Origin of the sequence: Streptomyces sp. NPDC101237 (assembly GCF_044767465.1) — a bacterium.
Taxonomy (GTDB): domain Bacteria; phylum Actinomycetota; class Actinomycetes; order Streptomycetales; family Streptomycetaceae; genus Streptomyces; species Streptomyces gramineus.
The window spans coordinates 55,800-113,470 of the sequence record NZ_JBIWNY010000024.1 but is presented as its reverse complement, the minus strand read 5'-3'; the positions used below and the strand labels follow the sequence as shown (position 1 = coordinate 113,470).

The 57,671-nt window shown below is 71.0% G+C and carries 36 protein-coding genes and 1 pseudogene (2 of these 37 cut by a window edge); 10 read left to right on the top strand and 27 right to left on the bottom strand.

From position 1 onward, the window contains the following. The 4 genes from ACIRQ9_RS30725 to ACIRQ9_RS30710 all read right to left on the bottom strand — a co-directional run. Positions 1–189, bottom strand: the 5' portion of a protein-coding gene (locus ACIRQ9_RS30725) for a trans-aconitate methyltransferase (protein WP_404180621.1). It extends 852 nt beyond the left edge of the window; the window shows 189 of its 1,041 coding nt (coding positions 1–189); it begins with the start codon at positions 187–189; its stop codon lies off the left edge, out of view. Continuing rightward, positions 186–1,397, bottom strand: coding sequence for a glycosyltransferase family 4 protein (locus ACIRQ9_RS30720; protein WP_404180618.1), 1,212 nt, complete (start codon positions 1,395–1,397; stop codon positions 186–188). Before ACIRQ9_RS30720 ends, ACIRQ9_RS30725 begins: the two co-directional genes overlap by 4 nt. Beyond that, entirely contained in the window at positions 1,394–1,792 is a 399-nt protein-coding gene (locus ACIRQ9_RS30715) for a 6-pyruvoyl trahydropterin synthase family protein (RefSeq protein ID WP_404180615.1), read from the bottom strand. Before ACIRQ9_RS30715 ends, ACIRQ9_RS30720 begins: the two co-directional genes overlap by 4 nt. A 150-nt stretch (positions 1,793–1,942) precedes the next feature. Continuing rightward, positions 1,943–2,926 (bottom strand): zinc-binding alcohol dehydrogenase, encoded by a 984-nt coding sequence (locus tag ACIRQ9_RS30710; protein ID WP_404180613.1) that lies wholly within the window; start codon positions 2,924–2,926, stop codon positions 1,943–1,945. 121 nt (positions 2,927–3,047) lie between these two features. Here ACIRQ9_RS30710 and ACIRQ9_RS30705 point away from each other — a divergent pair, with 121 nt between their 5' ends. After that, the gene (locus ACIRQ9_RS30705; protein WP_404180610.1) at positions 3,048–3,932 is read left to right on the top strand and encodes a CDP-alcohol phosphatidyltransferase family protein; all 885 of its coding nucleotides are present in this window, start codon (positions 3,048–3,050) and stop codon (positions 3,930–3,932) included. An 84-nt stretch (positions 3,933–4,016) separates the two neighbouring features. Here ACIRQ9_RS30705 and ACIRQ9_RS30700 read toward each other — a convergent pair whose 3' ends face one another. The 8 genes from ACIRQ9_RS30700 to fusA all read right to left on the bottom strand — a co-directional run bounded on the left by ACIRQ9_RS30700 (position 4,017) and on the right by fusA (position 14,836). Beyond that, entirely contained in the window at positions 4,017–4,736 is a 720-nt protein-coding gene (locus ACIRQ9_RS30700) for a YcnI family protein (protein ID WP_404180607.1), read from the bottom strand. Between the two features lie 50 nt (positions 4,737–4,786). Next, positions 4,787–5,488: a hypothetical protein gene (locus ACIRQ9_RS30695; protein ID WP_404180604.1), complete on the bottom strand. Its 702-nt coding sequence runs from the start codon at positions 5,486–5,488 to the stop codon at positions 4,787–4,789. A gap of 76 nt (positions 5,489–5,564) precedes the next feature. Then, entirely contained in the window at positions 5,565–7,439 is a 1,875-nt protein-coding gene (locus ACIRQ9_RS30690; RefSeq protein ID WP_404180601.1) for a discoidin domain-containing protein, read from the bottom strand. 142 nt (positions 7,440–7,581) lie between these two features. Next, positions 7,582–8,940, bottom strand: a complete 1,359-nt coding sequence (locus ACIRQ9_RS30685) for a GH1 family beta-glucosidase (protein WP_404180598.1) — start codon at positions 8,938–8,940, stop codon at positions 7,582–7,584. Positions 8,941–8,978: 38 nt separating this feature from the next. Continuing rightward, a complete protein-coding gene (locus ACIRQ9_RS30680) occupies positions 8,979–9,839 on the bottom strand; it encodes a carbohydrate ABC transporter permease (RefSeq protein ID WP_404180595.1) in 861 nt (286 codons plus the stop codon). After that, entirely contained in the window at positions 9,832–10,824 is a 993-nt protein-coding gene (locus ACIRQ9_RS30675; RefSeq protein ID WP_404180592.1) for a carbohydrate ABC transporter permease, read from the bottom strand. The genes ACIRQ9_RS30680 and ACIRQ9_RS30675 overlap by 8 nt, the downstream gene beginning before the upstream one ends. Before the next feature lie 5 nt (positions 10,825–10,829). Next, positions 10,830–12,146 (bottom strand): ABC transporter substrate-binding protein, encoded by a 1,317-nt coding sequence (locus ACIRQ9_RS30670; protein WP_404180590.1) that lies wholly within the window; start codon positions 12,144–12,146, stop codon positions 10,830–10,832. Between the two features lie 623 nt (positions 12,147–12,769). Continuing rightward, the gene (gene fusA / locus ACIRQ9_RS30665) at positions 12,770–14,836 is read right to left on the bottom strand and encodes an elongation factor G (RefSeq protein WP_404180587.1); all 2,067 of its coding nucleotides are present in this window, start codon (positions 14,834–14,836) and stop codon (positions 12,770–12,772) included. Between the two features lie 933 nt (positions 14,837–15,769). Between fusA and ACIRQ9_RS30660 the strand changes: the two genes are divergently transcribed. The 3 genes from ACIRQ9_RS30660 (at position 15,770) to ACIRQ9_RS30650 (ending at position 21,096) form a co-directional block, all read left to right on the top strand. Beyond that, positions 15,770–17,005: an MFS transporter gene (locus ACIRQ9_RS30660; RefSeq protein WP_404180584.1), complete on the top strand. Its 1,236-nt coding sequence runs from the start codon at positions 15,770–15,772 to the stop codon at positions 17,003–17,005. A gap of 258 nt (positions 17,006–17,263) precedes the next feature. Further along, positions 17,264–19,207 carry a LamG-like jellyroll fold domain-containing protein gene (locus tag ACIRQ9_RS30655; protein WP_404180581.1) on the top strand — a complete coding sequence of 648 codons (1,944 nt, stop codon included), beginning with the start codon at positions 17,264–17,266 and terminating at the stop codon, positions 19,205–19,207. 185 nt (positions 19,208–19,392) lie between these two features. Then, the gene (locus ACIRQ9_RS30650) at positions 19,393–21,096 is read left to right on the top strand and encodes a carbohydrate binding domain-containing protein (protein ID WP_404180578.1); all 1,704 of its coding nucleotides are present in this window, start codon (positions 19,393–19,395) and stop codon (positions 21,094–21,096) included. 233 nt (positions 21,097–21,329) lie between these two features. Here ACIRQ9_RS30650 and ACIRQ9_RS30645 read toward each other — a convergent pair whose 3' ends face one another. From ACIRQ9_RS30645 to ACIRQ9_RS30600, 10 genes are all read right to left on the bottom strand, one after another. After that, positions 21,330–24,614 (bottom strand): GH92 family glycosyl hydrolase, encoded by a 3,285-nt coding sequence (locus ACIRQ9_RS30645; RefSeq protein WP_404180575.1) that lies wholly within the window; start codon positions 24,612–24,614, stop codon positions 21,330–21,332. A gap of 435 nt (positions 24,615–25,049) precedes the next feature. Beyond that, complete coding sequence (locus ACIRQ9_RS30640; RefSeq protein WP_404180572.1) at positions 25,050–27,983, bottom strand: hypothetical protein; 2,934 nt, start codon at positions 27,981–27,983, stop codon at positions 25,050–25,052. A 2-nt stretch (positions 27,984–27,985) separates the two neighbouring features. Then, entirely contained in the window at positions 27,986–29,836 is a 1,851-nt protein-coding gene (locus ACIRQ9_RS30635) for an HSP90 family protein (protein WP_404180569.1), read from the bottom strand. Between the two features lie 42 nt (positions 29,837–29,878). Further along, positions 29,879–30,865, bottom strand: a complete 987-nt coding sequence (locus ACIRQ9_RS30630; protein WP_404180566.1) for a hypothetical protein — start codon at positions 30,863–30,865, stop codon at positions 29,879–29,881. A 123-nt stretch (positions 30,866–30,988) separates the two neighbouring features. Then, the gene (locus tag ACIRQ9_RS30625) at positions 30,989–31,594 is read right to left on the bottom strand and encodes a class I SAM-dependent methyltransferase (protein WP_404180563.1); all 606 of its coding nucleotides are present in this window, start codon (positions 31,592–31,594) and stop codon (positions 30,989–30,991) included. Positions 31,595–31,625: 31 nt separating this feature from the next. Next, the gene (locus ACIRQ9_RS30620; RefSeq protein ID WP_404180560.1) at positions 31,626–33,599 is read right to left on the bottom strand and encodes a discoidin domain-containing protein; all 1,974 of its coding nucleotides are present in this window, start codon (positions 33,597–33,599) and stop codon (positions 31,626–31,628) included. A gap of 84 nt (positions 33,600–33,683) precedes the next feature. Then, positions 33,684–37,244, bottom strand: a complete 3,561-nt coding sequence (locus ACIRQ9_RS30615; RefSeq protein WP_404180558.1) for a choice-of-anchor D domain-containing protein — start codon at positions 37,242–37,244, stop codon at positions 33,684–33,686. A 238-nt stretch (positions 37,245–37,482) separates the two neighbouring features. After that, positions 37,483–40,260: a discoidin domain-containing protein gene (locus tag ACIRQ9_RS30610; protein WP_404180555.1), complete on the bottom strand. Its 2,778-nt coding sequence runs from the start codon at positions 40,258–40,260 to the stop codon at positions 37,483–37,485. 183 nt (positions 40,261–40,443) lie between these two features. Next, complete coding sequence (locus ACIRQ9_RS30605; RefSeq protein ID WP_404180552.1) at positions 40,444–41,826, bottom strand: MFS transporter; 1,383 nt, start codon at positions 41,824–41,826, stop codon at positions 40,444–40,446. 77 nt (positions 41,827–41,903) lie between these two features. After that, positions 41,904–42,302, bottom strand: coding sequence for a VOC family protein (locus ACIRQ9_RS30600; protein WP_404180549.1), 399 nt, complete (start codon positions 42,300–42,302; stop codon positions 41,904–41,906). Between the two features lie 92 nt (positions 42,303–42,394). Here ACIRQ9_RS30600 and ACIRQ9_RS30595 point away from each other — a divergent pair, with 92 nt between their 5' ends. Continuing rightward, positions 42,395–43,384 (top strand): helix-turn-helix transcriptional regulator, encoded by a 990-nt coding sequence (locus ACIRQ9_RS30595; protein WP_404180546.1) that lies wholly within the window; start codon positions 42,395–42,397, stop codon positions 43,382–43,384. A gap of 33 nt (positions 43,385–43,417) precedes the next feature. Here the strand turns inward: ACIRQ9_RS30595 and ACIRQ9_RS30590 are convergent, their stop codons facing one another. Then, positions 43,418–43,600: an IS3 family transposase gene (locus tag ACIRQ9_RS30590; protein WP_404180689.1), complete on the bottom strand. Its 183-nt coding sequence runs from the start codon at positions 43,598–43,600 to the stop codon at positions 43,418–43,420. Positions 43,601–43,769: 169 nt separating this feature from the next. On the opposite strand from ACIRQ9_RS30590, the gene ACIRQ9_RS30585 reads away from it, so the two are divergent. Together ACIRQ9_RS30585 and ACIRQ9_RS30580 are read left to right on the top strand one after the other, a co-directional pair. Further along, complete coding sequence (locus ACIRQ9_RS30585) at positions 43,770–44,234, top strand: amidase domain-containing protein (RefSeq protein ID WP_404180543.1); 465 nt, start codon at positions 43,770–43,772, stop codon at positions 44,232–44,234. A gap of 7 nt (positions 44,235–44,241) precedes the next feature. After that, positions 44,242–44,748: a hypothetical protein gene (locus ACIRQ9_RS30580; protein WP_404180541.1), complete on the top strand. Its 507-nt coding sequence runs from the start codon at positions 44,242–44,244 to the stop codon at positions 44,746–44,748. Positions 44,749–45,484: 736 nt separating this feature from the next. Here ACIRQ9_RS30580 and ACIRQ9_RS30575 read toward each other — a convergent pair. Beyond that, positions 45,485–45,757: pseudogene (locus ACIRQ9_RS30575) on the bottom strand (response regulator transcription factor); the annotation flags it as partial. Positions 45,758–46,093: 336 nt separating this feature from the next. Here ACIRQ9_RS30575 and ACIRQ9_RS30570 point away from each other — a divergent pair. Together ACIRQ9_RS30570 and ACIRQ9_RS30565 are read left to right on the top strand one after the other, a co-directional pair. Continuing rightward, positions 46,094–47,752 (top strand): hypothetical protein, encoded by a 1,659-nt coding sequence (locus tag ACIRQ9_RS30570; RefSeq protein ID WP_404180538.1) that lies wholly within the window; start codon positions 46,094–46,096, stop codon positions 47,750–47,752. After that, a complete protein-coding gene (locus ACIRQ9_RS30565; RefSeq protein WP_404180535.1) occupies positions 47,749–52,329 on the top strand; it encodes an SEFIR domain-containing protein in 4,581 nt (1,526 codons plus the stop codon). The genes ACIRQ9_RS30570 and ACIRQ9_RS30565 overlap by 4 nt, the downstream gene beginning before the upstream one ends. Here ACIRQ9_RS30565 and ACIRQ9_RS30560 read toward each other — a convergent pair. Continuing rightward, positions 52,314–54,470, bottom strand: a complete 2,157-nt coding sequence (locus ACIRQ9_RS30560) for a tetratricopeptide repeat protein (RefSeq protein ID WP_404180532.1) — start codon at positions 54,468–54,470, stop codon at positions 52,314–52,316. The two genes, ACIRQ9_RS30565 and ACIRQ9_RS30560, sit on opposite strands and share 16 nt — an antisense overlap. A 186-nt stretch (positions 54,471–54,656) precedes the next feature. Between ACIRQ9_RS30560 and ACIRQ9_RS30555 the strand changes: the two genes are divergently transcribed. Continuing rightward, on the top strand, positions 54,657–55,595 hold the full coding sequence (locus tag ACIRQ9_RS30555; RefSeq protein ID WP_404180530.1) for a TIR domain-containing protein: 939 nt from the start codon (positions 54,657–54,659) through the stop codon (positions 55,593–55,595). A 5-nt stretch (positions 55,596–55,600) separates the two neighbouring features. Here the strand turns inward: ACIRQ9_RS30555 and ACIRQ9_RS30550 are convergent, their stop codons facing one another. Beyond that, the gene (locus tag ACIRQ9_RS30550) at positions 55,601–56,059 is read right to left on the bottom strand and encodes a hypothetical protein (RefSeq protein WP_404180686.1); all 459 of its coding nucleotides are present in this window, start codon (positions 56,057–56,059) and stop codon (positions 55,601–55,603) included. Positions 56,060–56,189: 130 nt separating this feature from the next. Beyond that, positions 56,190–57,671, bottom strand: partial view of a TIR domain-containing protein gene (locus ACIRQ9_RS30545; RefSeq protein WP_404180527.1) — the 3' portion only. It continues 1,401 nt past the right edge of the window; only the last 1,482 of its 2,883 coding nucleotides appear in the window; the start codon falls outside the window, past its right edge; its stop codon occupies positions 56,190–56,192.

Here is a 57,671-nt window from a genome sequence, read left to right as displayed (position 1 = left end):
CAGCCGCAGGGTGGCCCGCTCGCCCAGCCGGACCACCGGACCGGCCCCGGCTATCGCCTCGAACCGCCCCGGCTCACCGGACGTTGCGGCATCCATGTGCTCTCCTCCCGCGGCTGTGTCCGTGTCCCGCGCGGGTCCCGGCTGCGCGGGGACCGCGCCGGCCGGGACGGTGGCCGTCGTCTCGCTCATGCCGCCCTCCGGGGTTCGTCGGGGAGCCTCAGCAGGACTCCGGCCAGGCTGCGGGCGGTGGTCGCCCAGCCGTCGAGCGCCGCGCGCCGGCCGCGCGCGGCGGACTTCAGGCGCCGGCGTACGTCCGCCTCGCCGAACCAGCCGCGCAGTTCGGCGGCGAGCGCGGCGGGGTCCTCCGGCGGCACCAGGATGCCTGGCACCCCGCCGTCGGGCGCCCTCCCCACCGCTTCCGGCAGGCCGCCGACGTCGGTGGCGAGCACCGGGATGCCCCGGGCGAGCGCCTCGGTGACCGCCATGCCGTAGGTCTCGGCGTAGGAGGTGAGGACCATCAGGTCGGCGGCGGCGTAACTCGCGTCCAGGTCGGCGCCGGAACGCGGTCCGGCCAGGTGCAGGCGGTCCGTCAGTCCGTGCCGGGCGATCAGCGAGCGCAGGTGGGCGACGTATTCGGGGTCCTGGGCGAGTCCGCCCACGCAGGTGCAGGTCCACGGCAGGTCCCGGACCGCTGCGAGTGCCTCGATCAGGCGGTGCTGGCCCTTGCGCGGGGTGACGGCGGCGACGCACAGCAGGTGCGAGACGCCGTCGGTGCCGCCGGCCAGCGGGGCGATGTCGGCACCCGGAGCGGCGACGTGCACCCGTTCGGGTGCCAGGCCGTGGTGCGACACCAGCCGCCGTACCGCCCAGTCGCTGGTGGCGACCACGGCCGGTACGGCGCGCAGCACCGCGCGCTCGCGGGCGTCCAGGTCGGCGGCGACGGCGGGGTCGAGGCCGGTCTCGTCGCCGAGCGGCAGGTGCACCAGGACGGCGAGCCGCAGCCGTTCGGCCTCGGGTACGACGATCTCGGGCACCCCGCACGCCACCAGGCCGTCGAGCAGCACGACCGTGCCGTCGGGCAGTTCGCGCAGGGTGCGGGCGAGGGTGTCGCGGGCGGCCGTGTCGGGGCGCGGCCAGGAGCCGGGCACCGCGTGCCGGGTGACCTGCCAGCCGAAGCCGGGCAGATCCAGGCAGACCCGCCGATCGTAGGCGTTGCCGCCGCTCGGGACGGCCAGGTCGTCCACACCGCCGGGCATGACGAAGTGCACGCTGCGCAGGGTCATGGGCAGGATCCCGATGTTCGCGGGGGCGTGGTCGCCGGCCGGGTCGGTGGTCGCCGCGCGCTGCGCGGGTACGTAGGTGAGCGCCGTGGGCCGGCCGAGGGTCACGTCGGTCACAGGGCACGCTCGTAACTCGCCCACGCGACGTGCGACTCGTGCAGGGTGACGGTCAGTCCCGCGAGGCCTCGCGCGCCCTCGCCGAGGGCGCCCTTGGCGATCCGCTCGGCCAGCCGGTCGGCGATGACCTTGGCCAGGAACTCCGTGGAGGTGTTGATCCCGGCGAAGTCCGGCTCGTTGTCGAGGTTTCTGTAGTTCAGCTCGCTGACCACGGCACCGAGTTCCTGGGTGGCAAGACCGATGTCGACGACGATGTTGTCGTCGTCCAGCTGTTCGCGCCGGAAGGTGGCGTCCACCAGGAACGTGGCGCCGTGCAGTCGCTGCGCGGGGCCGAACACCTCGCCGTGGAAGCTGTGGGCGATCATGATGTGATCGCGGACGGTGATGCTGAACAACGGACGACCCTCCAGGTGCGGCGCGTCTGGTCCCCCGGCGGATCCCTGCCGGAGGATGCCCTTAATACGGTTCTCGGCTTCCCCGTGTTCAGTCCACTCTGACTCTTTTCTCAGGTCAGGACCTCCTGGCGGGGCGCGCGGGACGTCGCGTCAGCCGTCGTCGCCGTAGCGGACCCGGTGGCAGAGCGCCGGAATCTCCCCGGAGGCGAGCCTTGGGAGCACCTGCGGCAGCTCCTCGAACGCGCTTTCTCCGGTGATGAGGGCGTCCAGCGCCGGGTCGGCGAGCAGGTCCAGGGCGAGGGTCAGCCGTTCGGCGTAACCGCGGCCGGGACGGGCGGCCGGGGAGACGGTGCCGACCTGGGTGCTGCGCACGGTCAGGCGGCGGGAGTGGAAGGCCTCGCCGAGCGGGAGCGCGATCCTCCGGTCGCCGTACCAGCTGAGTTCCACGACCGTGCCCTCGGGTGCGAGGAGTTCCAGGGCGCGGGTCAGGCCCTGCTCGGTGGCGCTGGCGTGGACGACCAGGTCGCAGCCGTCGAGGGCGTCCTCGGGCGTCGCGAAGTCCACGCCCAGCGCCTCGGCGGTCCTGGCGCGGGCCGGGTCGGCGTCGACCAGTTGGAGCCGTACGCCGGGGAAGCGGGCGAGCAGGGCGGCGACCGAGCAGCCGACCATGCCGCCGCCGATCACCGCGATCCGGTCGCCGAGCAAGGGCGCGGCGTCCCAGAGCGCGTTCACCGCGGTCTCCACGGTGCCCGCGAGGACCGCGCGCGCCGCCGGCACCCGCTCCGGTACCACCGTCACCGCGCTCGCCGGGACGACGTAGCGCGTCTGGTGCGGGTACAGGCAGAAGACCGTCCGTCCGGTCAGTTCGGCGGGGCCGGCCTCCACGACGCCGACGCTCAGGTAGCCGTACTTCACCGGGCCGGGGAACTCGCCCTCCTGGAACGGCGCCCGCATCGCCGCGTGCTGGCTCCGCGGCACCCCGCCGCGGAACACCAGCGTCTCGGTGCCGCGGCTCACCCCGGAGTACAGCGCGCGCACCAGCACCTCGCCGTCGGCGGGCGCCGCGAGGGTGACGTCACGCAGTTCTCCGTGGCCCGGGGACCGGAGCCAGAACGCACGGGCCGAACGGTTCATCGGCGTCCTCCTGAACGATCGGGATGTTGTTCACGTACCGAGGTGTGCACAGCGAGAAGTGCACAGGCCGCGCACAGTACGCGGCGTTGATCGACTCTGTCACTCGGCCGGAGGACGTGCGGTGGCCCTGAACAACACTTACGAAGCCAGGCTGGTCCAGCAGGAGACCGCGGTCGGAGCGGGCGTGCAGATCCTGTTGCTGGCCCTGCTCGGGTCGGCGATCGGCCTGGGGCCGGCCGGATGGCTGACGGGTCTCGTCTTCGCGGCGGCCACCTGGGCGGTGCTCTCCCGAGCCCTGCACCGCGCCCGCCCGCGCTCCTTCGGGCCCGCCAACCGCGTCACCCTCGGCCGCGCCACCCTGGTCGGCGGGGTGACGGCGCTGGTCGCCGACTCCTTCGAGAGCTCACCGCCGGTCTCGCTGCTGGTCGGCCTGACCGCCGTGGCCCTGATCCTGGACGGTGTGGACGGCAAGGTGGCCCGCCGCACGGGCACGTCCACCGCGCTGGGCGCGCGTTTCGACATGGAGGTCGACGCGTTCCTGATCCTGGTGCTCAGCGTGTACGTCGCCACGCGGTTGGGCCCGTGGGTGCTGCTGATCGGCGCGATGCGCTACGCGTTCGTCGCGGCCGCGAAGGCGGCGCCCTGGCTGAACGCTCCGCTGCCGCCGTCGATGGCCCGCAAGACGGTCGCCGCGATGCAGGGCATCTGCCTGCTCCTCGCGGGCGCGGACCTGCTGCCGTACCTGGCCAACCTGGCCGTGGTCCTGCTGGCGCTCGGCTCCCTGCTGTGGTCCTTCGGCCGGGACGTGGTGTGGCTGTGGCGCACCTCGCGGCGGACGACGGCTCAGGCGCTCCGTTCGGAGGCGGCCGTGGCGGAGTCGGCGCCGCAGCGGGGGGCGGCGCGGGCGGCCGAGGTGCGGCTGACGGTGCGTGCCGAGGCCCGCATCGAGGCGCGCGTCGAGGCGCGGGCGAAGGAGTCGGAGATGCTGGAGCTCGCGGTCCGGTGAACCGGCCGGTGAGCTGACCGCGCACGACGAGGGCCCGGACCGGGGGATGGTCCGGGCCCTTCTGTGTCTACCGCGAGTGCCGGGCTACGACCGTGCGCCCCGCGTCCGCGCGAAGGCGAACGCGGCCGCGGCCAGGCCGAGTACGCCGACGATCAGCCCCGCGATGCCGAGGCCCCGCGCGGTGGAGTCGTCGGTGCCGGCGGACGCGTTCGCCGTCGCCTTGGCGCCGTTGTCGGTCGGCGCGGTCGGGGCGGTGTCGGCGCCGGCCGCCGTCAGCTTGAGGGTCGGGGCCGGGTTCTCGGGCTCCTCGGCGCCGTTCGCGGCCTGCTCGATCCAGCGGACGACCTTGCCGTCGGAGTACGTCTGCAGGGTCTTGAAGGCGAGTTGGCCGGTGTCCTCGGGCAGTTGGCCGAACGCCACGTCGAAGTCCTCGAACTGCCCGGCGCCGATCTTCCCGCCGGTCCAGGTGATCTCGGAGGCGGCCTCGGTGATGGTGCCGTCGTCGGTCTTGACGGGCGTCTTGAGCTTGGTGGTGGTCACCTTGGCGGTCCAGCCGTCCCGCGGGGAGACGAGGACACCGAGGACCGGGTGGTCGGTGGGCAGGAACACCTGCACCTCGGTGGTGGAGGCGGTGTCCTCCTCGTTGGGCACGCGGAAGGTCAGGACGCCGTCGGTGGCGCCCTTGGCGTAGCTCTCGGGGTGGACGGTGACGTGCGCGGAGGCGACGCCGGCGGCGACGAGGACCGACGCGGCGGTGAGCGCGGTGACGGTGGCGGCGCGGCGCAGGGCGGAAGGGGCAGACATGGGTGAGTGATCTCCGTACGGATGACGTCTGGGGATTGGTCGTGCGGGGGTCAGACCGGGTACGGGATCGCGGCGGGCGGGCCGCGCCGGCTGACCGCGTGCCGCAGGGCGAGCAGTCGGCGGGGGCGTATCGGGCCGGCCGGCGCCGGGCGCCGGTCGGTGACCGGGCGGGACAGCGGGGCGTCACGCCACCAGGCCGCGAGACCGGGTACGAGGGCCGCCGCGCGGCGCAGCAGCGACCACAGCGCCGCCTCGCCGCACCGCAGCCACCAGGAGGCGACCAGGGCGGCGAGGACGTGCGCGAGGGTGGCGTGCGCGGTGAGGGCGTGCGGGTGGTGCGCCAGGACCGCCATGGCCGGGCCGTGCAGGTGCGGGTGGGCCGTGGACAGGTCGGTCACGGGCAGGTGACTCATCGGCATGTGCGCCATGGAGGCGTGCCCCGCGCCCATGGGGGCGGCGCCCATGTCCATGGACATGGTGCCCGGCGGGGCGGGTGCGCCTGTGCGGGCCGCGGCGAAGCCGACGTGCAGTCCGGCCTGGGTGGCCAGCATGCCGGCGCCGATCGCCGGGAGACCGCGCTCCCGTCCCGCCAGCGCACGTCCCAGGCCGAACACGACGGCGAACCCGGCCGCGTCGGCCCACAGCGGCGGCATGTCGCCCATGGCGAGGCCGTGACCGGCGGCGGCCAGGAGCACGCACACCGCGGCGAACACCGCGGCACGCAGGCTCCGCACCGCCGGTGACGCACTCATGGTGAGTGATCCTCCCACGGTGGGGAGATACGCACGCCGTGGACGGCCGGTTCAGTGCCCGAGCGGTCGGGTCCTCCTACTTCTTCTGCTCGACCCGCACCCAGTCCACCTCCGCCTGCACTCCCCCGCCCGCGATCTTGTCGACGCTGGACTGCGGCAGGCCCCAGTAGGGGCTGGTGACCTGGTTCCAGCCGGCCGGGTAGGCGCCGCCGAGGGCGAGGTTGAGGATGACGTACTGGTTGTGGTCGTAGACCCACTGGCCGCGCGTGGACTCCACCTTGTTGCGGGTGGTCTCCTGCACCAGCGTGTCGTCGACGTAGAAGCGCATCGCCGTGGGCGTCCACTCCACCGCGTAGGTGTGCCACTGGTCGGCGGTGCCGCCGTTCGGGTAGGTCTGGCGGGCGCCGATGTTGCCGTCGGCCGAGTAGCCGGGGCCGTGCAGGGCGGTGCTGGTCCAGGTCGGGTAGCCGATGTTCTCCATGATGTCGGTCTCGCCGGAGGCCGGCCAGGAGACCGAGGGGTTGTCGACGTTGCTGCCGAGCAGCCAGAACGCGGGCCAGAAGCCGTCGCCGACGGGCAGCTTCATGCGGGCGCTGACCTTGCCGTAGGTGAAGTCGAAGTGGGTGTTGGTGTCGATGCGCCCGGACGTGAAGTCGTAGGTGCCGCCGCCCGCCTGGGTGCAGCCCTTGCAGTACTTCGCCTTGAGGAGCAGCTCGCCGTTCTGCGTGACGACGTTGTTCGGCGAGTCGACGTACGCCTGGGACTCGCCGTTGACCGGGCCCATCTCGGTGCCGGTGCGCACCACCCGCCACTTGGAGCGGTCCAGGGAGCTGCCGGTGAAGTCGTCGAAGAACGTGGTCTGGTAGGAGCCCGACTGGTCGGCCGGGAGGGCGGGGTAGGCGGCCGCCGCGGTGCCGCCGGTGCCCCAGACCTGGAACTCGTAGAGGGAGTAGCCGAACTGCGCGGTGTAGGGCGCCGGGTTGTAGAAGCTGCGGCGTTCCTTGCCGAGCATCCGGACGTAGCGGCCGGTGGCCGGGGAGGGGAGGGTGACGGTGTCGTGCAGGCCCGCCGCGTCCCCGGGAGCGGCGACGTTCGCGCGGCGGGAGGCGATGGCGGCGGCCGACGGCTCGTACACCGTGCGCCAGTTGGTGTTGTCGTCGGAGACCTGGAGGAGGTAGTCGACGGCGTACGCCGACTCCCAGTAGAGGTCCACGGAGGAGATCGTGGACCGGGCGCCCAGGTCGACGGAGATCCAGCGGTCGGCGTTCCAGTCGCTCGACCAGCGGGTGGAGTCGCCCTTGAGGTCGGCGGGCCAGCCGCCGTCGGTGGCGAAGGCCGGCGAGACGCCCGCGTGCTGGTAGTAGGTGGAGTACGCCGGGTGGTTGAGGGCGAGGTTGGTGACGGCCGAGGAGGCGGGGGCGGGTTCGCCGCCGTAGACCTTGAAGTTCCACAGGGAGTAGCCGTAGGGGGTGGCGCGCTCGATGCCGCGCATCCGGACGTAGCGGCCGGTGACCTCCTGCGGGTAGGTGCTCGCGGTGACCGAGCCGCCGGTGCCCGCCGTCTCGGTGTAGAACGGCGTCCAGTCCGTGCCGTTCTTCGAGGCCTCCAGGACGTACCTCTTGCCGTAGGCGGCCTCCCAGTCGAGGACCACCCGGTCGATGCGGATCGTGGTGCCGAGGTCGATCCGGATCCAGGCGTCGTCCGCGAAGTTGCTGGACCAGCGGGTGGAGCCGTTGCCGTCGAACGCGAGGCCCGCGGCGGTGCCGCCGTTCTCGCTGCCGGAGGCGGTGACGGCGTTCGGGTTCGCCGTGAAGGCGGTGTTCGCACGGTCGGTGTCCCAGGTCACGGCGGCAGCGGCGGCGGACGCCGGTACGGCGAGGACCGGGCCCGAGGCCAGCAGGGCGGCCGTCGCGAGGGCGGCCAGGAGGGTACGGGGGATGCGGGTTGGCATGCGGTTCTCCTGAGTGCCGATGGTGCACATGTTGTGTTCATGACAGATCAGAGGATGGTGCTCGCGGCCCGTCGTGCATGCGCGTGCAGATGCCGTGCGGTGGACGCGGAACTCCCCTGGACCGCGTCCACCGCCGATTCGGTCAGGCCGCCTTGCGGACCTGTCCCCGGTGGTCGCGGATGATGTCCGCGTACCGGTGGCCGGTGCCCTTGATGGTGCGGACCTGGGTCTTGTAGTCGACGTGGACCAGACCGAACCGCTTGTCGTAGCCGTAGGCCCACTCGAAGTTGTCCAGCAGCGACCAGGCGAAGTACCCGGCCAGCGGCGCGCCCTTGCGGGCCGCCGAGGCGCAGGCCGCGAGGTGGCCGACCAGGTACTCCTGGCGCTCCGGGTCGTCGATCGTGCCGTCGGGGCGGATCACGTCCGGGTAGGCCGAGCCGTTCTCGGTGACGTACAGCTTGCGGGCGCCGTACTCGTTCGTGAGGCGCAGCAGCAGCGTCTCGATGCCGCTCGCGTCGATCTCCCAGTCCATGCCGGTGCGCGGGACGTCCGGGCGGCGCACGGAACGGGCGTACGGGGCCGGTCCTTCCGGGTCGTTCTCGATGTAGGCCGGGAAGTAGTAGTTCAGGCCCAGCCAGTCCAGCGGGGTGGCGATGGTCTCCAGGTCGCCGGCGCGCTCGGGGAGTTCGACGCCGTACGTCTCGACCATGTCGGCGGGGAAGCCGCGGCCGTGCACCGGGTCGAGCCACCAGCGGTTGACGTGCCCGTCGTGGCGGCGGACGGCGGCCTCGTCCTCGGGACGGTCCGAGGCGGCGAACACCGTGGAGAGGTTGTTCACGATGCCGACCTCGGCGCCGGGGGCGGCGGCGCGGATCGCCTGCGCGGCCAGGCCGTGGCCGAGGAGCAGGTGGTAGGAGGCGCGGACGGCGGCCGTCAGGTCGGTCAGACCCGGCGCCATCGTGCCTTCCAGGTGGCCGATCCAGGCCGAGCAGGACGGCTCGTTGAGGGTGGTCCAGTGCTTGACCCGGTCGCCGAGGCGTTCGGCGACCACGGAGGCGTAGGCGGCGAAGTGCTCGGCGGTCGCCCGCTCCGGCCAGCCGCCGCGGTCCTGGAGGGCCTGCGGCAGGTCCCAGTGGTAGAGCGTGACCGACGGGGTGATGCCGGCCGCCAGCAGGGCGTCGATCAACTCGTCGTAGAAGTCGAGGCCCTTGGCGTTGACGGGGCCGTCGCCGCCGGGCCGGACCCGCGGCCAGGCGACCGAGAGCCGGTAGGCGTTGGTGCCGAGCCGGCCCATCAGGCCGATGTCCTCACGCCAGCGGTGGTAGTGGTCGCAGGCGATGTCGCCGTTGTCGTCGCCCGCGATCTTCCCCGGGGTGTGGGAGAAGGTGTCCCAGATGGAAGGTGCGCGGCCGTCCTCGGCTACGGCTCCCTCGATCTGGTACGCCGCGGTTGCCGTTCCCCACAGGAAGTCGTGCGGGAGTGCGGCGAGGTCGATGGTCACGGAATTCCTTTCGCGACAAGCTTCGGGACTGGGGTGGTTCACTTGACGGCCCCCGCCGTCAGCCCGGCGACGAGGTAGCGCTGGAGCAGCAGGAACCCGGCGACGACGGGCACGCTCACCACGAGCGACGCGGCCATGATCTGGTTCCAGTACACGTCGTTGAGCGTGGAGTAGCCCTGCAGGCCGACGGCCAGGGTGCGGGTGGTGTCGTTGGTCATCACCGACGCGAAGAGCACCTCGCCCCAGGCGGTCATGAAGGCGTAGACGGCGACCGCGACGATGCCGGGGATCGCGGCGGGCACCACGATGCGCAGCAGTGCGCCGAGCGGACCGCAGCCGTCCACCAGGGCCGCCTCGTCCAGGTCCCTGGGCACCGAGTCGAAGTACCCGATCAGCATCCAGATCGAGAACGGCAGCGAGAACGTCAGATAGGTGAGGATCAGGCCGCCGCGGGAGCCGAACAGGGCGATGCCGGTGGCGTTTCCGATGTTGACGTACAGCAGGAACAGCGGCAGCAGGAAGAGGATGCCGGGGAACATCTGCGTGGACAGCACGGTGACCGTGAAGACGCGCTTGCCGCGGAACTCGTAGCGGCTCACCGCGTAGGCGGCGAACACCGCGACCACGACCGAGCAGACCGTCGCCGCGACCGAGACGATCAGCGAGTTCACGAAGTACTTGGCGAGCGGGACCGTCGACCAGATGTCGATGTACGGGCGGATGGTCAGCCCGCTGGGCAGCCAGCGGAACTTGCCGGTGACGTCCGCGAGCGGCTTCAGCGAGCTGGAGATCATCACGTACACCGGGATCAGCACGAAGCCGGTCAGCAGCGTGAGGAAGATTCCCCGGGCCCACAGGAAGGAGCGCGGCGGGGCCATCGGCGAGCTGGGGCTAGACATCGGCGGTCCTCCGTCCGCGTGAGGTGAGCGCGAGATAGACGCCGGTGACCACCAGCAGGAACAGCAGCAGGAGCACGGACATCGCCGAGCCGGTGCCGAAGTTCCAGGTGACGAAGGAGGCCTGGTAGATGTGGACCGAGATGAGGTCGGCGGCCTCCGGCGCGGACTTGCCGAACAGCACGTACGGCGTGTTGAAGTCGTTGAACGTCCACAGGAACAGGACCAGGACGAGCACCTGGTTGACCGGGCGCAGCGACGGCAGGGTGATGCGGCGGATCTGCTGCCACATGCCGGCACCGTCCAGCGCGGCCGCCTCGTACAGCTCCCGCGGGATGTTCTGGAGTCCGGCCATCACGATCAGGAAGGCGAACGGCCAGCCCTTCCACACCGACACGATGAGCAGGGCGTAGAAGCTGTTGTCACCGATCAGCCAGAAGGACGGCTGGTCGGTGAGGTGCAGCTGGTCGTGCAGGACGTGGTTCACCAGTCCGTTGTCGTGCTGGAACATGAACACCCAGGTGATCACGGCCGCGTAGACCGGCAGCGCGTACGGCACCAGGAACAGGGCCCGCAGCAGGCCCCGGCCCTTGAAGGTGTCCTGCATGAACACCGCGGCCGCGGTGCCGATCAGCCAGCACAGGCCGACCGACAGCAGCGTGAAGGTGACGGTGACGAAGAAGGAGTGCAGCAGGGCCTTGCCGACCGGGGCGTCGAAGTCGACCGACATCCTGTAGTTGTCGAACGCCGTCCACGGGGCGGTGGTCCAGTCGCGGATGTAGAACTGGGTCAGCTCCTTGAAGCTCATCACGACGCCGATGACCATCGGCACGAGATGGACGAGGAGTTCGAGCAGCAGGGCGGGCAGGAGCAGCAGGTAGGGCAGTCCGATCCGGCGGATCCGCCCGGGACGGCGGCCCGAGCCGCCCGCCGTCCCGGGGGAGTTCGCACGCACCGGCTCTGTTACGGCGGTGGTGGTGGTCGTCATCGCGTTCAGGCCGCCGGCATCTGCTGCTGGGCCTTCTCCAGCTCGGCCTTGACGGAGTCGGCGGTGACCGAGTGACCGGCGGCCACGGCGGCGAACAGGTTCTTGACGGCGGTACCGACGGTGGTCTCGAACTGCGACTCGGCGGCCACCTGGGGCAGGGCGGCGGCGCTGGTGGCGAGGGTGTTCTTCAGGACCGCGTTGGCCGGGCTGTTGAAGGCCGCGTCCTCCTGGGCGGACTTGACCGGCGGGATGGAGCTGTAGGCGGTGTTGAGGATCTTCTGCTCCTCGTCGCTGGTCATGAACTTCACGAACTTCGTGGCGCCGTCGAGGTTCTTGCTGTTCTTGAAGACGGCCATGTTGATGCCGGCGACCATCGAGTTGGTCTGGGCGCCGGTGCCGGGGGTGCCGGACTGCACGGGCACCGGGGCGATGCCGTAGTCGCTCTCGCTCATGCCCTGCGACTTGAGGTTGGCGGCCGCCGACTGCCACAGCAGCATCGCCTGCTTGCCCTTGGCGAAGTCGCTGACCGACTGGTTCTGCGCGTACTCGGCGTCGCCGGTCGGGATGACCTTGTCCTTGGCCATCAGGTCGACGTACTGCTTGACCGCGTCGACGACCTTCGGGTCGGTGAAGTTGGGCTTGCCGTCGGCGGTGAAGAAGTCGCCGCCGTGCTGCTTGGCGAAGACGAAGACGTGGTGGATGTTCTCCGAGACGTTGCCGCCCTCGGCGCCGAGGGCCGACTTGCCCTTCGCCTGGATCTTCTTGCCGTCCGCGATCAACTCGTCCCAGGTGACCGGGGGCTTGGCGATGCCGGCGTCGGCGAAGATCTTCTTGTTGTAGTAGAGGGCGTAGGCCATCGAGTACAGCGGGACGGCCGCCGGGTCCTTGCCCTCGGCACCCGTGGAGCCGAGCGCGGAGTCGACGAAGCGGTCCTTGCCGCCGATCTTGTCGAAGTTCTTGGCGTCCCAGGGCAGCAGCGCGCCGGTCGCCTGCAGCGAGGCGCTCCACGTGTTGCCGATGTTGAGCACGTCGGGGCCCTGGCCGGAGGTGGTCGCGGTCAGGATGCGGTTGAGGAGGTCCGACCAGGGCACGACCTCCAGCTTGACCTTGATGCCGGTCTGCTTCTGGAACTTGTCGAGCTCCGGCTGGAGCGTCTTCTTGTCGATCGCGATGCTGGCACCCTGGTTGGAGGCCCAGTAGGTGAGCGTCTTCGGGGAGTCGTTGGACCCGCCGCCGGTGGACGAACCGCCACCGCAGGCCGTGGCCGCGAGGGCGAGAGACATGGTGACGGCGCCTACGGCCGCGGCTCGGATGCTGCGCATGGCTCCAGCTGTGCCTTTCCGGGAGTCGAGAACCCCGAGAGGGCTTCGCGGCGGCCGTTGTCCGCACGTGCGGACACCGAGGCCACCGTTCGGCTTCAGAAGCCCCCTCATGGCTTAATTTAGGACGTGAGTTAATCCCCCGAACACGGACTCGTCAAGGGATCCGGCACGGGTGTCCGCGCAGGCGGGACGGGGAACAGGCGGTTCCGCCCGGGTCCCGCGCGCACCCCAAGCGGCGTGACCTGCGCCGAAGCGGGGCGACCTGGACGAGGAGCGCTCACGGGGCGTTCCACAACGGTTGTGTTTCGACGGGGGGCTTGCGTGCGGCGGGGCACCCCGCCGCACTGCCTCGACCGGCGCACCGGTCCGGGCGGAGCGGGCGAGCCAGGACCCCGCGGCCCACCCCGGCAGGGCACTCCGCCGGGCGCCGCGGGACACCATCGCCGGTCGTCCCGCGACTCGCCCGGTCGGCCCGCGACCCGCCTGAGCCGGAGCGCGGGGCGCCGCTTCGTATGGCGGGACACACCACGGGGCGGGCCGGCGCCGGAGGTGGTGGGGCGGGGCAGCGGAGGCTGCGGGCCGGGAGACGGGGCCCCGGGGTGGTGTGCCCGGGGCCCCTCCTCTCAGTGGGCGGGTGTCGGGGGTGGGGCCGGGGCGTAGCCCGTCGGGCGGGCGGTGAAGGTGCCCCGGCCTCGGGTACGGCCGCGCAACCGGGTCGCGTAGCCGAAGAGTTCGGCCAGCGGCACGGTGGCGGTCAGCACCGCGGACCCGCCCCGGGCCGCGGAACCCGTGACCCGGCCGCGCCGGGCGGCCAGGTCGCCCAGCACCCCGCCCACCGCGTCCTCCGGCACGGTGACCGTGACCTCGGCGACCGGCTCCAGCAGGACCGTCCCGCAGTCGCGCAGGGCCTCGCGGAGACCGAGCCTGCCCGCCGTGCGGAACGCCGTGTCGGAGGAGTCCTTCACGTGCGTGGAGCCGTCGGTGAGCGTGACCCGCAGCCCGGTGACCGGGTGGCCGCCGAGCGGGCCCTCGGTGAGCGCGTCCCGGCAGCCGGCCTCGACCGCGCGGACGTACTCCTGGGGCACCCGGCCGCCGACGACCGCCGACCGGAACGCGAAGCCCGCCTCGTGCCCGAGCGGTTCGACGTCCAGGACGACGTGCGCGAACTGCCCCGCACCACCGGTCTGGTGGACGTGCCGGTAGGCGAAGCCGGTCACCCCGCGTGCCGGCGCCTCCCGCAGCGCCACCCGCGGCCGGCCCACCGCGACCTCGGGACCGCCGTCGGCCAGGACCTTCGCCACGGCCACCTCCAGATGCAGTTCGCCCATCCCGGACAGCACCGTCTGCCCCGTCTCCGGGTCGGAGCGCACCACCAGCGAGGGATCCCCCTCGGTCAGCCGGGCCAGCGCCTCGGCCAGCCGGCCGGTGTCGGTCCTGCGCCGGGCCTCGACGGCGACGGACACCACGGGGTCCGGGACGGCGGGCGGCTCCAGCAGCACCGGCGCGTCCGGCGTGCACAGCGTGGAGCCGGGACGGGCCGACCTCGGTCCGACGACGGCGACGATGTCACCGGCCACCGCGCGCTCGACCGGCTCGTGCCGCCCGGCCATGACGCGGAGGATGCGGGCGACGCGTTCGGTGCGGCCGGTCACCGGGTCCCACACGGTGTCTCCTTTCTCGATCGTGCCGGAGTAGACGCGGAGATGGGTGAGGCGCCCGGTGGGCGTCGCGGTCACCTTGAACGCGAGCGCGGCGAACGGGCCCCCGGGGTCGGCGGCCCGCCGCAGCTCGGCGCCCTGATGGGTGCCGCGCACGGCGGGCACGTCCAGCGGCGAGGGCAGACAGGCCACGACCGCGTCCAGCAGGGGTTCGATGCCCCGGTTGCGGTAGGCGGAGCCGCACAGGACGACGAGGCCCTGACCGGTCAGGGTGAGATCCCGCAGGGCGGTGCGCAGCGTGCCGTCCGACAGCCGGCCGGCCGGCGCGCAGAACTCCTCCAGCGCGGCCGGATGCAGGCCGGCGACCGCCTCCTCCAGCAGGCGCCGCCTGCGCTCCGCCTCCGCGCGCAGTCCGTCGGGGACCGGCCCCGTCACCGCCGTGCCGCCGTCGTCCGGCCACACCAGCGCGCGCATGCGCACGAGGTCGACGACGCCGGTGAAGCCGTCCTCCGCGCCGATGGGCAACTGGACGACGAGCGGGGCCGGGTGCAGCCGGGCGCGGATCGACTCGACGGCGCCGTCGAGGGTGGCGCCGGCCCGGTCCAGCTTGTTGACGAAGGCGATCCTCGGCACGCCGTGCCGGTCGGCCTGCCGCCACACCGACTCGCTCTGCGGCTCGACGCCGGCCACCGCGTCGAACACGGCGACCGCGCCGTCGAGGACGCGCAGGGAGCGCTCGACCTCGTCGGTGAAGTCGACATGGCCGGGGGTGTCGATGAGGTTGACGCGGTGGCCGTCCCAGGCGCAGCTGACGGCCGCGGCGAAGATGGTGATGCCGCGGTCGCGTTCCTGGGGGTCGAAATCGGTGACGGTGGTGCCGTCGTGCACTTCACCGCGTTTGTGGATGGTGCCGGTGGTGAAGAGGATGCGTTCGGTGACGGTGGTCTTTCCGGCGTCGACGTGGGCGAGGATGCCCAGGTTGCGAACGGCCGCGAGGGAGTTGACGGAGTTCGGGTGGACTTCGGCGCGCATGGCCCGTTGCCTTTCGAATGCGGTTCCCGGACGGGTCCTGGAATGGGCGGCGCGATTTCCGTGCGGCGAAGTTCATCCGGCTGCGACTGACGGCACGTCAATGTCTTTGCGGATGAACAGAGTTGACGAGCCGGATCGGCGTCACGGAGTCCGGTACCGGCCGCGCAGCGGGTACCGGGGAGACGGGGACACGAGGATCACGTCGTAGCGGGAACGGGAGGAGCCGGCGGTCGCGCGGTCGCGCATCGTCCTCTCCTCTCCCTCGTCCGAACTCGTCACGGAAAAGCGCCGCGACCGCCTTTCGCGGCTACGGTGCGTGATACCGAGCGAGTGTAGGCTGCGGCTCCGGAGACGGCACGCACTTTTCCGACCAGGGGACTTGCGCGTCCCGGCGATTCCGGTTCGTTCCCTTTCGCCGCTCTTCAGGGAATGGGACGTCCCGTTGCCCCGACATTTTCCGGACATTCATCGGGCGGGCATCGATAACCCCACCGCCACGGTACGCGCTTTCCGATTCGGCGCCCGGCGCGGACGGTGTCCGCCGGAAGAGACCGCCGCAACTCCAGCGATTGGCCGAAAAGTGCGCTTTCCCGCCCCCAGCGGGACATCGGGACCCCCTTGCGGGGGGCCGGTACGGCCGGCTCGGGAAAGGTCGCCCAAAACGCCCCGGATGCACGTCGTCGCGGGTGACACGGGGAACGGGCCGGCCAATCCCGGACGGCCGGGAGTTGATGTGGAACATGTGTGGACATTCGGTGAAGCAACGTTCCTGGCTGAGAAATTAGGACCGGTCACCGGCTTCGGGAGGTGCACGCAAAGGCCGGAAAGCAGCCCTTGCCGGTGGCCGGTGGACGCTCCATCGCTCGGCTCGCAGGCCTAATCTGATCGGCGAGCGGACAGCATGAGCACGGCAAGTGGACGGATTGGACTGGATTGGATACGCAAAAGACGCGGAGAACACCGTTCGCCGCGCTGCGCAGGACCACCACGATGCCGGTCGCCGCGCAGGTGCTCATCGCGGGAACACTGTTCTCCAGGGTGGGCGACACCCTCGCCTCGCTGGGACTGGTGCTGCACGCGGCCGACCGGGACCTCCGCTTCGGGGTGACCGAGGTGATGCTCGCCGAACTCGTCCCGACGGTGCTCGCGGCACCGCTGATCGGCTCCGTCGTCGACCGGTTCAGCGCGCGCACGGTCTGCCTGTGGGCACTGCTGACCCAGTCGCTGTTCCTCGGCGCGGCCACCTTCGTCGGCGGTTTCCACGTGAAGGTCGCCCTGATCGCACTGTCCTCCCTGGCCGCGGTGGCGTCGGTGGCCGCCGGGTTCAAGATGCTGCCCGCCGTCGCGGGCGAGCGGCACACCGGCCGGGCCAACAGCCTGCTGATGGCCGGCATGTCCGTGGCGGGACTGGTGGGGCCCGCGCTGGCCGGGTTCCTCAACTCCCAGTGGGGCACCGGCGCGCTCCTCGGGGTGGACGCCGCGTCCTTCCTGGTGCTCGCGGGGTGCACCCTGTGGGCGGTGCCGAGCAGCGTGGACGTGGTGATCGGCCGCCGCCCCGCGACGAAGCTCGGGGACGGTTTCCGGGCGCTGCGCGACGCGCCCGTGGTGGGCACGCTGATGCCCGCGCTGGCGGCGGCGATGCTGGCCACCAGCATCGAGAACGTCGCGGGCGTCTTCTACCTGCGTGACATCGTCAACGGCAACGACACCGTCTTCGGCCTGATGCTGGCGACCTGGGCCCTGGGGTCGGTGCCCGGCGCCCTGCTCGCGGGCCGCGCGCGCTGGTCGGAACGGCACGCCCTGCTGATCGTCGGCGGCGTCTCGGGCATCGGCCTGGGCCTGCTCCTCACCGGCCTGATCCCGGTCGCCGCGGTGATCTTCCCGCTGTTCCTCGTCGCGGGCTTCGGCAACGGCGCGTGCAACGTCGGTCTGCGCAACGCGGTGCACTCACGGGTCCCCGCCGAGGTGCACGGCAGCGCCTGGGCCTGCTTCCAGGCGCTGTCCCGCAGTTGCATCGGCCTCGGCTACCTGCTGGGCACTCCGAACAGCCTGGTCTCCAGCCAGGGCCAGGTGATCGTCTCGGGTGTCATCCCGCTGGCGGCGATGACGTGGGCGGGCCTGACCTTCGTCCGGCGCGGCGAGCACACCGTGACGGAGCCCTCGGCCTGACCGTCCGTCCGGCAGGCGGGGCGGCCGACAGGACGGTCGGACGAGTGGCCGACAGGACGGTCGCCCGCACAGCCGGTCGGACGGCCGCACAGCGACCGGCCCGCCCGACGGCCGGTCAGCGGCCCCCCTCGGGGCCCGGAACTTTCGAAACCGGTCAGCCGCCCGGCTCTCGCCCGTCATCTCGTGTCCGCCCGCCCCACGGGCCCTCTGGGTAGCGTCGTCGACGTTCGCACCAACGACCCGGGAGGGCCCAAGTCCATGCAGGACGAGACTCCGTCACAGGAAACAGCAGGACACAGCAGGCGCGGTTTCCTCCGCACCGCCGCGCTCGCCGGCGCGGGGGCGGCGACCGTGGGCACGGCCGCGCTCGGCGCCACGCCCGCGTTCGCCGACGGCACCGACCGGAGCGGGGCGACCGGCAGCTGGAGACCGGACACGGCCGCCCTCCGGTTCACCCTCGCGGTGATGCCGGACACCCAGTTCCTCTACTGGGGCAGCCAGGACAGCGTGGACCGGACGCCGCAGGAGGAGTCGTTCCGCTACGTCATCGGCAACAGCGGCCACGCCTCCGCCGACAACATCGTGTTCCTGGCGCACCTCGGCGACCTGACCCAGGACGCGGACCCCTCCTCCTTCCAGCAGGTCGACAAGGCCTTCGGCCTGCTGGACGCGCACGGCGCCGCCTACAGCGTGCTGGCCGGCAACCACGACGTGAGCGGCGACGACAGCCGCGGCGACACGGCGTACCTGCGGACCATGGGCCCGCAGCGCTTCAAGCGCGCCAAGACGTTCGCCGGGGCGGACGCCACCGGCTACAACACCGCGCACGTCTTCGAGGCCGCCGGCCGCTCCTGGCTGCTGCTGGCCCTGGACTGGCGGACCAGTGAGCAGGGCTTCGCCTGGGCCGACGGCGTCATCAAGGCCCACCCGAAGCTGCCGGTGATCCTGACGACGCACGACCTCGTCTACTCCGATTACGATGACAACGTTTTCCCGTACGAGTCCGGTGACCCCGAGGACAACGCCGTACTGTCCGACTACGGCCGCACGGTCTGGGACCGGCTGATCAACGACAACGACCAGATCTTCCTGACCCTCAACGGCCACTACTGGCCGCCCGCGCGGACGACCGCGAAGAACGCCGCGGGCAACGAGGTGCACCTGCACATCACGAACTACCAGAACCGCTACTTCGGCGGCGGCGGCATGATCCGTCTCTACCACTTCGACCTGGCCCGGAACACGATCGACGTCGAGACGGTCAACCCCTGGATCCTGGCCCAGAAGCCGGAGTCCCGCAGCCGGCTGGCGGCCCAGCACGCCCGTATCACCGGCCCGGTCGACAACTTCTCGGTGCCGATCGACTTCGCCGAGCGGTTCGCCGGCTTCGCCCCGGTGCCGGTCCGGCCGGCCCGCCCGGCGGCCCGCGAACTGGTCAAGGGCACGGTGGCGTACTGGCGTTTCGACGGGCAGGGCAGGCCCGGTTCCGCGCTCACCGCGGGCCAGAGCGTGCCCGACCTGTCCGGCAGGGGCAACGACCTGACGGTGGTGACCCTGCCGGGTACCGCCGCCGACGCGCTGACCTGGTCCGACGACCACCACCCCGACCAGCCCGCGCACGCCAGCCTCACGTTCACGGGCGGCCGGAACCCGCTGCACGGCTCGTACCTGACCACCGGGGCCAAGGCGCCGCTGAACGCCGAGACGTTCAGGTCCGGGTACACCATCGAGACGTTCGTGCGGATGCCCCTGGACTGGGACGCCGGCCGCAACGGCTGGGCGTCGATACTCAGCCGCCGGGGCTCGGCCTCGGACGCCGGCAAGCACGGCAAGAACACCGACCCCGGCGAGCCCGTGCTCCAGCTCGCCATCTCGAACAACGGCCGCGAGCCCCAGTTCAACCACTACCCGCTCAACGACACCTATCCGACCACCAACTGGGGCCACGGCCTGGTGGAACTCACCTGGTGGCACCTGGCGGTGGTCAACGACGGCCGGCGTACGCGGCTGTACGTCGAGGGCGCGCCGGTCGCCGACAACCCGAACCGGCTCTCGGTCGGCCTCACCTCGCTCGGACTGCCCTGGCTGGTGGGCGGTCACGAGTACGCGGGCGCCGTCGACATCGTCTTCCACGGCGGCATCGGCGACATCCGGATCGTGGACCGCCCGCTGTCCGCGGACGAGTTCCTGACCGCGAAGTAGCCCGGTGCGCCCCGTCTCCGGCCCGGCGACCGGCCGACCGGAGACGGGGCGCGCGGACTTGACGGAGCCTTTGGTCTAGTCCTCTTGACGGCGGAGACCACGGGGAGTTTGGTATGTACCAATACCTCTCCAGGCCCACCCCCCACCTCTCCGTCCTCCTCGGGCATCCCGAAAGGGTCGTTGTCATGCACTTGGCAAGACTCGCGGCTTCCGCGTGCGCCCTCGCACTCACGGTCACCGGCGCCGCCGTCGCCTTGGCCCCCGCCGGCAGCGCCGCGGCGGGCAGCGTCTACTCCGTCGCTCCCTACGTCGACATGTCGAACGGTCAGGAAGGCCTTCTCGACACCGCCCTCACCGGCCATCGCCTCAAGGCCTACACGGCGGCCTTCGTCCTCGGCGTGGGCTGCAACCAGATCTGGGGCGACACCCTCCCCATCGGCAACGACTCCTTCACCGACCCGGAGATCGCCAGGGCCAAGGCCGAGGGCGCGTCGGTGATCATCTCCTCCGGCGGGGCGAGCGGCGAACCGCTCGCGTGGACGTGCTCGAACCAGAGCAGCGTCGACGCCGGGTACCAGGCGGTCATCAACGACTACGGCGTCACCCAGCTCGACTTCGACGTCGAGGGCGCCGCCGTGGCCGACACCGCGGCCGTGGCCCGCCAGATGCAGGCGATGAAGGACCTGAAGGCCGCCAACCCCGCCCTGCGGTTCTCCATGACGCTGCCGGTGCTGACCAGCGGTCTGACCGGCGACGGCGTCAACATCCTCAAGGCCGCCAAGAACGCCGGCGTCAGGATCGACGTCGTCAACGTCATGACCATGGACTACTACGCCGGTACCGGCACCGAGATGGGCCAGGCCGCCCTCTCCGCGGCCCGGGCCACGCTGGCGCAGATGCAGTCCGTCGACTCCGGCTACGGCTACGGCAACCTGGGCATCACCCCGATGATCGGCAAGAACGACGACGGGTCCACCTTCACCCTGGCCGACGCCCAGACCGTGGAGAGCTTCGCCGCGCAGAACGGCCTCGGGCGCCTCGCGTTCTGGTCGGCCAACCGGGACCAGCCCTGCGGCGGAAGCGCCAACTCGCTGTCCACGTGCAGCGAGATCAGCCAGAGCCCGCTCGCCTTCACCGACGCGTTCGTGCCCTTCGAGGGCGGTTCGGGCGGCGGCGGAGGCACCACCACCGACTTCTCCCTGTCCCTGTCACCGGGTTCCGCCTCGGTCGCCCAGGGCGGTTCGGCGACCGCGACCGTCGGCACGGCCGTCACCTCCGGCGGCGCCGAGTCCGTCAGCCTCTCCGCCTCCGGCGCGCCCTCCGGCGTCGGCATCTCCTTCAGCCCGAACTCCGTCACCTCCGGCAGCAGTTCGACGCTGACGGCGACGGTGGGCTCGTCGGTCGCGGCGGGCAGCTACCCGATCACCGTCACGGGCAGCGCGGCGAGCGGCAGCCACAGCGCCACGTACACGCTCACCGTCACCTCCTCGGGAGGCGGCGGCGGTGGCGGCTCGCTGGTCAACGCGGGCTTCGAGAGCGGCGGTACGAGTCCGTGGACCTGCGCGGCCGGCGGCTCGGTGGTCTCCACCCCGGTGCACGGCGGCTCCCACAGCCTCCAGGTGACGCCGAGTTCCAGCGGCACCGGCGAGTGCGACCAGGCCGTCACCCTCGCCCCGAACAAGACGTACACGCTCTCCGCCTGGGTGCAGGGCCCCTACGCCTACGTCGGCGTCAGCGGCGGCGCCACCGCGAGCACCTGGTCCGACGCGACCGCCTGGAACCAGCTGAAGGTCACCTTCACCACCGGCTCCAGCGGCGCGGTCACCGTCTACGTGCACGGCTGGTACGGCCAGGGCGCCGTGTACGCGGACGACTTCAGCCTCGCCTGAGACGCGGAGCGGACGAGGGCCGCGGGGGGGGCCGGGGGGGGGGCCGGGGCCCCCCCCCCCCCCCCCCCGTGCGGTTAGCGCCCCCCCCGCGCGGCCGCCACGGGGGGGGGGGGGGGGGGGGGGGGGCGGGGGGCCCCGCTCCCCCCCCCCCGGGCGGGCGGCGGGGGGGGGGGGGGGGGGGGGGGGGCCCCGGGGCGCCCCCCCCCCCCCCCCCCCGGCCCTCTGTGCTTCGGTTACCGGCCGAAGCCGTAGGCGAACAGGTGGGCGGTGCCGGTGGAGCCGGTCACCGGCAGCGTCACCGACGCCACCTGCTTGGCCGGGTCCAGCGGGACCTTCGTGGCGAAGACGTAGGTCTTCACGCCGTCCCGGCCGCCGCTCCCGGTGTTGCGGTAGCCGGTGGTGACGGCCGTCGTGTCACTCGGCAGCGGCTTGGCCGACCCTCCGTTGAGCGTCCAGTCGGAGAAGCCGACCGTGGCGTGCGCGGTGCTGCCGTCGGTGTAGGTGACGGTCAGCGTGCCCGTGGTGCCGCTGCCGTCGGTCGGCGCGTTGGCCGCCGCGCCCAGCAGCCCGAGCGAGGAGCCCGAGGTGCCGGCCGGCATCGGAACGGTCTGGCCCGCCATCTCCAGGTTGTCGTTCTGCCCGGACTTCACCGTGGGCCAGGTGTAGGAGATGCCGTCGACGGTGAGACCGGAACCGCTGGTGACCCCGGCCGCCGACAGCGCGTTCTGCGAGTAGGCCCAGCCGCCGCCGTCGAAGCCGCCCGAGTAGCTGCTGCCGTCGGGGTAGACGCCCTCGTTCGTGTCGTACGGCCACAGCGCGCCGGCCTTGGCCACGGCGACCCGCAGGACCGCACCGGGCAGGGCCGTGCCGGTGGCGTGGTCGGTCAGGGCGAAGGAGACCGGGAACGTGCCCTCGTCCTGACCCGCGGTGACGTGGATCTTCGCCTCGGCGCTGCCCGAGGCGGGGACGGTCAGCGAGCCGGACGCGGTGTCCAGGGTGACGCCGGCCGGTGCCGTCGCCGTCCAGTCGACCGTGGCGCTCTTGCCGCCGAGGTTGGTCAGGTCCAGGGTGCCGTCGTCGCTCGCGCCCGGCTGGAGGACCAGTCCGTTGGCGGGGCCGGTGGCCGCCAGCACCCGGTCGCCGCCCGTGGTGTCCGACGGCGGCGCCGCCGATGGCCCGGACGCCCACGCGGTGTCCGGCTGCGTGCCGAGCGTGAAGTCCAGCGTGCCGGCGCCCTTGAACTGCTGGTAGGTGAGCCAGGAGGCGTTCCAGGCCTTGCCCTTGACGTTCAGCGACTGGACGTACGGCGCGTCGGTCGCGGCCTGCGGGGCGTCGATCCGCACCGTCTTGCCGTCGCCGAGGGTCACCTGGGCCACCGGGAACACCGGGCTGCCGAGCACCAGGGTGTCCGCGCCCGGGGTCTCCGGGTACATGCCCAGCTCGGACCAGACGTACCAGGAGCTCATGGCGCCGAGGTCGTCGTTGCCGAAGGAGCCGACCGGGGCGTTGAAGTACAGGTCCTGCTGGGCCGCGCGGACGGCCGCCTGGGTCTTCCACGGCTCGCCGGTGTAGTTGTACTCCCAGGGGATCTCCACGCTGGGCTCGTTGCTCAGGTCGGCGTCGGTGCCGCCGGGCCGTGTGATGTCGTCGAGCAGGCTGTCCAGGTAGGAGGAGTAGGCCTTGGTGCCGCCGCGGGCCTGGATGAGCTGCTTCAGGTTGAAGGGGACCATCGGGGTGTACTGGGCCGAGGTGCCCTCCACGAAGCCGTTGGAGGTGCCGGGGGTGAACCCGGTCGCGAACTGGCCGTCCTTGTTCTTGGCCTGGAGGTAGCCGGACTGCGGGTTGAAGACGTTCATCCAGTCCTGGGCGCGGGTGGCGAACTTCTCGTAGACGGACGTCTTGCCGAGCGACTTGGCGAACGCGGCGAGGGCGTAGTCGGCGGAGTCGTACTCCAGTTGGGTGGAGACCGGTCCGTAGAAGTTGCAGCAGCCGTAGCTCTGGTCGAGCGGGAGGTAGCCCTTGGCGTCGCGCACCGACTCGCCGGGGCGGTCGTTGTTCGGGACGGTCGCCTCGTGCTGGAGGGCGGCGAGCGCCTTGTCGGTGTCGAAGCCGGTCGCGCCGAAGGCGTACGCGTCGGCGATGATGCCGGCGGCCGGGTCACCGACCATCACGTAGCTCTCGCCGTTGTTCGAGGCCCACTTGGGCAGCAGACCGGTCTGGTCGTAGCCGTTGAGCATCGAGGTGACGACGTCGCTCGCGACCTTGGGCTCGACCAGTGCCATCAGCTGGGTCTGGGAGCGGTAGGTGTCCCAGCCCGAGTAGTTGGCGTACTGGGCCTGCTGTCCCTTGGCCAGCTTGTGGACCTGGTTGTCCATGCCGATGTACTGGCCGTTGGTGTCGGAGAAGACGTTCGGGTGCAGCAGCGCGTGGTAGAGCGCGGTGTAGAACTGCGTCTGCTGGTCGGTGGTTCCGCCGCCGACCTGGAGCTTCTTGAGGACGGTGTTCCAGGCGTCGTGGTTGGCCTTCTCGACGGCGCCGACGTTCCAGCCGCCGATCTCCGCGCCGAGGTTGGCCGAGGCGTTCGCGTCGCTCGTGTACGAGATGCCGACCTTCGCCGTCACCTTGGGGTTGGCGGCGGTGTCGAAGGTGAGGTACATGCCGTTGGCGCCGGTCGTGGGCGGCTGGGCGGACGCCGCCGTCCTGGCGCCGTTCTGGTGGACCGTCGGGGACGGTTTCGCCGGGACGGTGAAGTGCTTCTCCTTCAGCGGTGCCGGCGTCGACTTCTTCGGCGCCGGGGCCACCTTGCCGGCCTTCAGCGACGTCGCGTCGGGCGTGATGGTGCTGCCGACCCAGGTGCCGCTCGCGGTGAACGGCCGGTCGAACCTGACGTCGAAGTGCAGCGTGTACCGGTTGGCGGCGCCGCAGAAGTGGCCGCTGTCGATCGCGCCGCTGATCTCCTTGCTGTTCACCACCTGGACGCGGGTCCCGTCCACCTGGGTGGCGCCGCCGCTGAGCTTGAACAGCAGGTTCGCCTGCCGGTCCGCGGGGAAGGTGAAGGTGCCGATACCGGCGCGGGTGGTGTCGGTCAGCTCGGTGGCGACCCCGTTCGCGTCGGTGACCTTGTAGGAGCCGATGGCGGCCTGTTCCCTGTCGTGGCCGAACCCGACGGACGTGCTGCCGAGGTCGCCGCTCAGGGCGCCGGTCACCGGCAGGACGGGCAGGTCGCCGGCGACGGGGCAGCCGGGTCCCGAGACGTGGGTGAGGCTGAAGCCGGAGATCTTGCTGTCGGCGTACTCGTAGCCGCCGCCGTCGGGGCGGTGGGGCGTGGTGTCGGGGCCCCACTGCACCATGCCGGCCGGCATGTCGGGACCGGGGAAGGTGTCCACCGCACCGGAGGTGCCGATGAGCGGGTTGACGAGGGACGCGGGGTCCTTCACGAGGGGCGGGGTCGCGTTGCCCGCGGCCTGGGCGGTGCCGGCCGCCTGCAGCGGCAGGGCCGCCAGGCCCAGGACGCACACGGCGACCAGGTGCCGTCGGATTCGTGCTCGGTCGGCTGGTGCAGCTGGACGTCGGGGTCTCACCATCGGTTGCCTCCGCAGCGGTTCGTGCTTCGCACATCAGGTGTCGGCGTGCCGAAAAACACCGGACTGCCGGCGACAGGCAACGGTTCGGGTCGCTCCCACGGCCTGACAACGTTGCCATGCACGAGTGTCGAGTGAAACGCCTGTGCTTGCGGCGTGTCAACGAGGCCAACAAGACTTTCTGAGCGCGAAGTTCACGTCCGGCCCCGGGACCACCCCCGGACGGCCGCGCCGCCGCGGACGCATCCGCGCGGGTCGGCGCGGTCGCTTCCCGGCTCCGCCCGCGGTACGGGCGGAGCCGGGAAGGGCGGCCGAACTCGATGATTCCTTGCGAGAGTTACGACCGCTCAGCAAACGCTTCTGGCCGGCCGCTCACCCCTCGTCGCGCAGCTGGGCCGCCAGGGAGGTGAGTGCCTCGGTCTCCTCGGTCCGGCCGAGGGCGGTGAGACGGGAGACCGCCGCGTCGAGCCGGGCGAGGGCCGGAGCGGGGCGTTCCAGGTAGAGACCCTCCACGACGGACGCGAGGCGGACGCACTCGGCCCACTCGCCTTCGCGGCCGTCGCCGGGCCCGGATCCGCCGAGGAGGACGAGGGCCCCGTCCAGCGCGGCCAGGGCCGTCTCGTACTCGCCTGCGTAGGCGTTGACCCGCCCGTGCTCGTAGGCCAGGGCGCTGTCCAGGGAGCGGTCGCGGGCCTCGTACCCGGCTTCCCGGGCCTCGTCGGCGACCCGGCCCGCGTCGGCGAGGAGGACGAGCGCGTCGGCCAGCCCCTCGGCTCCCTGCCGCTGGGTCCGCAGCCGGGCGATCTCGCGCAGGCAGCTGCTGACCTGCTCGTAGCGCGGGGACCTGGCGTGCGCGGCGAGGGCCTGGTCGGCGGCCTCGCGGGCCCGGTCGAACTCGCCGGACTCGGCGAGGAGCACGGCGGTCTCGGCGGCGATCACGGCGTGGCTCGCCGGGTCGTCGTCCCAGCCGGCCGACTCGGCCGCGAGGGCGGCGAACTCCGCGGTGGCCGCTTTGAGGTCCTCCCCCGCGTGCAGCGCGCGGGCCCGGTACAGGCGCAGTTGGGCGACGAGCCGGTCGTCGACCTCGCCGGCGGTGACGTCCGGTTCGGCCAGCACGGAGTCCAGGAGCGCGATGCAGTCCTCGACGCGGCCGAGTTCGAGGCTGATCTGGGCCGCGGTGCCATAGGTGCAGAACGCGTCCGTCCGGCTGCCGTGGCGCAGTTCCCGCTCGGCCGAGCGGGTCAGGTGCCGCAGCGCCTCGTCGTGGCGGCCCAGGCGCATGCAGGTCTGCGCGAGGTCGGTGTGCAGGCGGGCCGTGTCGACGGCCTCGGTCGGCCACCCGGCGGCCAGCCGCAGGCCCTCCGTCAGGTCCGTGTACGCGGCCTGCGCGTCGTCGAGGCCGAGCCGGAGCCGGCCGCGCAGACCGAGGGTGCGGGGCAGGTGCCAGGCGGGACCGTGCGACCCGATCCGGTCGAGGAGGTCGTCGGTCTCCGCGAGCGCGGCGGGCAGGTCGCCCGCGAGGGCGTACGTGGTGGCGCGCAGCAGGCGGGCTCCGGAGATCTGTCCGGCGATGTCGTGCCGGGCGGCGAAGTCGAGCAGCAGGTCCACCTCGGCGAGGACCGCCTTGGCGTGCTCGTCGTTCCCGGTCTCCTGGAGCCGCAGGCCGAGCGCGCTCGCCCGCAGCCGCAGCACCCGGGCCTCCTGGTACGGGGCGAGGCCGGACGCCTCCTCCTGGAGCCGGACCAGCGCCCGGTGGGCGGCGGTCAGCGCGGCGGCCTTGGCGTCGGGCCCGGCGTCGTCGCCGGTCGGGATCTCGGAGGTGGGGAGCACGGCGCAGGCACGGGCGAGCGCCGCGTCCCCGGCCGCTCCGGCCTCGTCGTACAGGCGGGCGGTCTCCTGCCACAGCGCGGACGCCTGGTCGAACGCGTCCTTGTCGCCCGCCCTGGCGGCCTCGTCGGCCAGCAGGTCCGCGCGCAGGCGGGCGAGCGGACCCACGGCGGGGTCGTCGGGGTGGGCGTAGCCGGGGTCGGCGACCAGGGTGCGCAGTCGCGCCCGGCAGACCGTCGCGTCCGGATGCCCCTGCTCCTCCAGCTCCCGCGACCTGAGGATGAGTTCGGGCAGGGTGTCGGGGACGGTGGTGGTGGCGGGACGGGCGGCGGGCGGGGCGGCCGGGGCCACCTCGTCGAGGCCGCGGGTGCGCAGGGTCAGCTCCAGGGTGTCCAGGAGCGGGGCGCGGTCCAGGCGGGCGGTGCGCCGGTCGGTGTGGGCGGTGGTTCCGTTGCGGGCGTCGAAGCGGGCGGCGAGGGCGTCGGCCCGCTGTCCCGTCTCGGCACGCAGGGCGGCGACCGTCCAGGTGCGGCCCGGATAGCCGGCGGCGGGCAGGTCGCCGTGGCCGAGGGCTTCGACGCGCCGCAGGAGGACCTCGACGCCGGTGAGGAAGGCGAGCTGGTCCAGCGGCGAGTCGACCTCGTCGAACAGGTTCCGGTTCTCCGCGAGGAGTTCCAGGCCGCGGGCCTCGTTGCCGGTCAGCGCGCAGAACTCCAGGTGCCGGCCGACCTCGCCGGACATCGACGGGTTGCGGCGGCAGGCGCGGTAGCCGGTGAGGTGGAGTTCGCGGGCCCGTTCGGTGCGGCCGGCGCGCAGCAGCGGGAGCAGGGCGTGGGAGACGGAGCGGGCGGGCTCCTCCTGGCAGGACTCCTTGCCGGTCAGGACCGGCTCCCAGGCGCGCAGAGCCCGTTCGTCGTCGCCCGCCGCGAGGTGGTGCAGGGCGCGCTCGCAGATCTCGCACGCCTCGCAGTCGCTGAGCCGCGTGCGGGCCCGCCCCGCCCACAGCTCGAAGGCCAGGTCGGTGTCCTCGCCGACGTGCGCGGCGAGCCGGTGGGCCTGCCCGTAGTAGGGCTGGAGTGCCAGGCCCGCTTTCTCGTAGCGGTCGCGCATCTCGGTGAGCCACTGGCGCAGGCTGGCCAGCGGTATCTCCGGCAGGGCCAGCAGGGCGTTGGCCACCCACTTGAACCGCCAGAAGAGCGTGTGCCGCATCCGCTCGTCGAAGACGTCGGGCTGCTCGTCGAAGAGGGTGAGCAGCCGGGCGAAGACGACGGGCGACTTGCGGGGCTCGGAGCCGTAGGTGTAGGCCTCCTGGAGTTCCAGCAGGGCGTGCACGAGCGGTCGCGGCTCCGCGAACTGCTCGGCCAGTTCGGTCAGTTCCTCGGCGGTGACGGTCCGGGGACGGCCGTAGGGGCGCCGGGCGTTCTCCTGGAGCGCCCGGTACAGCTCGTCCGTGTTCCGGGGAGGGGGTGCGGTGGGCATCGTCAGCTGTCCTTGCGGAGGGCGTGGGCGAGGAGGTCGAGGAAGGAGCGGTTGATGAGGCTCGACTCGGCGGGCCTGAGCGGGCGCCGGGACAGCATCGCGGCCTGCCCGTAGAGGGCTTCGGCGCTGGTGCGGGCCAGTTCGGGTTCGTCGATGGTGACCGCGGTGCGCACCAGCGGGTTGAGCTGGTTGAGGATCAGCTGGGCGCGCGGTGCCTCCTGGCGCAGGTGGCCGAGGATGTCGCCCCACACGCCGCCCTGCTGTTCGCGGGCCAGCTGGGAGCGGGTGCGTTCGTGCCGGGCCTCGCGGCTGTCGAGGAGGAGGGCGGGGGCCGAGGCGGGCTGGAAGGTGCGCAGCGCCACGTCGCAGTCGAAGACGGCGAGGGCGTCGCGGGCCTGGGTGAGGTAGGCCGCGGCGGCGAGTTCCGTCTCCCGGTCGACGGGGTCGAGGTGGGCGGTGAGGGTGGCCGGGTCGAGGTCGGCGACACTGATCTCCGGCCTGATCTCGGGCAGCCGGTGGACCAGTTCACGGTCGTAGGTGTAGCCGCCGTTGACGACGCCGAGGCCGGCGGCGGAGGCGATCGCCGCGACCTGCCGGAACTCCTCCACGCTGGCGGTGACGAGCACGGTGCGGTGGGTGCGCGCGAACTCGTCGAGGGTGGCGTGTCCCGCGGTGGTCTCGAACGGCAGCCAGGGCAGCAGCATCCGCAGGATCTCGTCGTCGTGCACGGCCAGCGACTTCACGGCCAGGTGGTGGGCCTGGAGGAAGCGGCCGAGGAGGTCCGGGTCGCTGGCGGCGGTGCGGGCGATCCAGGCGCGCAGCCGTTCGGCGAGGGCGTCGCGGACCGCGGCGAGGGTGTCGTCCTCGTACAGGGACTCGCGGGACGCGGTCGGGCGCAGGCTCTCGGCGTCCAGGACGCAGCGGACGAAGAACGCCCACTCGGGCAGGATCTCGGCTGCCTGCTCGGACAGCAGCATGCCCTTGACGTGCACCCGGTGGCCGTGCCGGCGTCCGGCCGGCACGGCCTCGGGCAGGACGCACGCGATGCCCTTCAAACCCACGGCCGGCAGGTCCAGCTCGATGGTGTCCAGCGGCGTGAACCCGAAGGTCTCCTCGCCGTGGGCGGCCAGCGCGCGGGCGCGTGCTCCCGGCGTCGGGTAGGTGCGCGCCCAGGGCGCGGGCTCGGGGTTGACGGGCGTGCCGGGGCCGCCGGTGCCGTCGTCGAAGGTCACCGGGTGGCGCAGCAGGGCGCCGAAGTGCCGGGCCAGGGCGTGCACCCGGGCCGGGGCGGTCCACTCGGCGGCGTCGGCGCGGGGCGTCAGGGTGACGGTGGTGCCGGGCCGGGTGCGGGCGGCGGCGGGCAGGGCGCGGACGGTGTAGCTGCCGTCGCCGCGTCCGCGCCACTCGACGGCGGGTGCGCCGGGGGTGCGCGCGGACCGGCTCAGGACGTGGATCTCGTCCGCGACCAGGAAGCAGGAGAGCAGTCCGATGCCGAACTGGCCGATGAAGTCGGCGCGTTGCTCGGCGATCTTCTCGGCGCGCTTGCTGCTGCGGCCGATCGTGGCGAGGAAGGTGTGGACGTCGGCCTCGGTGAGGCCGACGCCGTCGTCCTCCACCCGGACCGCCGAGCCGTCGGCGTACAGCCGGATGCCGAACGCGCCGGCGCCGGCGTCCGGTTCGAGGGCGTGCCGCGCGGTCAGTGCGTCGACCGCGTTCTGCAGGAGTTCCCGCAGGTAGACGCGGGGGCTGGAGTAGAGGTGGTGGGAGAGGAGGTCGACGAGGCCGCGCAGGTCCACCTGGAAGGTGCGGTCGGCGCCGTCGGCCGGACTCGAAGGGGTCTGGGACAGGGTCATCGGGCAGTCCGGGGTGAGAGGAGCGGCGGGCGGGTGGCGGGATCAGGCACTGCGCCGGGCACGGGCGTACAACTTTTCCGGCTCGGCCGTGTACCGCCACGGCCACTCTGTGAGGGCGCCGCCCAGCTCGCGGAAGACGGTCGGCAGAGCGATCCGCTCCGAGGCGAGGGACAGGGCCATGGCGAAGGCGTTGAAGTCCTGCTGCCAGCCGGGGCGGCGTTCGTAGTCGGGGTGCAGCACGCTGCGTTCGGCCGCCTCCAGCAGCTCGTCCTGGATCTCGGGGGTGACGAGGCAGTCGTCACGGTCGGACTCGACCCAGTCCTCGATGTGCGCGACGGCGAGCACACAGCCGAGGCGGTGGCCGTCGGGTGCCTCGGCGAACGCCGCCCGGGCGAAGGCCAGGGCCTCACCGGGCGCGCCGCTCCACCGCGGCTGGAGGTACGACACCCACTCGATGTGGGTCTCCAGGTCGAGCGGATCGCGGCGCAGGGCCGCGTCGAGACGGACCTCGTTCACGGAGCGGCCGAGCGAGATGCCGCGGCCGGAGGTGAGCAGGCGGCGCCACGGGGTGACCCACTCCGGCCGCAGCTCGGCCGCCTCCAGCAGCTGTTCCTCGGCGACGGCGAGCCGCTCCTGGAAGACCCGCCACTGCTCGCGCGTGACGTCCGCGGCGCTGGCGCGGGTGCGCGCCTCCCAGCCCCAGCTGACGTGGCGCGCCCCGGAGATCAGCAGCGCCGTCGCCCGGTGCTCCTTGTCCTCCTCGACGGCCCGGCCGATCCAGTCCTGCACACCGTCCAGGTCGGCCAGTTGGCCGAGGACCTGGTCGTCCCGGCCGAGATCGAACGGGGTCAGCGCCGCCTTGACCGCCGCCCAGTCGGCGGCTCCGGCCGCCTCCACCAGCGCGAGCACCCTGGTGTCGCCGAGCGCGTGCAGCGGGTACGTCCCGTTCCTGGTCCTGCGCGGCGCGGGCAGCGCGTGCGGGTCCGCCGCCGGTTTCTCCCCGCCCCTGCCGAACAGCTTGCCGAACATGCCGCGCCCTCCCCAGGTTCCGCGTGATCATCGGGGTGCAGCATAAGCGGCGTCACCGACATCGCTTCCACAGGGTTTCCGTCCGGTGGCGCAGGGCGACCGGAGGATCGGCGAGGCCGAAGTTCAGCGGCGGTGCACGCTGACGGCGTAGCCGCCGCCGTCGTAGGGGTCGGCGTCCCAGGTGGCGAAGCGGTCGACGAGGGTGAGGCCGGCCGCGGCGCAGCAGTCGTCGTACTCGGGCAGGGTGATGCCGGGCGGCACGGGCAGGTGGGCCTCGTCCAGGCCGAACCCGGCGACCAGCAGGCCGCCGGGGCGCAGGGCCGCGGCCAGGCGTCCGGCCACGGCGGCCTCGGTGCCGGGCGCGAGCAGCGGGAAGATGTTGCCGGCGGCGACCACGAGGTCGAAGCCTGCCGCGACACCGAGCGCGGCGGGCTCGAACTCGGTCAGGTCGGCCTGGATCCAGGGCAGTTCGGGCGCCTGCTGCCGGGCCACGGCCAGCATCGACGCGTCGAGGTCCACTCCTGTGCAGTCGTAGCCGAGTTCGGCGAGCCGGATCATGACCCGCCCGGTGCCGCACCCGGCGTCCAGCACCCGTGCTCCCACGGATACCAGGGCCGCGCACAACCGTGCCTCTCCGTGCAGGTCCTTCCCCGTGCGGGCCAGGGCGGCGAACCGTTCGGCGTAGGTGCGGCCGGACGTGCCTCCGGTCAGTTCGTGCCAGCGACTCATGCGGCGAACTATAGGCCGCGCGTGCGGGGCGTCAGGCGCCGTAGACCTCGAACTGGGCGACCTGAGCGGCCGGCCATCCGGTGTTGGCGGTGAAGGTGAGCCGTACGTGGCGGGTGGTGGCGGCCGCGGGGAGGGTGAGGGTCGCGGTGTTGCCGGTCGCCGGGTCGAAGGTGCGGCTCGTGGAGGCGAGCAGCTGGGTGAAGGCGGAGCCGTCGGTGCTGCCCTGCACGGAGAGCGTCTGGGTCCGGGCGGACCAGGCGGTCGCCGGAGGAAGGCGCAGGACGATCCGTCCGACGGTGCCGGCGGCGCCGAGGTCGACCTGGAGCCATTGCGGGAAGGCGTTGTTGGCGGACTCCCAGTAGGTGGAGGCGTCGCCGTCGGTGGCGTTGCCCGAGCCGTAGACCTGGGTGTGGCTGCTCTCCGCGGTGGGCCGGTGCAGGGCGAGGTCGGTGCTGCCGGAGGGGGCGTCGGTGGTGACGGTGACCTGGTTGGAGGGCTGCGACAGGTTTCCGGCGGCGTCGAGGGCGACGACGTCGAAGGTGTAGGCGGTGGACGCGGCGAGCCCGGTGACGGTGAACGTGGTGGCGGCGGTGGTGCCGACCTGTGTGCCGGTCGTGCCGGACACCTGCAGGACGCGGTAGCCGGTGACGCCCACGTTGTCGGTCGCGGCGTTCCAGGACAGGGCGACGGAGCCGCTGGTGTGTCCGGTGACGGTCAGGCCGCCCGGCGCGGCCGGCGGGGTGGTGTCGCCGCCGCCGGACAGGACCGGCGGGGTGGGGCGGGTCGCGGTCAGTGCGATCCGGCCCTTGAGCATGCGGCCGCCGTCGCCGGTCAGGCGCAGGTAGTAGTCGGAGGAGCAGGCGGTGCCGTCCTCGTCGAGGGCGAGGAACCCGGAGTCGGTGGGCACCCATGCCTGGGTCTCGGCGGTCTTGGCGATCTGGTTGCCCTCGTTGTACTCGTCGAACATCGAGATGTAGATGCCCTGCGCTCCGGCGCGCACCACGTTGTAGAACTGCCGCCACATGAAGTCGCCGTGCGCCCGCTGCCGGGCGGAGACGTCGCCGGGGAGCACGCAGGGCTGGTAGTCGACGCCGTTGGCGTTGCAGTCGGCCTGGTCGCCGACGGTGTAGGTGGTGTACGCGTTGTCGGCCTCGGACACGTTCCCGATGGCGCCGACCATCCACGGCGAGAGCATGTGGAAGGCGTGGTAGACACCGAGGAAGCCGGCCCGTGAACCGCCGGTGCCGGTGCGCCATTCGCGCGGTACGCCACCGATGACGTAACAGCCCTGGCTCTTGAACCAGTTGACGACGTCGAGGCAGGCGTCGGCGGTGAAGGGGTGGTTGGCGTCGTTGAAGCCGAAGCCCCAGACGCACACGACCGGGCGGCCGTTCTGCCTCGCGTAGGCCGTGCTCGCGGTGTGCGCGGACATCTTGTTCGTCCAGTCCGTCTTGATCTCGGACTGCATGGTCGTCCAGTTGGAGACGTCGTACATGATGTAGAACTTCCGGCCGTACGCCTCGGCGGCGGTGCGCACCTTGGCCGCCATGGCGTCGCGGGTGGGGCCCTCGCCGCCGGTGGGGTTGAAGCGCTGCAGGGCGGCGGTGTCGATGTCGTTCTGCTGCATCCACTGGAAGTGGGTGTTCACCGTCTGCTGGTCGTACGAGGAGAACAGCCTCGCCGACTGGCCGTTGCCGAGCGCCGCGTAGGAGGTCTGGTAGGTGCTGGTGTAATCCCGCGTGTCGGGCCAGCACTTGACGGCGGTGTTGGTCCGGGACGGGGAGCGTCCCCAGTCCTGGCTCCAGTGCCACCAGCCGTTGATGGGCGCGCCGTCGCCGGCGCAGGCGAACCAGCCCTGGTAGCCGACGGTGACCTTGCCGACCACGTCGCCCGGCGCACTGGCCGCGGACGCGGTGGGGGCGAGCAGTGTCGTGGTGGCTCCCACGGCTCCCACCGCGGTGGATGCGACCGCGGCCCTCAGGAACACTCTGCGTGTGACGCCCATCTGGACTCCTTGGGTCCGAGTGGCCTTGGGTGGTCGGTGCCGCCGGACGCGGGTGCGTCCGGCGGCACCGTCAGGTCTGGATCGTCAGGTGTTCCAGACCTGGACCTCGGAGAGCTGGCCCGCGGGCCAGCCGTTGTTCGCCGTGATGTTCACTCGCACATAGCGCTGGGTGGTCGCCGTGAAGGTGATGGTGACCGTGTTGTTGGTGGCGGGATCGAAGGTGTAGGCGGCGGACGACTTGATGGTGGAGAAGGAGGAGCCGTCGGTGCTGCCCGACAGGGACAGCGTCTGGGTGCGGGCGCCCCAGCCGGCGGGGAGCTGGAGGACGACGCGGCTCACGCTCTGCGCGGACCCGAGGTCGGCCTGGACCCACTGGGGGAAGGCGTTGTTGGCGCTCTCCCAGTAGGTGCCCTGGTTGCCGTCCGTCACGTTCGACGACGGGTAGACGTCGGTGTGGCTGGACTCCGTGGTGGCCGCGCCGGCCGCGAGGTTCCGGCTGGCCGTGCCGGCGCCGGTGCCGCTGAGCGCGACGGTGGTCGTGCCGTTCGACGCGTTGCTGGCGATGCTGAGATCGCCGGTGCGGGTGCCGGAGGCGGTGGGCCGGAACGTGACGTCCACGGTGCACGAGGCGTTCGCCGCGATCGACGTCCCGCAGGTGTTGGTCTGCGAGAAGTCGCCCGTGACGGTGATGCCGGAGACGGTCGCGGCCGCGGTGCCGGTGTTGGTGACCGTGACCGTGCGTGCGCTGCTGGAGGTGTTGAGCGCCTGGGTGGCGTACGTCAGTGACGTCGGGCTGGCCGACAGGGTCGCCGATGAGGAGCCGCCGCTGCTCGGGAACACTTCCAGGTCGGACAACTGGGCCGCGTTCCATCCCGTGTTGGCGGTGATGTTCACCCGGACGTAGCGCGCGGTGGCGGCGCCGAAGGTGATGGTGACCGTGTTGTTGTTGGTGTTCGGGTCGAAGGTGTATCCGGCCGACGCCTTGACGGTGGAGAAGCTGGAGCCGTCGGTGGAGCCCTGCACGGACAGGGTCTGGGTGCGGGACGACCAGGCGGTGGCCGGCGGGAGCTTGAGCACGACCTTGCCGACGCTGTAGTTCTGGCCGAGGTCGACCTGGGCCCACTGCGGGAAGGAACCGTTCGTGCCCTCCCAGTACGTGGAGGCGTCCGGGTCGGTCAGGTTCGAGGCGACGTAGGGGCTGCTGCTGGAACTGGCCGTCGCGGGGCGCCCGGCCGCGATGTTCGTGGTGCTGTCGATGCCGCTGCCGGTCAGGGAGACGGTCGTCGGGCTGTTGTTGGCGTTGCTGGTGACGGTCAGGCTGCCGTTGCGGGTGCCGCCGGTGGTGGGCTTGAACCCGACGTTCACCGTGCAGGAGGCGCCGACCGCGAGCGTGGCGCAGTTGTTGGTCTGGCTGAAGTCACCGGAGGCCGAGACACCCGAGACGGTCGCCGACGTGGTGCCCGTGTTCGTGACCTTCACGGTCTGGGCGGTGGCGGACGAGCCGACCACCGTGCCGTCGAAGGAGAGGCTGGCGGGGTCGGTGTTCAGGACCGGACCGGGCGCTGTGCCGGTTCCGGAGAGGCTGGTGGTGCTGGTGGTCCCGCCCGCGTTGACGGTCAGGGTTCCGGTGCGGCTGCCGGTCGCCGTCGGCGCGAACTTCACGCTGACGGTGCACGAGCCGCCCGCCGCGATCGAGGATCCGCAGGTGTTGGTCTGGGAGTAGTCGCCGGAGGCGGTGATCGAGGAGACGGCAGCGGCGCTGTTGGTCGGGTTGGAGACGGTCACGGTCTGGGCGGCGCTCGTCGAACCGGTCGCGACCGAGCCGAAGTTCAGCGCGCCAGGAGTGGCCGTGACGCCTTCGGACGGGTACGGCGGATAGTTCGGGGCCGGCCAGCCGCCGCAGTAGGGCGTACCGCTGATCCCGGAGTTGCCGCCGCCGTCGGTGACGACGAAGTTGCCGCCGTTGCAGCTGTACACCGGGGAGGAGTAGCCGACGCCGGTCGCGGTGACGTTGGTGAACTTGGCGGCGCCGCCGGTCTGTTCCTGGAGGGCGAAGGTACCGGTGCCGGCGATGGTCACGTTGGTGAGGCTGACCCCGCTGATGGTGCCCTCGACCCACTGGACCGCCTCGTACGGGCTCTGCTGGATCAGCGCGTTGGTCACGTTGATCGGCCCGTTGATGGCGCCCTGGCTGCCGTCGAACCAGAGGGCTCCCACGCCGAACTGCCAGTTCGGGTCGAGGCTGCCGTCCCGGATCAGGGTGTTGTCGGAGATGGTGGTGGTGCCCACGGGTGTCGACGTGAAGCGCTGCCCCACGTGGATCCCGCCGCCCTGGGCGATGCCGGAGTCCACCACGCGGTTCCCGCTGACGGTGTTGTCGTGGCCGCCGTAGATCGCGATGCCGTTGGCGAGGATCTGCAGGGAGACGGTGTTGTTGGAGATGGTGTCGTTGGCGTCGGCTCCGAGGGCGGAGTCGGCCCAGGTGGCGATGCCGTCGTCGCCGGTGTTGCGGATGTCGCTGTTGGTCACCTTGGAGTTGGTGACGCCGCCGTGGAAGTTGATGCCGTCCGCGGTGGTGTCACGGATGCGCATGCCGCTGAACGTCAGCCCGTCCATCGGCCCGTCCATCCAGGCGCCGACCTTCATGTGGTCGATCCACAGGTTGGAGACGGTCGAACTGCTCATCGCGCCGCCGATGCCGTTGACCTGGGCGCTGTCGTCGCGCTCCTGCACGTTCCCGAAGATCGCGAAGTTCTGCAGGCGCACGCCGGTGCTGGGCGAGGGCGCGGAGTTGCCGTAGAAGCCGGGCGCGGTGCCGGTGACGGTCGAGTACCACATGCCGGCGCCGGCGATGGTGACGTTGTTGACGCTGATGTGGCCGGGGATGTTGTAGGTGCCCGGCGGGATCCAGACCGTGCCGCCGGGTCCTGCCGCGCTGATCGCGGCATTGAACGCGCTGGTCGCGTCGTTCGCGCCGGTGGAGTCGGCGCCCTTGCTGGTCACCGACACCGCTCCGGAGGGCGCGGTCAGGGCCGCGCCGACCTGCTCGAAGTCGGCGAAGTCGATCGTGTACGAGGAGGCGGTGTCCCCGGAGTCGACCTGGAGCTTGAAGGTCGTGCCGGCGGGATAGGTGGTGGAGAAGAGCCGGTGCGCCTCGTCGAAGAAGTGGTGCGGGTTGCTGCCCGGGGTGTTGGTGAAGGGATAGCTGCCGTAGTACCAGCTGTAGGCATTGGTCAGGGTGAAGTCGGGCTGCTTGACGCCGTCGATGTAGAGGGAGAGCGCGGCGGTGTACACCGAGCCGCCCGAGGTGTCGGGGATGCTGTAGCGGAAGTTGATGGAGTTGGTCGCCACCGGGGTGGTGAAGGTGACGTACTGGCCGGTGCCCTTGAGCGTCGTCGCCTTGCGGTACGAGGCCTCGTCGGCGAGTTGGCCCTGGGTGTAACTCGGCCCGATGTCGGTGCCGTTGGTGGCGGAGTCCTCCGCCTGCACCTCCACGTACGGCAGGCTCGCGCCGCTGCCGCCGGTGGCGGTGGACGCGGCCCACGCGGGCTGGAGGGCCAGGGCGACGACCCCGACGGCCGCCACCATGGCGGTGCTGACCGCCCAGACGAGGGCTCGTCTCAGATTTCGTAGGGAATGGAACACTTACCACTCCTTTCATCACGGGATGCCCGAACAGTTCCGCCGGTACCGCCGGAGGCGGGAGGGGAGACGGAGGGTGGTGATGACGCACGGGGGACCGTAATATCCGCGACATGGCCGCGCAATAACTAGACAGAACATTGCAACATTAAAAAGTTGACCTGCAAGATCTAATGCGTCCGGAAGCGCGGGGCCGGGTGCCGCCGGACCGGGGGTCCGGCGGCACCGTGGGACGAGCCGGTCAGCGGTCCCAGACCTGGAACTCCGACACCTGCCCGGCGGGCCAGCCGTCGTTGGCCGTGACGGTGACGCGGAAGTAACGCCTGGTGGTCGCCGGGAAGGTGAGGGTGACGGTGTTCCCGGTGGCCGGGTCGAAGGTGTGGGCGGCCGAGGGCTCCAGGGTGGTGAAGGCGGTGCCGTCCGTGCTGCCGGTGAGGCTCAGCGTCTGGGTGCGGGCACCCCAGCCGGCGGGCAGGCGCAGGACCACCCGGGAGGCGCTCCGGGCGGCGCCCAGGTCGACCTGCACCCACTGCGGGAACGCGCTGCCCGCGCTCTCCCAGTAGGTGGACGGGTTGCCGTCGGTGACGTTCGACGACGGGTAGACGTCGGTGTGACCGGACTCGCCGGTGGGCCGGCCGGCGGCGAGGTCGGTCCCGGCGGGTTCGCTGCGCGCGGTGAACGCGAGGTGGTTGATGTTCCAGCCGCCGGTGTCCTGGAACAGGGTGAGGGTCTGCCGGCCGGCGGACAGGGTGACGGGGGTGTCGACGGTGGTCCAGCTCTGCCAGTCACCGGTGGCGGGCAGGTCGACCGCGCCGGTGAGGTCCGCGCCCGAGGCGTCGGACAGGTGCAGCGCGCCGGTCACCGCGGACGGGGCGGCGATCCGCAGTCCGAGGGTGTAGGTACCGGCCGCGGCGACGTCCACGGTGTAGCGGAACCACTGCCCGCTCCCGGTCCAGCCCAGGTTGTGACCGCCGCCCGTGTCGGCGGTGTCGTCCAGGTCGACGCCGTCGGCGCGGTAGGAGTTGGCGTTGCCGTTGACCGAGGTGACGTCGTAGGCGACGCCCTGGCCGCCGGTGTCGTAGTCCTCCGCCTGGACCGTGCCGGGGACGGCGGCCGGGGTGCCGCCGAAGGGGCCCTCGGGCGCGGGCGGCGGCCAGTGGTTGTCGCTCAGCGTGGCGGTGAATCCGGTGGAGTTGTCGACGTAGGCGGACGCGCCGGCGGTGAGTCCGGTGACCGTGTTGCCGGTGATGGTCGCGGAGCCGGTGGGCGCGGGGTAGAACGGGGGTGAGATCGCGATGCCGTTGCGGCCGGGGTGGCTGACCGTGTTGTCCTTGAGCAGGGTGCCGGTCGAGGTGGAGAAGCCGATCCCGTCGTAGAGGGAGTCGGTGACGGTGTTGCCGGTGACGGTGACGTCGTCGACGGTGCCGGTGTTCTGCCCGTCGCCGCCGTTGCCGATGTGCAGGGCGGGCTGGCCCTGGCCGTAGGCGTTGCCGCCGGAGCGGACCACGGTGTTGCCCGTCAGGGTCGCGGACAGCAGGTCGCTGCCGTTGACGCCGAACCGCCCGGCGCCCAGCCCGATGTAGCGGGCGGTGTCGCTGATGTAGTTGTTCCTGACCTGGTGACCGCTGCCGCCGTAGACCGCGACACCCTTGCCGCCCCACGGCGCGATCGAGGTGTTGTCGCTGACGTTGACGTCGGTCATCGGGTGGTAGTAGGTCCGGGAGCCGTCACTGTCGGTGTTGTAGGCCACCGAGTTGACGGCGATGGCGTCGTCCCCGGTGCCGCGGACGAAGTTGCCGGTGACCGTCAGGTCGTTGCCGGTGTCGGCGCCCAGCGACACGTTGTTGACGTTGATGCCGTCGGCCCAGATCGACGTCAGCCTGCTGTCGCGGACCGTCCCGCCGGTCCCGGAGGCCCAGAAGCCCGACATGGTGTGCTGGGTCCAGATGCCCTCGGCCAGCCAGCCGGTGCCGGTGGTGTCCATCGCGCCGCCGTCCCCGCCGATCGTGCTGCGGCTGACGGCGTTCGCGTCGATGTGGAAGTTGCGCACGGTGCAGGAGGTCAGGTCGAACAGGGCCGCCAGCGGCGTGCTGTTGGGGACCGGGACGTCACGGTAGACGGTGCTGTACCACAGGCCCGCGCCCTCGATCGTTATCCCGCGCGCGTTCAGTCCCTGGGTGCCCTTCACGTAGAAGGTGCCCGGCGGGATCCACAGGGTCCGGTTCTGCGTCTGGGCCTGGTCGATGCAGTCCTGGATGGCGGCCCGGCTGTCCACCGACCCGCTCGCGGCGGCGCCGTTGGTCGGGGTGTCGTCCGGGACCGCACCGCAGCTCGTGATCGAGAGCGAGTTCGCCGGCTGCGCCGACGGCGCCGGCGGGTCCTCCACGTCGACGGAGTCCACGTCGTAGAAGGAGGCGCCGTTGCCGGCGTCCTTGCGCAGCGAGAACGTGGCGCCCGCCGGGATCGGGGTGCCGGTGACGAAGGTGTGCGACTCGTCCCAGAAGACTCTCGGATCGCCGTCGGCCGGGTTCTGGTCGTCGCTCGTGTTGTAGTTGCCGTTGCCCTCGTACACCCAGCTCTGGCGGGAGTTGAGGTTCAGCGCCTGCCGGAACACGCCGTCGACGTACAGGTCCAGGGTCGCGGTGAGGCCGCCGCCCGAGGCCGAATCGGGGAGGGAGGCGCGGACGTTGAGGAAGGAGACGGGCCGCCCGGTGGTGTTGGTCCACTGCACCGACTGGCCGGTGCCGTCGAGGTGGACGTAGGAATGGCCCGAAGCCTCCAGGGCCGCGCTCGAGTACGGGGTCGCCGGCGCCGAGGTGAGCGACCGTACGGCGGCGCCCCCGGCCGGGGTTCCCGCCTCGGCCTCGTACACCGAGAACGGGGTGGCCGCGCCCACGGCCGGCCGCGCCGGTGGTGCATCGGGGGCCGCCGCGACGGCCGGCAGGACGGACGCGCACAGCGCGCCGGCCGCGGCCACGGCGGCCACCGCCAGGCGCCGGGGTCCGGGGATCATCCGCATGTGATGCTCCTTCAGAAGTGGGGGGAATCGGCCCCGACCGTACAGAGCCCCCCTCCGCGTCGCTAGATTCTGACGAAGCGAAGAAATGAATCATGTAAGTGATTGCAAGTTTCTGGCCAATATCTGCAAATCATGGATGACTTGGTCGTTCGGGGACGCACCGACACCCGCGGGGCACCGCGCTCAGGGCCGCTTCGGCCGCGCCGGTACGCAGCGCCACGCGAGTCCGGCGGCGACCAGGTAGGCGAGCGCGCCGACGGCCATGCCGGTGCGCAGCCCGGTGCCGTAGTCCCCGGCCGTGGCGAGCAGGCTGCCGCCGAGCGCGACGCCGGCGGCGCTGCCGATCTGGCGGGCGGTGTTGAACAGGGCGGACGCGGCACCGGAGTACCCCGGGGGCGCGGCGCCCATGACGGTGGCGGTCGAGCCGGTGAGGGCGAAGGAGGTGCCGAATCCCGCCGCCGCCATCGGGCCGATCAGCAGCGGGTAGCCGGGGTCGGGGCCCGCAGCGGCCCAGCCGGCCAGGCCGAGGGCCGCCAGCAGCATGCCGGAGACCACCAGCGGACGGTCGCCGGTACGGCGGGCCAGTCGCCCCGAGAGAACGGAGGCGAACATGGTCATCGCGACCGCGGGGAACAGCGCGAGGCCGGTGCCCAGGGCGCTGAGGCCGCGCTGGTGCTGGAACTCCAGGCTCGCGGTGAACACCATGCCGTAGAAGCCGAAGTTGAACAGCAGGCCGATGGCGGCGCCGCCGCTCATCGCCCGGGACCGCAGCAGGCTCGGCGGCAGCACGGGCGAGCGGGCCAGCCGCTCACGCACCACGAACGCCACGGCGGCCAGCACGGCCAGACCGCCTCCGGCGAGCACGGCGGGGCTGGACCAGCCGCGCCGCCCGGCCTCGTTGAGGGCCGCGGTCAGCAGTGCGGCGGCGGCCACCACCGCGCACTGCGCCGGCCAGTCCAGGGCCCGGTCCGCGCGCCGGGGCGAGCGTGCCACGTGCCGCAGCGTCAGCGGCACGCAGGCCGCGCCCACCGGCAGGTTGACGAGGAACACCCAGCGCCATCCCAGCGTGGCGACGAGCAGCCCGCCCAGCAGCGGGCCGGCGGCGGCCGCGACGCCCGCCATCGAACCCCACAGCCCGAAGGCCCGCGAGCGGCCCGCCGGATCCGGGTAGGCCTGCTGGAGCAGGGCGAGGGAACCCGGCACGATCAGCGCCGCGCCGAGCCCCTCCGCCAGCCTTGCCGCGACCAGGAACGGGACGCTTCCCGCGAGCGCGCACGCGGCCGAGGACAGCGTGAACACCGCCACGCCCAGGCCGAAGACCCGGCGGTTGCCGAGCCGGTCGCCGAGCGCGCCGCCCGTCAGCAGGAACCCGGCGAAGACCAGGGTGTACCCGTCGGTGATCCACTGGATGCCGGTGAGCGAGGCCGACAGCTGCCGGCCGATCACCGGCACGGCGACGTTGATGGCCGTCACGTCGAGGATCACCATGAAGTACCCCGCGCACACGGCCAGGAGCGGCGCCCAGGACCGTCGCCCGGACCGCGGATCCGGCTCAGCGCAGGTCACGGCCCCAGCTCCCTCGCGTCCGCCGACACACGACCCCCACACCCTAGGGGACATATGCCGCGAAACTCCGCCCGGCGTCAGCGTGTGAACTTCTCCTTGGCCGCGGCGGTGACCGGGGTGAAGAAGTTGACGAGGTTGCCGTCGGGGTCGCGGAACAGCAGCGAGCGGTTGCCCCAGGGCATCGTGGTGGGCTCGGTGACGAAGTCGGTGACGAGATCGGTCAGGTTCCGGTGGACGCGGTCCACGTCGTCGACGAGGAACTCGACGATCACGCTGTGGTTGTCCGCCGGGCGGGCTGAGCCCGGCGCGAAGAGCGGGACCGTGCGGGTGCCGCCGATCGCGAGCGTCGCGCCGGCCGTCCGCAGCTCGGCGAAGTCCTCGGTGGCCCAGGCGGCCCGCGCCCCCGTGGCCCGCTCGTAGAACGCGACGAGGCGGGCGACGTCGGCGGTGATGATGCGGATCGAGACGAACTCCATGGGATCTCCCAGGCCGTGCTGAAGGCTGACCCCGTGCACGCTAGGAGAGATAGCGGACAGAATCGGTCCGGTATGGGCGCTAGATTGTCCGCATGTCTCGTCCCACCGGCCGCGTGCTGACCCTGCTGGAGCTCCTGCAGTCCGGCGGCACCCGGACCGTGGCCGAACTCGCCGAGCGGCTCGGCGTCGAAGGGCGCACCGTGCGGCGGTACGTGAACCAGCTGATCGACCTGGACGTGCCCGTGGAGTCGGTGCGCGGGCGCTACGGCGGCTACCGGCTCTCCCCCGGGTACCGGCTGCCCCCGCTCATGCTCGGCGACGACGAGGCGCTGGCCGTCCTGCTCGGCCTGGTCCTGGGCCGCCGGGCGGGGCTGACGACGGCGGAGCGCACCGCGAACGAGACGGCCGCGGCGAAGATCCGCCGGGTGCTGCCCCGGCACCTCGCCCGGCGGCTCGACGCCCTCACCGAGTCGCTGGAGTTCACCGAGCGCCCCGGCGACCTCGACACCCCGGACGCCGATGTCCTGCTCACCGTCGCCGACGCGGTACGCCACCGCCGGCCGCTGGCGCTGCGCTACACCGACCGGGAGGGACGGCGCAGCGAGCGCACGCTCCACGCGTACGGGATCGTCGCGCACGCGGGCCGCTGGTACGTCACCGGGCAGGACGCCGGAATCGGCGAGGACCGCACCCTGCGGCTCGACCGCATCGCGGACGCCCGGACGCTGCCCGGCTCCTTCGAGGCACCCGCGGGACCCGGCCCCGCGGAGCGCGTGCTGACCGGGCTCGCCTCGGCCTCGTACCGGCACGAGGTGGTCCTGCGCGTGCACGGGACGCCCGAGCAGATCCGCGCCCGGCTGCCGGTGGCGGTCGCGAGCATCGAGGAGACCGGGCCCGCGGTGGACCAGGGCGGGGCCACGGAACGGTGGCTGCGCGTCGGACTGCGGGCGGAGCGGCTGGACTGGCTGCCCGCGGTGCTCGCGGCCCTCGACCGGCCGTTCGCCGTCGAGCGCCCGGACGAACTGCGCGGGCTCGTCGCCGCCCTCGCCGACCGCCTCGCGTCCTACGCCCGCCAGGACTGACGCCCCGCGCAAACGCCTCGTGCGGGCCGGGGCTCAGGCAGGCGGCGCCGTGCGGTCCTGCTTCATCAGCGACCGCGGCTTCCGGCGCGTCATCCCGACGATCTCGCGCTCCCGCAGCATCCGCGCGACGCGTTGACGGTTCACCAGGTTCCCCCGGTCACGCAGCGCCTGAGTGATCCTGCGGGCGCCGTAGGCTCCCCGGGAATCGGTGTGCATCACCCGGATGCTGCCCGCCGGAACCTCTTCCGCGTCGGCCTTCTCCCGCCGACCCTCCCCGCACTGGCGCCAGGCGTGACAGCTGGAACGGTCCCAGCCGAGAACATCACACATCCGCTTCACCCTGTGGGCGCTCCGATGCTCGTCAACGAAACGGAAGCGGATCACCGTGCCGTCTCCCGCACGAAACAGGCAGCGGCTTTCCGAAGGATCCGACTGCACCAACTTCGCCTCCAGGGCTCTCCACAAGGGCGGCGGCGCGCACACGGAGTACGGTTCGATCGTCGACGTCAGACGCAGCCCGTGGGAATGGTGGCGCAAGTCGAAGTCGGACATGACCTACTCCTGGTCCGCTGGGAACAACTTCGCCCATTTCATGGCCAACGAGGACAGCGTCACCTGGGTCCGCACGATCAGCGACATCGTGCCTGGCGACATCACGCTGCTGGACTACGCGCGCAGGAGTTCCAACCTCGACCACGCGGGCGTGATCTACTACGCCGGTTCCACAACCGGCTCCGTGCTGGCCTACCAGCACTCCGGTAAGTACAGGAACACAACCCTTTCTGCGATCATGAAGCGCCGCAAGGGCGTCACGGCCTACATCGCCCACGTCACTCCGCACTGGTACTGAGGTAAAGATGAAACGCAGCCATGTGCTGTGGCTCTCGCTGGCCCTGGTCGTCCTGCTGGCCGCAGGGACAGTCGCCTGGGGCGCGCCGCGCGACCAGTGGGACTACCGCCAGGTAAGCCGCGCGGGGTTGCCCGCGGTGACCTTCACCGGCGACAAGACCGCCCCCGACACACTCAAGCTCTACATGCAACTCTTCATAGAGCGAGTGCGTGACGCTAACACGGACGGCCTGGAGGACCTGTCCTGGCACGACAACTGGTTCGCCCGCCGGACCGAAGCAGCTGGCGCCCGCTGGCTCATCCGCCGCTACGGTAAGGGCGCTGCAGGACCGGTCTCGATCAACATGGCCGAAGAGGATCCCTACGACGTTCGGGGCGGCACGATCTACTTCCGCCGCACCGGACAGCAGCAGAACTTCACCGTCTTCAAGCGGAACGGCCTGTGGCTGTTCGCTATCTACCCGGACTGGAACAAGCCACAGAACGCGCCCGGCATGCAGCCGCTGAAGGTCTGACACGAAGGACACTGCTGTGAGGACAGGACCTCGTCCCGACCCTCACAGCAGTGTCGGTGCGGGCCGGTCGGAGGGAACCGAGCCGTTGCGCCAGGGCTCCGTCGTTCTCGTGATCGGTCCGCCGTGGCCGGTATGGGGCTGTTGCCCGAACCGGGGCGTATGGGTGACGTGCTGGACCGGCGGGCACTGCACAGCGCATCCGCACGGTCGACGCCGACCAGAGAGTCCCGCTCCGCGAAGCCCTGGACATCACCATCAGCCACGAACACGCAAAGAGGACCGCGACCATAAGGTCGAGGCCCTCATCACCGTATCGTCAGTGGTTGTATGTGTAGGTCGTTCACGAATTCGGCTGACCAGGACTGATGCCCCCAATTGATCAATCGGATCCCAGTGACGCGGAGATCATTCCCCGGATAGTTGCTTGCGCATGTAGCTGCTTGTGCATGTATGCGCTGCCTCGAATCGGGCCTGCACCATGTGATTCCTTCAGCCCTTACGCCCCAGCTGCACACCATTCCACGCCTCGTCGCCAGTGAATGGAAGTGGTGCTGACGCCGCGGGATACGCGCACGTGTCGCGCACAGGGGGCTGAAGAACATGGAGGAGCAGGCCGTCTAGTTCGGCGGAGCGATCTGGCTCGGTGAGCGGCCGGAGGGGGGCGGACCCGGGTGGCGTGGTGGGTGCCAGTGAGGTCGGCGCGAGCTTAAGGGCGCCGCTCCCCTGTTTCCCAGGCTCACTGACCCGGGCGTTCGCCCGCCTCGGGTTGTTCCAGGTGTGATGCGAGATCTGCGGCCCGGACCCGCCGTTGCACGCCGAGCTTGGCCAGGAGCCGGGAGATGTGGTTCTTAACCGTTTTGTCCGAAAGGTGGAGCTTCTTGCCGATCTGACGGTTGGTCAGCCCCTCCCCGATCAGGGCGAGGATGTTCCGCTCACGGGGAGACAGGCTCGCCAGTTCGGGTGCGATGGTGGGGGGCTCGCGCAGAGAGCGCATCAGACGCGCGGTTGTCTCCCGCCAGCAGGAGGGCGAGATCGCGAACGCTGCCCAGCGCCATCTGGCGCGACGCTCCCTACAGGGAACCGACGGAATGCGTTGGTCAGGCACGACGCCGGGACCCTCGGAGATCTTTCCCACGACTTCCATGATCATTTCCCGCAACCCTGACCAGAGGCCATATCAACGAGACGCCACGATTGAGAAGCGGCGTCACGTGTGCGGTTTCAAGATCTGCTCGCCTTGAGGCACAGCCATCGTTGACTCCATCGGCCGCTACTGCCCACCCGTCACCGAATCGGCTCACTAAGCTTGGACCATCGCCGTGGCCGGCCGAGGGGGGCGAACATCGTGCTGAATTCCGTGGCTTTCTCCTGCGCGAGAGACGGGCTGACCGCGATGCTGCGGAGTGGGCTCCTGGGTGGCTACGACGGTGCGGGTGCGTGGGTGCTGGCACTGGACAACCTCCGCAACGGCGATGAGCAGCTCATGGTGGAGACACACGAGGGGCTGCATCACGAACTCCAGGCGTCCACCGGGTACGGGCTCATTTCAGCCATGGCGCTACTGCTGTCCAAACGCGGATTCAGGCCACTGGTGCTTCCGGAGTTGTTCGATGTGATGGTAGAGGGTTCGCGTCAGACGCACGAGGTGTTCGCGACCACCTTGTCAGCGTCGCTGGCAGGCGTCCGGCAGACCCGTTCCGTGCTCGACGGCAACGCCACCTACCTGGGATACCTGGAGCGAGGTCTGGGCCTGGCCGGCACCGGTGTGATCCCGTGGCATTTCCGGGAGACTGCAGCGGCCTCCGTGCTGCGTTGCTCGATGGCGCCGGTGCACGTCTTCGACCTCTTGGAGACGGGGTTCGCCCGCATGAGGAGGACCGATATCACCGACGCCGCCCGGCCCGACCGGCGGCTGAAGGCGTTCGAGGCGGCCGGCGGACCGGACGGTTGGGGCGCTGTCCTGTCGGAGCTCGCCTCCGCTCACCCCGATCGAGGTGTCCTTCGAGGGGACGCCGATCGCCGGGACCTTTCCGACGACGAGGAGCTGGACAGTCTGCGCCGGTTCGAGGAGGAGGTCGTACTCCGCAGGTGTTACGAGTACGTCAGCGAGGTCCTCGCCGGCGCCGGAATGCCGTCGGTGGCCTGGGAGGACCAGGCCCGTGTCGCCCTTGCGCTGAAGGCGGCGGTGGCAGAGGTGGACGCTGTACTGTCGGAACGGCTGAAGGTGGTCACGGAACGGCGGCCTGTGCTCGACGACGCGCTGGAGTACGACCGGCAGAAGATCGTGCTGCGGGACCGGCTGCCCGTCGAAATGGTGGACAGCGCGCACACTCCCGGATTCCTCGACGCCTTCACGCTGGGTGACTCGGACGATCACAGGCATGTCTGCGGCGTCTGGCTGAGTCGCGAGGTCGCGCGGAAGCAGTTCTCCTTGCCCGAAGGAGCGAAGTTGCCGGAATTGATCGTCGCGCTGCTGGCCGTGGCTCGGACGGCAGATGGCCGGCAGGTCGTGCGTCTGGGACTACTGCCGTCGACGACCACTCCACGGCAGTGTCAGACCCTCCTGGGCGAGACGCCGTTGCTGGTGCTGACCTCGCACCTGACACTGACGGACCCGTCGGCGGTCGACATGCTGGGGCGCGTGGAGCCGGTCTTCGTCCTTATGGACCTACCGGTCGCATGGCATGTGGACGACTGGTGCGGGCAGGGTGCGCACGTCCGGATGGGTCTGGTACCGCTGGAGGGGCTCGCGTCCGGAGACCTGTTGATGGCGGCGTTCACCCTTGACCGGCAGCCGGCGTTCCGGTTCATCTGCATCGGCGGGAAGGTCGGGGTGTCCCTGCTCGCGGAGCAGTTGCGCGGGCGGCACGGCGTGCGGGGCGACCGCGGCGGACACGTCGAGGTGGACGGAACCTTCCTTCGGGACGACGCCGCGGCCTTCAACCAGGTTCTCAACCATGTCTTCAGCGCCTGGCACGTCCTCGACCAGGACGCGGTGTCGTGACCGACACGGACAGCCGACGGTGGCCGGCGGGTTTCGACGCGCTGTTACCCAAAGTCACGGAGGACCGCATCAGCCTGGACGCGGCCGTTCTGGAGCGGTTGGCGGACCTGCTCGACATGGACCTGGCCGAGGTGTCGGTCACGGTCCGCTCCCTGGTACGCGGGCACGGCGGTGACGTCTCGGCGTACGAGATGCGCACCAACACGTGGCGCATCGATCTGCCAGTGGCGATCGCGAAATCCGTACTCGTGGGAGTGGTCGCCACGAGTGTGCTCCAGTTACTGGGCGCCGATGCGGTCCCCGTCGCCGTGATCGGAATGGTGGCGCCGCTGGTGTTCGAGATCAGGAGGGTCGAACTCCGGCCGTCCGACGCCGTGATCCACGCGCGGCTCAGCCTGATCACCGACGGCAACTCCCATCGACTGGACGATCTCTACGGCATGCTGCCCGCGGACGTCCGTGCAGAGCTGAGCCTCACGAAGTTCGCCGATGTGATCGAACGTCTCCTGCAGGCCCGCCTCGCCGTCGTGGGACCGGACGGTCTTCGGGTCCGCGCCCGCGGTACCGGGCGCGGATTCCGCCTGATGCTCTCGGACCCACAGCTGACACCGGACCTGCTGTTCGGACCGGAGAACGGCGCGGGTACAGCCGAGCCGCAGGCCGCTCGCCCCGGGCGGCCCGCGCCGGCATCCTCGGACGGGCCCGCGTCCGCCCGAGCGCCACGGGTCTTCGTCTCATACGCCCATGACTCGCCGGAGCACAAGGAGAACGTCCGCGCGTTGTGCGAGTTCCTCGTCGCGAACAGCATCGATGTGCAGTTGGACGTATGGAATCTGGACAAGCGACGTGACTGGCCCTTGTGGGCCATCCAGGAGATTCCGAAGGCCGATTTCGTCATCGTGGTGGCATCACCCGAGTGCAGACGGGTGGGCGACGGAGATGTCGAGTCACATGAACGCCGAGGGCTGCAGGCCGAGATGCGCTTGCTGCGTGAACTGCACAACGCCGACGTGGGAGTCTGGACGGACAAGATCCTCCCGGTGGTGCTTCCTGGGGGCTTGGTCAGCGACATTCCGCTGTTCCTCCAGCCCACTGGCAGCGATCATTACCTCGTCGCCTCCTTCGATACCAACGGCGCGGAAGACCTCCTGCGGAGGCTGACAAACAAACCTCCCTACGTACGCCCCCCGTTGGGGCCCCGTCCCGACCTGCCGCCCTACCCGCCCGCCGTACCGAAGGGGCAGAAGGCGGCACCAAGCGGGCAGAACTCCGCACTGAACGGGCAGCACGCGGTACCGCAGGCCGCGCTCGACGCCTCTCGGCAGATGTGGGCGGACGCCCAGCGCAAGGCCGCGACAGCCATCGTTCCCCGAGCCGCCCTGCAAGACCGTCACCTGCCGCGCATCCGGGGTCGTATCGCCTCCTCCGACGTTCTTCCGGTCCCTCTGCTGGGGGAAGCGGGCATCGGCAAGTCGGTGTTGAGCTCCCAGATCTTCCAGGCCCTCGACAAGGACCAGGACGTCACCGCCCTGCTGGTCAACTGCGAGTACGTGGTGGCGGCCATCCACAGCCAGGCCGACCTCGACCGGGCCCTGGGTGAGCTGCTCGCTCCCGCCTCGACCGAGCCCGTGTCGCTGGCCGCGGTCGCCACAGCGTGCGCCGACCGCTGGAACCGCCAGGTCGTGCTGGTCCTGGACACCATGGACTACCTGCTCAACGCCGAAACGGCCCGCTTGGTCCTGGGATTGCTCCATACCCTCTACGCCCAGGGGGTTCTAGTCGCCTTCACGTGCAGAGAGCACGACTTCGACACCTGGCTGAAGAAGGACTACGCCCGCCTGGCGACGCCTCGCGCGGAGGACATGGGGGTGCCGCCGCTCACAGGGGAGGAGGTCATCCTCGTCGTACAGGGCTACCTCAAACGCCACGACCTCCAGGACACCCGGGGGGATTTCGTGGGCCGAATCATCGCGGCGTACGACGACCCGGACCAGAGTGCCCTGACGGAACTGATCGCCAACCCCCTGCATCTGTTCATGTTCTGCGAGCTCTTCGCCAAGGCCGACAGTTTCCCGCCGGATCTCAGTGCCACTCGCCTCATGCGCCGGTACTTCCAGGAGAAGGTCATCGCCAGTCGGCGCTATTCGCGCACCACCGAGGAGTCCTTCGCCAAGCAGCGGCTGGTCTCCGCCCTCTCGCGCCTGCTGTGGGCAGCCTCACGGGACACACTCTCGCTGCGGGCTCCGGAGAGCTCGCTGCCGCTGGAGGGCATCGGATTACCGGCATACCGCGACCTGCTCAGCGAGACCGTCCTGGTGCAGTTCGAGCACCTTGCCGGCGAGCAGGTCGGTTTCCGCCACCAGGCTTTGACCGAGTACTTCGTCGCGATGCACCTGTATGAGTCCCGCGCCGAACGCGACGCGCTGCTGCAAGAACTGCGCGAGCGTCCGCATGAACGCTATTTCGCCTGGCAGATGGTCCGTCACCTGGTGGCGATGGCGAATGCCGAGGAAGTCGAGGATCTCCTGGGCCGGCTGGACCTGGACGAGATCGTCGTCTTTCGGACCGTGGTCTTCGGCGCTGTCGAGGAACATCGTGAGGGTTTGCTCCTGACCCTGGTCGAGCGCGTACCCCAGGCAGGTGAGGTCTTCGGCAAGCAGTTGATCGAGGCACTGCCTTCAGTACCGGACCGCGGCCTGGAGGAGGCGGTGCAGGCCGCTGCCCGCCTCCTCCAGGACGTCCCTCCGGACCAGGTGTGCGCCGTGGCGCGATCGGCCGCCAAACTGGTGGTGCGTGGCGGCGGGAAGAGCGGCGCCTGGCTGGTCACCCTGCTGGAACGGCTGCGGAGCCGGATGTCCGATCCGTCCTCGAAGCTGAAGCACACGCTCGTCGGCGACGCGGTGAAGTATCTCTTGGCCCCGTTCGTCGATCGCGGCCGTGCGCTGCCCTCCGAAGCGCTGATCGAGGCCCGGGACATGCTTCGGCCACGGGAGATCGGGGCGCCCGCGGTACGTGAACTGGCCCGCGCCTTCCTCGTTCCGGGCGTGGCCCACGACAAGCGGGTAGAAGCGCTCGTCTCGCTTCTGGCCCGCGGCTCCTATCAGGAGCTGCGTCCGGTGGATGAGGAGCTGGTGCTGCAGGTGGTCCCATGGGCGCACGGCGCCACGACCGGCCTGCCGAACCTCGACGATCCTCTGGCCTTCTTGACCTCAGGCCGCGAGCAGAGCACCTCCGTGAGGTACGCAGCCCTGGCCCGCGCCGCCAACGAGAAGCGGGACATCGGGGCCCTGCTGATCGCCACCTTTCTCACCACGGACGACAACGGCGCAGCCCGCCGCATGCTGCAGTGCCTTCAGGAAGCCGTGCGTACCGACGGTGCCGTATGGGTGGCCGAGGCGTTGCTGACAGCCTCGGTGCCGGAGCGCTCGGCGGGAATCCGACAGGTCTGCGGAGTGCTCAACGCGTTCGCCGAGTCACCGCGGTCGCTCCGGATGCCGCTGGCCGAGTGGCTGTCAGAACAGATCACCGACTGGTCCGGAACAGCGGTGGACGCGTATCTCCGGCTGGTGCACGACGATCCCGTGCTGCTGCCCAGGGCCCTGGGCAAACTGACCGAGCTGTCGGCGAGTGAGCAGGAGAGCGCGATCGCCAATCTGGCGCGAGAATGTCAGGGAATCGCCAAGGAAATTGTCCTTACAATCCTCAGCGCCACCCGGACGGACGCGGGTGATTTCGCGCTGCGGTTGTCTCCGGTGGTCGAGGCCCGCTTGTACGGTCTGGTCGCCGACAGCGAACCGTTCGCGCGCAAGCGTCTCGTCGATCTCGCCATGGGAAACTCGCGCAATGCCGCTTCCCAAGCGCTGCATCAGTTGGACCGAGCGGCGAACAACAGCAAGGCATGGCTCTACGCGGAGCTGCTGACTCCGCTGGCCACTCACCATGATCCACTGATCCGAAACAGAGCCCTGGGTATCGTCGTTCCCCTTGTCCGCACACATCGGCGACAGGCCGCCGAAGTGGTGCTCACCTGGCTGGACGAAGCCGCCCGACGTGCCGTCGAGGGAATCAGGAGCAACGACGAACTCAGGCTGCTGCTGCAACTGGCGCACAACTTCTGCCGCACCGATGCCTCTTCGGTCGGGGCGGCCGAGAAGGCGATCAGTGCTCTCCTGGACCGGGCGACGCAGGATGCCGCGTCTGCCGGGACACCAGTCGTCCGCCAACTGGTCGCCCTGCTCAAGACGTTGTGCGTGCTGCACGGCCATCGGCTGCGGCTTCGAGCGGCCGGATGGCTGTTCCGTACCCTGCGCCAGGTCGATGTGAATCAGCACAAGGACGCGGGCGCGTGGGCGCGAGAGGCGCTCGGTCACCTGATCGAGGCGGATGTGCTGGACCTTGGACAGGTGATCGACAAATGCGCCGGCTGGAGACCGGACAACGAGCTCGTCACCGTGGAGCTGATCATGAGCCATGACGTGCGCCGGGCTGCCTCCCCGAACCTCGACACTCTGTTGCAGCGCGGGTGTTCACCCGCGGTCGCCGAGAAGATCGTGGCCTACCGTCACCCGGTCGACTGACGGGTCGGCCATCCCGGATCCCCCAGTGCGGTCAGCCGGGAGCGGACCTGCTCGGCCTTCGGGGAGCGCAGGGTCTGGTAGTGCGCCAGCGCACGCCTCCCATGGTGCGCAGCGCGCCGGGGATCGGTGGCGGCCAGCAGGGCCGAGAGCCCCTCGCAGGCCCGGGCCTCCTCGAAGAGACTGCCGCAGGCCCGGCTCCGCCGCAGGGCCCGCAGAAAATGGCGCCGGGCCGGTTCCGCCCGGCCGACGCTGGCATGCGCCTCGCCCAGACCGTTCAGGGCCATGGCGGAATCGAGGTCGAGCCCGAGTTCCACGAACACGTCAAGTGCCTGGGTCAGATGCGCCGTGGCGTCCTCGTACCGTCCGAGTTCGATCTCGGCCAGCGCCATGCCCCGTTGGACAATCGCCGTGTTGCGCCGGGCGCCGAGGGCACCGTAGACGTCGAGCGCCTGCTGGTGATCGGCCAGGGCCGCCACGTGGTCTCCGGCGTACTGGTGCACCCAGGCGCGGTTCTCCACCGCGGTCGCCACTCCGTGCGCGTCGCCCACCGCCTCGAAGCCGGCCATCGCCGCCTCGTAGTGGCGTGCCGCGTCCTGGGAGCGGCCCTGCTCGATGAGCGCGACTCCCATGCTGTTGTGCAGGACGCTCTGTACGCGGACCTCACCGGCGTCCGTGGCCGCGTCGAGCGCGACCTGAAGCGTCTCCAGCCAGCTGTCCCAGGCCTTGGTGTGGAAGAAGAAGCCGCGCATCGCATCGGCCAGGATCCAGCACCGCGAGCGATCCGAGGTCGTGGCCGCCACTCTCATGAGGGCGGACAGCTGGGGCATCTCCTCGGCGAACCAGGCGAGTGCGGCGTCTCGTTCGTCGACGTCGGGGATGCTGTGCGGCGGGTGGGCCACGGTATGGGGCAGCCGGTAGCGCCCTGGTGCCACGGCTGCGTCCGCGCGGTCAGCGGTGTACAGGTAGCAGTCGATCAGCCTGTCCATGGCGGCCCGGGTATCGGCCTCGGGCAAGTCCTCGTGCGCCCGTTGCCGGGCGTAGACGTGGAACAGATCGTGCACCTTGTAGTGGCCGACGCCGTCTGCCTCGACCAGGTGGATGTTCCGCAGCCTCTGCATCCGGCGCCGGACGTCACGCGGCGGCAGGTCGGCCAGGGCTGCGACGGCATGGACGCCCACACGGGAACCGGGATGCAGACCGCACAGGGCGAACAGCAGTCGTTCACCCTCGTCGAGGATGTCGTAGGAAGCCCCGATCGAGGCGGCCACGGCGCGCTCGCCGTCGTCCAGTTCCACCAGTCTCTTCCGTTTGTCGTCCAGCGATGTCGCGAGTTCAGCGAGGTGGTCGGCCGTTTCTCCCCGTACTTGTGCGGCCGCGACCCGAAGGGCGAGGGGAAGCCCGGCGCAACTGGTGGCGATCCGCTGCGCGTGAGAGCGGGCGGCGGCTCCTTCGGCGTCCGTCCCGGTGCGGGGGTCGGCCGCCGCGAGAAACAGTTCGCAGGACGCGTCGGGCGACAGGTCGGAGAGCGGGAGGCGGCGGGCGTCGTCCAGCGCGGGCAGCATATTGCGGCTGGAGACCAGAGCCGCACAGCCGTACGGCGGCAGCAACGACTGAACCTGCGCGCTGTCCCGGGTGTTGTCGAGCAGCACCAGCACCGAGCGGTCTCTGAGGCACTCGCGGTAGACCGCGGCCCGGTCCTCCGCATGCTCAGGGATCGCGTCCAGCGGCAGTCCGAGCCGTTGCAGCAGCCGCCTCAGGGCGTCCGCGGGCGTGAGCGGTGCCAGGCCCGACGAGAACCCGTTGAGGTCGATCGAGAGCACCCCGCCGGGGAACCAGCCGCGGTCCACGGCACGATGGGCGACCTGCAGAAGCAGTTCGCTCTTGCCCATCCCCGCGGCACCGGTCACCAGCCCGACCCGGGAGCGCGGCCCGTTCCCGCCGTCCGGGTCGATCACGTCCAACAGTCCCTGCACCTCGTGGTCCCGGCCCACGAAGACCGAGGAGGGCACGGAAAGAATCCCGAGCGGCGGCGCGAGAGCCGGCGGGAGGTTCATGGTGACGCTGCCGGCCTGGACCACCGGGCCGTAGTACGTCCCCCCGTTGATGCTGTTGTCGGTGCGGGACGCAGAGGACTCGGTCATGCGATCCCCGCACTGGGAACGGAAGGCGCCGGACGCTCGGGCGGTATGCCGGTCAATCTCAGTCCCCTCTCAACGATCAGGCTCAGACGGCGGACACTGGGCCGGGATAAAGCGCCCGGCGGAGTGTTCCTCCCCGTCCTGGACGGACAGCACACGTCCGTCGCGTGCGCACCCTAAGCTCCCCTCATGGGAGAGCCGATCCAGGTCCACGATCTCGCCGTCTCGTTCGCCGGCGAACAGCGGCCGTACGTCGAACAAGTCGTCGAAGCCTGCAAGGAGGACGGCCTGTCCGTGCTCTACGACCGTGATCTCAGTGTCGAGTTGTGGGGCCGCAACCTCATCACGGGATTCCGGAATATCTACGGCGGCAAGAGGGCGCGTTACGTCGCGCCCTTCCTGTCGCACGCATACCTGTCGACGCCTTATCCGATGGACGAGTACAGGGCCATGCTGGTGCCCGCCCTGGACAACCCGGACGAATACATCCTCCCCGTGCTGGTCGGGGATGTGACCGTCCCCGCGGAGCTCCTCAGCCCCGCCGTCGCTTTTCTCCGGGCAGAGGACTACACACCGCAGGAACTGGCCCGCGCGTTCCGCCGGCGAATCCCCGACTCCGGCTCTGTGCCCCTGGCAGGAACACCGACACGGAGCGAGAGCACGGTGCCGGTTCTGCGGACTCCCAGGACGACGCCTGAGAGCTTCAGCAGATACACGGAACTGGAGTCCTCGTTCCGTTATCTCACCGAGCAGTTCAAGAGGGCAGCCCCGCGGATGTCCGAGTCCGGCCTCGTCTGCACGGTCCGCAACTCCGACTCGGAACTTCGAGTGCGCGTCGAGCGGCGCGGCCGGACCTTGTACGGGATTGACATCCACGTGGGCGGCATGGGACGGGACGACGTGCTCAACTTCGTCGTCGGGCACCGTCTGCAGGACGGAAGTAACAGGAGCAACGGCACCGCCACACCGGTCTTCGACCGCACCACCGGAACGCCCCGGCTGGAAATGCACGACCTGTCGGTGTTCGGGAGCGTTCCGAGCACCCGATCACTTTCGAAGGAGCAGCTCTTCGAGGAGCTGTGGAATCGCATCGTGGACCAGGTGCAGCAGCTCACGGACGGCTTCTGACTGGTTCAATCTGCCGCACCGTCCTGCCCGCCGCGGTCGGAGCCGCCCCGTTGATCCGACCCCGGAGCGGCCATGGTGAAGGTGAGGTTGGAGAAGTCCCGCCCCTGCAGCACCGGACCGTGCTGGACACCGCCGCTGATGGTGTTGTGCACGCCACCCTCGTCGAAGGGAATCCGCTGCGCCTGGTCGTGCCAGGAGGCGAGTACGGCGCGGAACTCCGCGTCCAGGGCGGCCCGCACCGCCAGCGTCGTGCTGAGTGCCTGGGCGGTGCTCTGGTCGGCGGGGTTCTGGGCGAGCCGTGCCAGTTCCGCCTCGCCCGAACCGACTGCCGGGGCGTCCTCGCCTCCGGCACGGCGGAACGGGCGTCGCACCAGCGCGGAGAGCGCCGCCCACGCGTTGCGTCCGAGCTCACCTCCGGCCCCGCCGGCCAACGCGACCAGTAATCCCACCGACACCGGATCCATGTCCCCACCCATCCATGTCATCGACATCATCGAGAACGCGGTCATCGAGAGCGCGCTTAAGCAGCAGGAGAAACGATCCGGCAGAGCCGACGGTCCCCCGCTGCCAGGGGTCTACCCTGCCACGCGGCGTTTATGGGGTTTCGTCGGTACGGGGTCGGCCTTTGGTCATGCGGTCGACCATCCGCCATACGGCACCCGGCAGGACCCCCAGGGCCGTCGCCGCCACGCTCTGCGCGTACAGGTCGTTCTTGCGGCCCATGGTCGACGGCGCGGTACGGCGCACGGCCGACAACATGCGAAGCCCCGGGCGATGTGATCCAGTGAGCACCAGTGCCACGCCGAGGTCGTACTGGGCGTGGAGGGTGTCCGGATGACAGGGGCCAAGCGTGGCCAGCAGAGCCGTATAGGCCTGCCCACTCAGCTCCTTCGCCGTGTCGTACTCACCCAGCTGTGCGTGTGAGCGGGCCAGCAGCAGCAGGGCCCGCAGGGTCATCGGGTGCCGCGCGCCGTGCCGCCGGTCGAGCCGCGAGATCGTCTCCGTCAGGTGTTTCCGGGCTGCCGTGGGCCGACCGAGGCACAGGAGGGCGTTGCCGTACTCCACATCGGTGCTCAGCGTCCGGTCGTTCATCGGCCCGTGGCTCCGACGCAGCTGCTCTCGCTGCTGCCCCAGGGTCTCTGCGGCCTCCCGCCAGTTCGCCGGGTCCGGGTGGAGTTCCAGTAGATGCAGGGTCAGCCAGGCCTGCGCGAGGACGGTTTGTGCCGTGACGGCGTTCATGTGATCGGGCAACCCATGTTCGTGGTACCAGCGTTGGACTGACTCGGCCGTCTGCCGTGCCTCGCGCTGCGCGTTCGTGGAGAGCTGAAGGATGGCCAGTTCGATCCGTGCGGCCTGCAGGTGGTGCCCTGCGCGTTCCGGCGACTCGTGGGCGAGGAGATTCACGAGTGCGTCGGCATGGACCAGGGCCACGCGCATGTCGCCACGGAGCCTGCGGCTTTTCAGATAGCCCAGCCGCAACTCGATCCGCGCCTGGCCGAGGCCCGGTTCACTCCCCGGCGGGTCCGCGCCGGTGTGCCCGGTATCGTCCGATGACGCAAAAGCCGCCCGCACGGCCGCCCAGTGGGGGTCCGCCGCCTCGGAACGGCCAAGCCCGTCAAGGGCTTGGGCCAACAGGCCTACGGCGGACAGCCCGCCCGGATCGTCGGGCGCTGCGGCTTCCCGGGCGCGCGCGGCATACTCCTCAGCCTGCTCGTACTGGCCCGCATCCAGGTGGGCTCGGGCGCCCCGCAGCAGATCGGGTACCGCCGGGACGCCGGACGCGAGAGCCCGGTCCCAGTGTCGGGCGGCTTCGACCGGCTCGCCACGGTCCTGGTGGAAGACACTCAGCATGCGGTGCAGCGCGCAGCAGGCATCCTGGGCGACGAGCGGATGGCGGGCGAGCGCGGCCGCGAACGGCATGAGCCTGTCGGACTCCGTGCCGTGTTCTCCGCCCTGCTCCAGCAGCTGCTCGCCGACGAGCCGGGCGAGTTCGGCGTCGGGGACGACAGGGTCCAGATAGCGCCGCGCGGCTTCCCGGACAATGGCGTGGACCTCCCAGCGGTCCTCTATCCGGGT

What these genes read in the sequence shown, in the direction of transcription:
- ACIRQ9_RS30595 (WP_404180546.1), top strand. Translation starts at nt 42,395, where the DNA reads ATGTCTCGTCCCACCGGCCGCGTGCTGACCCTGCTGGAGCTCCTGCAG.
- ACIRQ9_RS30680 (WP_404180595.1), bottom strand. Translation starts at nt 9,839, where the DNA reads ATGTCTAGCCCCAGCTCGCCGATGGCCCCGCCGCGCTCCTTCCTGTGG.
- ACIRQ9_RS30655 (WP_404180581.1), top strand. Translation starts at nt 17,264, where the DNA reads ATGCAGGACGAGACTCCGTCACAGGAAACAGCAGGACACAGCAGGCGC.
- ACIRQ9_RS30690 (WP_404180601.1), bottom strand. Translation starts at nt 7,439, where the DNA reads ATGCCAACCCGCATCCCCCGTACCCTCCTGGCCGCCCTCGCGACGGCC.
- ACIRQ9_RS30600 (WP_404180549.1), bottom strand. Translation starts at nt 42,302, where the DNA reads ATGGAGTTCGTCTCGATCCGCATCATCACCGCCGACGTCGCCCGCCTC.
- ACIRQ9_RS30630 (WP_404180566.1), bottom strand. Translation starts at nt 30,865, where the DNA reads ATGTTCGGCAAGCTGTTCGGCAGGGGCGGGGAGAAACCGGCGGCGGAC.
- ACIRQ9_RS30675 (WP_404180592.1), bottom strand. Translation starts at nt 10,824, where the DNA reads ATGACGACCACCACCACCGCCGTAACAGAGCCGGTGCGTGCGAACTCC.
- ACIRQ9_RS30710 (WP_404180613.1), bottom strand. Translation starts at nt 2,926, where the DNA reads ATGAACCGTTCGGCCCGTGCGTTCTGGCTCCGGTCCCCGGGCCACGGA.
- ACIRQ9_RS30635 (WP_404180569.1), bottom strand. Translation starts at nt 29,836, where the DNA reads ATGACCCTGTCCCAGACCCCTTCGAGTCCGGCCGACGGCGCCGACCGC.
- ACIRQ9_RS30625 (WP_404180563.1), bottom strand. Translation starts at nt 31,594, where the DNA reads ATGAGTCGCTGGCACGAACTGACCGGAGGCACGTCCGGCCGCACCTAC.
- ACIRQ9_RS30650 (WP_404180578.1), top strand. Translation starts at nt 19,393, where the DNA reads ATGCACTTGGCAAGACTCGCGGCTTCCGCGTGCGCCCTCGCACTCACG.
- ACIRQ9_RS30670 (WP_404180590.1), bottom strand. Translation starts at nt 12,146, where the DNA reads ATGCGCAGCATCCGAGCCGCGGCCGTAGGCGCCGTCACCATGTCTCTC.
- fusA (WP_404180587.1), bottom strand. Translation starts at nt 14,836, where the DNA reads ATGCGCGCCGAAGTCCACCCGAACTCCGTCAACTCCCTCGCGGCCGTT.
- ACIRQ9_RS30580 (WP_404180541.1), top strand. Translation starts at nt 44,242, where the DNA reads ATGAAACGCAGCCATGTGCTGTGGCTCTCGCTGGCCCTGGTCGTCCTG.
- ACIRQ9_RS30590 (WP_404180689.1), bottom strand. Translation starts at nt 43,600, where the DNA reads ATGCACACCGATTCCCGGGGAGCCTACGGCGCCCGCAGGATCACTCAG.
- ACIRQ9_RS30610 (WP_404180555.1), bottom strand. Translation starts at nt 40,260, where the DNA reads ATGCGGATGATCCCCGGACCCCGGCGCCTGGCGGTGGCCGCCGTGGCC.
- ACIRQ9_RS30700 (WP_404180607.1), bottom strand. Translation starts at nt 4,736, where the DNA reads ATGTCTGCCCCTTCCGCCCTGCGCCGCGCCGCCACCGTCACCGCGCTC.
- ACIRQ9_RS30560 (WP_404180532.1), bottom strand. Translation starts at nt 54,470, where the DNA reads ATGACCGAGTCCTCTGCGTCCCGCACCGACAACAGCATCAACGGGGGG.
- ACIRQ9_RS30620 (WP_404180560.1), bottom strand. Translation starts at nt 33,599, where the DNA reads ATGGGCGTCACACGCAGAGTGTTCCTGAGGGCCGCGGTCGCATCCACC.
- ACIRQ9_RS30555 (WP_404180530.1), top strand. Translation starts at nt 54,657, where the DNA reads ATGGGAGAGCCGATCCAGGTCCACGATCTCGCCGTCTCGTTCGCCGGC.
- ACIRQ9_RS30695 (WP_404180604.1), bottom strand. Translation starts at nt 5,488, where the DNA reads ATGAGTGCGTCACCGGCGGTGCGGAGCCTGCGTGCCGCGGTGTTCGCC.
- ACIRQ9_RS30640 (WP_404180572.1), bottom strand. Translation starts at nt 27,983, where the DNA reads ATGCCCACCGCACCCCCTCCCCGGAACACGGACGAGCTGTACCGGGCG.
- ACIRQ9_RS30550 (WP_404180686.1), bottom strand. Translation starts at nt 56,059, where the DNA reads ATGGATCCGGTGTCGGTGGGATTACTGGTCGCGTTGGCCGGCGGGGCC.